This window comes from Pseudomonas sp. SST3, assembly GCF_003325755.1.
Genome location: NZ_QORI02000026.1, coordinates 1 through 52,634 on the forward strand (window position 1 = coordinate 1; position 52,634 = coordinate 52,634).

The 52,634-nt window shown below is 60.3% G+C and carries 46 protein-coding genes and 3 pseudogenes; 29 read left to right on the plus strand and 20 right to left on the minus strand.

Translation table 11 applies throughout. The features are described from left to right. On the minus strand, positions 1–245 hold a 245-nt coding region (locus tag DQ405_RS19930; RefSeq protein ID WP_168425796.1), incomplete at its 3' end, for a transposase. Between the two features lie 20 nt (positions 246–265). On the opposite strand from DQ405_RS19930, the gene DQ405_RS19935 reads away from it, so the two are divergent. The 16 genes and pseudogenes from DQ405_RS19935 (at position 266) to DQ405_RS20010 (ending at position 17,562) form a co-directional block, all read left to right on the plus strand. Beyond that, positions 266–991: a hypothetical protein gene (locus tag DQ405_RS19935; protein ID WP_168425838.1), complete on the plus strand. Its 726-nt coding sequence runs from the start codon at positions 266–268 to the stop codon at positions 989–991. A 70-nt stretch (positions 992–1,061) separates the two neighbouring features. Continuing rightward, positions 1,062–2,243: a DegT/DnrJ/EryC1/StrS family aminotransferase gene (locus DQ405_RS19940; RefSeq protein ID WP_168425839.1), complete on the plus strand. Its 1,182-nt coding sequence runs from the start codon at positions 1,062–1,064 to the stop codon at positions 2,241–2,243. 45 nt (positions 2,244–2,288) lie between these two features. After that, a complete protein-coding gene (locus DQ405_RS19945) occupies positions 2,289–3,794 on the plus strand; it encodes a lipopolysaccharide biosynthesis protein (protein WP_446730900.1) in 1,506 nt (501 codons plus the stop codon). A gap of 1 nt (position 3,795) precedes the next feature. After that, entirely contained in the window at positions 3,796–4,725 is a 930-nt protein-coding gene (locus DQ405_RS19950; RefSeq protein WP_168425798.1) for a glycosyltransferase family 2 protein, read from the plus strand. Positions 4,726–4,783: 58 nt separating this feature from the next. After that, positions 4,784–6,994 carry a polysaccharide biosynthesis tyrosine autokinase gene (locus DQ405_RS19955; RefSeq protein ID WP_168425799.1) on the plus strand — a complete coding sequence of 737 codons (2,211 nt, stop codon included), beginning with the start codon at positions 4,784–4,786 and terminating at the stop codon, positions 6,992–6,994. 19 nt (positions 6,995–7,013) lie between these two features. Further along, positions 7,014–7,754, plus strand: coding sequence for a WbqC family protein (locus tag DQ405_RS19960; RefSeq protein ID WP_168425800.1), 741 nt, complete (start codon positions 7,014–7,016; stop codon positions 7,752–7,754). Positions 7,755–7,806: 52 nt separating this feature from the next. After that, positions 7,807–8,336: pseudogene (gene rfaH / locus DQ405_RS19965) on the plus strand (transcription/translation regulatory transformer protein RfaH). A 19-nt stretch (positions 8,337–8,355) separates the two neighbouring features. Beyond that, positions 8,356–9,615: a glycosyltransferase family 4 protein gene (locus DQ405_RS19970; RefSeq protein WP_168425801.1), complete on the plus strand. Its 1,260-nt coding sequence runs from the start codon at positions 8,356–8,358 to the stop codon at positions 9,613–9,615. Continuing rightward, positions 9,560–10,894, plus strand: a complete 1,335-nt coding sequence (locus DQ405_RS19975; RefSeq protein WP_168425840.1) for a hypothetical protein — start codon at positions 9,560–9,562, stop codon at positions 10,892–10,894. The genes DQ405_RS19970 and DQ405_RS19975 overlap by 56 nt, the downstream gene beginning before the upstream one ends. Beyond that, positions 10,891–12,204, plus strand: a complete 1,314-nt coding sequence (locus DQ405_RS19980) for a hypothetical protein (protein ID WP_168425802.1) — start codon at positions 10,891–10,893, stop codon at positions 12,202–12,204. Before DQ405_RS19975 ends, DQ405_RS19980 begins: the two co-directional genes overlap by 4 nt. A 37-nt stretch (positions 12,205–12,241) precedes the next feature. After that, positions 12,242–13,360: a glycosyltransferase family 4 protein gene (locus tag DQ405_RS19985; RefSeq protein ID WP_168425803.1), complete on the plus strand. Its 1,119-nt coding sequence runs from the start codon at positions 12,242–12,244 to the stop codon at positions 13,358–13,360. Positions 13,361–13,493: 133 nt separating this feature from the next. After that, the gene (locus DQ405_RS19990; protein ID WP_168425804.1) at positions 13,494–14,711 is read left to right on the plus strand and encodes a glycosyltransferase family 4 protein; all 1,218 of its coding nucleotides are present in this window, start codon (positions 13,494–13,496) and stop codon (positions 14,709–14,711) included. Positions 14,712–14,743: 32 nt separating this feature from the next. Continuing rightward, positions 14,744–15,085, plus strand: a complete 342-nt coding sequence (locus tag DQ405_RS19995; protein ID WP_168425805.1) for a hypothetical protein — start codon at positions 14,744–14,746, stop codon at positions 15,083–15,085. 22 nt (positions 15,086–15,107) lie between these two features. Continuing rightward, positions 15,108–15,329, plus strand: coding sequence for a hypothetical protein (locus tag DQ405_RS20000; protein WP_168425806.1), 222 nt, complete (start codon positions 15,108–15,110; stop codon positions 15,327–15,329). 115 nt (positions 15,330–15,444) lie between these two features. Then, positions 15,445–16,443 (plus strand): glycosyltransferase, encoded by a 999-nt coding sequence (locus DQ405_RS20005; RefSeq protein WP_168425807.1) that lies wholly within the window; start codon positions 15,445–15,447, stop codon positions 16,441–16,443. A 48-nt stretch (positions 16,444–16,491) separates the two neighbouring features. Beyond that, positions 16,492–17,562, plus strand: a complete 1,071-nt coding sequence (locus DQ405_RS20010) for an acyltransferase family protein (RefSeq protein WP_168425808.1) — start codon at positions 16,492–16,494, stop codon at positions 17,560–17,562. A 10-nt stretch (positions 17,563–17,572) separates the two neighbouring features. Here the strand turns inward: DQ405_RS20010 and DQ405_RS20015 are convergent, their stop codons facing one another. Both DQ405_RS20015 and DQ405_RS28325 read right to left on the minus strand, forming a co-directional pair. Continuing rightward, on the minus strand, positions 17,573–17,995 hold the full coding sequence (locus DQ405_RS20015; RefSeq protein ID WP_168425809.1) for a response regulator: 423 nt from the start codon (positions 17,993–17,995) through the stop codon (positions 17,573–17,575). Continuing rightward, entirely contained in the window at positions 17,988–19,466 is a 1,479-nt protein-coding gene (locus DQ405_RS28325) for an ATPase domain-containing protein (RefSeq protein ID WP_168425810.1), read from the minus strand. The genes DQ405_RS20015 and DQ405_RS28325 overlap by 8 nt, the downstream gene beginning before the upstream one ends. 270 nt (positions 19,467–19,736) lie before the next feature. On the opposite strand from DQ405_RS28325, the gene DQ405_RS20025 reads away from it, so the two are divergent. The 5 genes from DQ405_RS20025 to DQ405_RS20045 all read left to right on the plus strand — a co-directional run bounded on the left by DQ405_RS20025 (position 19,737) and on the right by DQ405_RS20045 (position 25,299). After that, positions 19,737–21,341 carry a sensor domain-containing diguanylate cyclase gene (locus DQ405_RS20025; RefSeq protein ID WP_168425811.1) on the plus strand — a complete coding sequence of 535 codons (1,605 nt, stop codon included), beginning with the start codon at positions 19,737–19,739 and terminating at the stop codon, positions 21,339–21,341. 176 nt (positions 21,342–21,517) lie between these two features. After that, positions 21,518–22,840: a 30S ribosomal protein S12 methylthiotransferase RimO gene (gene rimO / locus DQ405_RS20030; protein WP_168425812.1), complete on the plus strand. Its 1,323-nt coding sequence runs from the start codon at positions 21,518–21,520 to the stop codon at positions 22,838–22,840. Between the two features lie 400 nt (positions 22,841–23,240). Then, positions 23,241–23,912, plus strand: a complete 672-nt coding sequence (locus tag DQ405_RS20035) for a TetR/AcrR family transcriptional regulator (protein ID WP_168425813.1) — start codon at positions 23,241–23,243, stop codon at positions 23,910–23,912. 183 nt (positions 23,913–24,095) lie between these two features. Next, positions 24,096–24,833 (plus strand): SDR family oxidoreductase, encoded by a 738-nt coding sequence (locus tag DQ405_RS20040; protein WP_168425814.1) that lies wholly within the window; start codon positions 24,096–24,098, stop codon positions 24,831–24,833. A 10-nt stretch (positions 24,834–24,843) separates the two neighbouring features. Beyond that, positions 24,844–25,299 carry a carboxymuconolactone decarboxylase family protein gene (locus tag DQ405_RS20045; protein ID WP_168425815.1) on the plus strand — a complete coding sequence of 152 codons (456 nt, stop codon included), beginning with the start codon at positions 24,844–24,846 and terminating at the stop codon, positions 25,297–25,299. A 45-nt stretch (positions 25,300–25,344) separates the two neighbouring features. Here DQ405_RS20045 and betA read toward each other — a convergent pair. From betA to betT, 3 genes and pseudogenes are all read right to left on the minus strand, one after another. Further along, positions 25,345–27,027: pseudogene (betA, locus tag DQ405_RS20050) on the minus strand (choline dehydrogenase). Between the two features lie 61 nt (positions 27,028–27,088). Continuing rightward, positions 27,089–28,561 (minus strand): betaine-aldehyde dehydrogenase, encoded by a 1,473-nt coding sequence (betB, locus tag DQ405_RS20055; protein WP_168425816.1) that lies wholly within the window; start codon positions 28,559–28,561, stop codon positions 27,089–27,091. A 96-nt stretch (positions 28,562–28,657) separates the two neighbouring features. Then, positions 28,658–30,727, minus strand: coding sequence for a choline BCCT transporter BetT (betT, locus tag DQ405_RS20060; protein WP_168425817.1), 2,070 nt, complete (start codon positions 30,725–30,727; stop codon positions 28,658–28,660). 175 nt (positions 30,728–30,902) lie between these two features. Here betT and tsaA point away from each other — a divergent pair, with 175 nt between their 5' ends. Continuing rightward, on the plus strand, positions 30,903–31,601 hold the full coding sequence (tsaA, locus tag DQ405_RS20065; protein ID WP_168425818.1) for a tRNA (N6-threonylcarbamoyladenosine(37)-N6)-methyltransferase TrmO: 699 nt from the start codon (positions 30,903–30,905) through the stop codon (positions 31,599–31,601). Positions 31,602–31,708: 107 nt separating this feature from the next. Continuing rightward, on the plus strand, positions 31,709–32,308 hold the full coding sequence (locus tag DQ405_RS20070) for a DJ-1/PfpI family protein (protein ID WP_168425819.1): 600 nt from the start codon (positions 31,709–31,711) through the stop codon (positions 32,306–32,308). A gap of 54 nt (positions 32,309–32,362) precedes the next feature. Here the strand turns inward: DQ405_RS20070 and DQ405_RS20075 are convergent, their stop codons facing one another. The 8 genes from DQ405_RS20075 to DQ405_RS20110 form a co-directional block, all read right to left on the minus strand. Continuing rightward, entirely contained in the window at positions 32,363–34,900 is a 2,538-nt protein-coding gene (locus DQ405_RS20075) for a penicillin acylase family protein (protein ID WP_168425820.1), read from the minus strand. Positions 34,901–34,969: 69 nt separating this feature from the next. Further along, positions 34,970–35,434: a DUF2489 domain-containing protein gene (locus DQ405_RS20080; protein WP_168425821.1), complete on the minus strand. Its 465-nt coding sequence runs from the start codon at positions 35,432–35,434 to the stop codon at positions 34,970–34,972. Positions 35,435–35,441: 7 nt separating this feature from the next. Then, entirely contained in the window at positions 35,442–35,633 is a 192-nt protein-coding gene (locus tag DQ405_RS20085) for an SEC-C metal-binding domain-containing protein (protein WP_168425822.1), read from the minus strand. A 9-nt stretch (positions 35,634–35,642) separates the two neighbouring features. Beyond that, positions 35,643–36,140, minus strand: a complete 498-nt coding sequence (locus tag DQ405_RS20090; protein ID WP_168425823.1) for an LEA type 2 family protein — start codon at positions 36,138–36,140, stop codon at positions 35,643–35,645. A gap of 181 nt (positions 36,141–36,321) precedes the next feature. Then, positions 36,322–37,059: an S-methyl-5'-thioinosine phosphorylase gene (locus DQ405_RS20095; RefSeq protein ID WP_168425824.1), complete on the minus strand. Its 738-nt coding sequence runs from the start codon at positions 37,057–37,059 to the stop codon at positions 36,322–36,324. A gap of 15 nt (positions 37,060–37,074) precedes the next feature. Beyond that, positions 37,075–38,073 (minus strand): beta-N-acetylhexosaminidase, encoded by a 999-nt coding sequence (nagZ, locus tag DQ405_RS20100; RefSeq protein WP_168425825.1) that lies wholly within the window; start codon positions 38,071–38,073, stop codon positions 37,075–37,077. Positions 38,074–38,089: 16 nt separating this feature from the next. Then, positions 38,090–38,614, minus strand: a complete 525-nt coding sequence (locus DQ405_RS20105) for a L,D-transpeptidase (protein ID WP_168425826.1) — start codon at positions 38,612–38,614, stop codon at positions 38,090–38,092. A 39-nt stretch (positions 38,615–38,653) separates the two neighbouring features. Next, the gene (locus tag DQ405_RS20110; RefSeq protein ID WP_168425827.1) at positions 38,654–39,361 is read right to left on the minus strand and encodes a TetR/AcrR family transcriptional regulator; all 708 of its coding nucleotides are present in this window, start codon (positions 39,359–39,361) and stop codon (positions 38,654–38,656) included. A 194-nt stretch (positions 39,362–39,555) separates the two neighbouring features. On the opposite strand from DQ405_RS20110, the gene lexA reads away from it, so the two are divergent. Both lexA and sulA read left to right on the plus strand, forming a co-directional pair. Next, the gene (gene lexA, locus DQ405_RS20115) at positions 39,556–40,164 is read left to right on the plus strand and encodes a transcriptional repressor LexA (protein WP_168425828.1); all 609 of its coding nucleotides are present in this window, start codon (positions 39,556–39,558) and stop codon (positions 40,162–40,164) included. Positions 40,165–40,174: 10 nt separating this feature from the next. After that, on the plus strand, positions 40,175–40,654 hold the full coding sequence (sulA, locus tag DQ405_RS20120; protein WP_168425829.1) for an SOS-induced cell division inhibitor SulA: 480 nt from the start codon (positions 40,175–40,177) through the stop codon (positions 40,652–40,654). Between the two features lie 61 nt (positions 40,655–40,715). Here sulA and DQ405_RS20125 read toward each other — a convergent pair whose 3' ends face one another. After that, on the minus strand, positions 40,716–40,952 hold the full coding sequence (locus DQ405_RS20125) for a hypothetical protein (RefSeq protein ID WP_168425830.1): 237 nt from the start codon (positions 40,950–40,952) through the stop codon (positions 40,716–40,718). A 198-nt stretch (positions 40,953–41,150) separates the two neighbouring features. Here DQ405_RS20125 and DQ405_RS20130 point away from each other — a divergent pair, with 198 nt between their 5' ends. Further along, a complete protein-coding gene (locus DQ405_RS20130; RefSeq protein WP_168425831.1) occupies positions 41,151–41,990 on the plus strand; it encodes a DMT family transporter in 840 nt (279 codons plus the stop codon). A 37-nt stretch (positions 41,991–42,027) separates the two neighbouring features. Here DQ405_RS20130 and DQ405_RS20135 read toward each other — a convergent pair whose 3' ends face one another. From DQ405_RS20135 to fadB, 5 genes are all read right to left on the minus strand, one after another. Continuing rightward, positions 42,028–42,546: a DUF6586 family protein gene (locus DQ405_RS20135; RefSeq protein ID WP_168425832.1), complete on the minus strand. Its 519-nt coding sequence runs from the start codon at positions 42,544–42,546 to the stop codon at positions 42,028–42,030. An 80-nt stretch (positions 42,547–42,626) separates the two neighbouring features. Continuing rightward, positions 42,627–45,239: a type I DNA topoisomerase gene (gene topA, locus DQ405_RS20140; RefSeq protein WP_168425833.1), complete on the minus strand. Its 2,613-nt coding sequence runs from the start codon at positions 45,237–45,239 to the stop codon at positions 42,627–42,629. A gap of 306 nt (positions 45,240–45,545) precedes the next feature. Beyond that, the gene (locus tag DQ405_RS20145) at positions 45,546–45,773 is read right to left on the minus strand and encodes a DUF1653 domain-containing protein (RefSeq protein ID WP_021210141.1); all 228 of its coding nucleotides are present in this window, start codon (positions 45,771–45,773) and stop codon (positions 45,546–45,548) included. A gap of 81 nt (positions 45,774–45,854) precedes the next feature. Beyond that, positions 45,855–47,030: an acetyl-CoA C-acyltransferase FadA gene (fadA, locus tag DQ405_RS20150; protein ID WP_168425834.1), complete on the minus strand. Its 1,176-nt coding sequence runs from the start codon at positions 47,028–47,030 to the stop codon at positions 45,855–45,857. Positions 47,031–47,048: 18 nt separating this feature from the next. Further along, on the minus strand, positions 47,049–49,196 hold the full coding sequence (gene fadB / locus DQ405_RS20155) for a fatty acid oxidation complex subunit alpha FadB (protein ID WP_168425835.1): 2,148 nt from the start codon (positions 49,194–49,196) through the stop codon (positions 47,049–47,051). A 17-nt stretch (positions 49,197–49,213) separates the two neighbouring features. Here fadB and DQ405_RS20160 point away from each other — a divergent pair, with 17 nt between their 5' ends. From DQ405_RS20160 to DQ405_RS20170, 3 genes and pseudogenes are all read left to right on the plus strand, one after another. Next, complete coding sequence (locus DQ405_RS20160; RefSeq protein ID WP_168425836.1) at positions 49,214–49,456, plus strand: hypothetical protein; 243 nt, start codon at positions 49,214–49,216, stop codon at positions 49,454–49,456. A 206-nt stretch (positions 49,457–49,662) separates the two neighbouring features. After that, positions 49,663–51,697 (plus strand): annotated as a pseudogene (locus DQ405_RS20165) (S9 family peptidase). 121 nt (positions 51,698–51,818) lie between these two features. After that, positions 51,819–52,181, plus strand: coding sequence for a YgaP-like transmembrane domain (locus tag DQ405_RS20170; RefSeq protein ID WP_168425837.1), 363 nt, complete (start codon positions 51,819–51,821; stop codon positions 52,179–52,181). The last annotated feature ends 453 nt before the right edge of the window (positions 52,182–52,634 follow it).

Genomic DNA, 52,634 nt, shown 5'->3' on the forward strand with positions numbered 1-52,634 from the left:
TCGTACAGCGCCTCCTCCATCGCCGGATCGCTGTAGCCGAACCAGTTCTGCATCAAATGTACGCGCAGCATCGCCATCAGCGGATACGCCGGACGACCACCTTCACCCTTGGGGTAGTGCGGCTCGATCAGGGCAATCAAACCCTTCCACGGCACCACCTGATCCATCTCGATCAGGAACAACTCTTTGCGGGTCTGCTTGCGCTTGCCGGCGTACTCGGCGTCGGCGAAGGTCATTTGCTTCATCGGGAAACTCGGGCAACGGGATCGGCGTATTTCACCAGATTCGGGAAGTCTTTTTCAGGGTTTCCCTAACAGATGAGCAACTTCTATCACTGCAGGAAAGCGTCAGGCTAGACGCAGGAAAACACCGCGGCCAATACTTTGCCCACCACGGTGGTGTTGAGATTGAAAGCTCCATCTTGGGTGCGTTGGGTGCTGCGCCAGAGTTCCGGGCATTACTTGACGGTATTTATCAGGCGGCGACCGGAAAAACTGCCTATAGCGACGAGATACTCAAGGTTTTGCGCTGTGTGCAGGGAGATTCGGGTCGTCGTGAATCCAACTGTTTTCATTACGACGCCAGCCTCGTCACCGTACTGTTGCCAATAGAAATCCCCCAGGACGGGGTCGATCGTGGTGACCTGATCATGTTTCCGAATCTTCGTCCGGTGCGCTCGAACGTTCTTTTCAACGTACTGGAGAAGGTGCTACTGCAGAATCCTGTCAGCCGAAAATTCATTAGCGCAGCCATCCGCCACGGCTTGCTCCGGCCGGAAAAGCTGCAACTGGTTCCAGGCAACCTGTATCTGTTCTGGGGCTACCGCACGCTGCACGCCAACGAACCCTGCGATCCGGCCAGCCGCCGCGCGACTGCCATCTTTCACTACGGCGACCCTCATGCAGGGAGCGCTGCGACCCGCCTGATTCTCAAGCTCAACCAGCGCCGCGCCCGGCGCGCAACTGCCTTGGGCACACAACCGACCGCATGATCGCGCCCGGCCAGGGTCATCACCCCCCCCTCTTCTCGATCTCGACGTGACTACCGATAAGGACATCGCGATGATCAATGTCACCAAATCGTATCTGGGTAACAAGAACAAGTTTCTAGGCTACGTGGACAGCATTTATGCATCCGGCTGGCTGACCAACCACGGGCCGCTGGTTACTGAGCTGGAAGAACGTCTGCGCGATTATCTAGGCGTCCGCAACATCATCTTGACCAACAACGGCACCCTGGCGTTGCAGATCGCCTATCGGGCGCTGGACTTATCCGGCAGTGCCGTTACCACGCCGTTCAGTTTCGTGGCTACAACCAGCTCACTGCAATGGGAAGGTATTCGGCCGATCTTCGCCGACATCGACAAGGCCAGTTGGAACCTGGACCCGAAAGCGATCGAAGCGCGGATCGACAGCGACACCTGCGCCATCGTAGCCACCCACGTATTCGGCAACGCCTGCGACGTGGAAGGTATCGCGCGCGTCGCAGAGCGGTATCGCTTGAAAGTGATCTATGACGGCGCCCAGGCATTCAGTGTGCGCTACAGAGACCGCTCGGTATTGAACTGGGGCGATGTCAGCACGCTCAGCTTTCATGCCACCAAGCTCTTCCACACCATAGAAGGCGGAGCCATTATCACCGACGACGATGCGTTGGCGGCCAGGATTCGCCTGCTCTGCAACTTCGGCATTGTCGACACCGACATCATCGATGGCATCGGCATCAACGCCAAGCTCAACGAATTCGCTGCTGCCATGGGTCTATGCATCCTCGATGAGATGGCGCTGATCCTGGAGCAGCGGGAAGAAATCGCCAGGCGCTACGAAGACCAGCTCAGGGATCACTTCGATCTGCAGCAGCAGCAGCCAAACTCACTGCGCAACCATAGTTACTTCCCGATTGCCACGGCGAACGAAGACCAGCTATTGCGCTGCCGCGCAGCGCTGACCGCCAAGGGCATAAATCCCAGACGCTATTTCTACCCCTCCCTGGACACCCTCGGCTATCTACAGCCGCAACTGCCGCAAATGCAGTCACGCGCCCTGAGTCGCCGAGTGCTGTGCCTGCCGATCTATCCCGGTCTGCCGCGGCAGATCCAGAACACAGTGATCCAGACGCTGCTGAGCGAAGCATCCCGGCGCAGCCAGACACAAACCGATCGATTCTGGCCGCAGGTCAACGCCGTCGGCTTGATGGAGCATCGTTTCAGCTTGGCCGACTCCGAGTGCAAGCGCATTTACTGACCCATTCGCGGCGGCTGGATTTACATGTCTGAACGAAAGTTATCGATGATTCGCAATACCGGGCTGAGTTACGCGGGGCAAGCGTACGCCTTGCTCATCGGCATCCTTGTCCTGCCCTTCTATCTGGGGCATCTGGGTGCCGAAGCCTACGGGCTGATCGGCTTCTTCGCGGTGTTGCAAGCCTGGCTCCAACTGCTGGATGCCGGTCTGTCACCATCGCTGGTCCGTCAGATTGCACATTTTCGCGGCCGGTCGGCGGCCTCGGTACAGCACTACGAACCGGGACAGTTGCTGCGCTCATTCGAAATCATCTTCCTGCCCTTGGCATCGCTGACCATTCTGAGCATCCACGTATCCAGCGGCTGGATCGCGCACCAATGGCTGCAGGCTCAAGACCTGAGCACCGCCACCATCGTCCATTGCATAAGTTTGATGGGGCTGATGGTTGGCTTGAAGCTGTACGCCACCCTGTACAAGAGCGGCTTGCAGGGACTCGAACTGCATGCATGGCTGAACGGCGCGAACATCGTGATCGCCACGCTACGTTACGTCGGAGGCCTGTTTCTCGTCGCCAGGATCAGTCAGGACCCGCTGGACTTCTTCGTCTTCCAGACGGCCATTGCGGTGATCGAAACGCTCGTGTTCGCCGCCAAAGCTTACGCGCTGATGCCCAACCCGAAGCTTCTGACCGGTTTCGACTGGACGGTGGTCAAGCCGGTACTGCCGTTCGCCGCGGGCATCTCGCTCACCTCGGTGCTGTGGATCGTTCTGACACAGCTGGACAAGGTGCTGCTTTCCAACGTGCTGCTGCTCAAGGAATACGGCTACTTCTCATTGGTCGCATTGATCTCGACCGGAATCATGACACTCACCAACCCGCTGGTGCAGACGTTGCTGCCACGCATGACGATGCTCGTTGCTGAAGGCCGTATCGCTGACATGCAGGCGCTTTACCTGAACGCTACGCGGTTCGTCTGCAGCCTTTTGTTCCCACTATCGGGGGTGATCGCCTTCCACTCCGCCGAGCTGGTTTTCGCCTGGACTGGCGATGCGGAAGCGGCGCGATGGAGCCGTCTGGTGCTGCCATGGTATGTGCTCGGCAGCGCAATCATGGCCGTCACCGCGTTCCAGTTTTACTTGCAATACGCCTACGGGCAGCTACGCCTCCACGTGTGGTTCAGCTTGGTCAGTGCAGCACTGAGTATCCCTCTGGTGGTGTACGCGGCGCTCGAGCATGGCGTCTATGGCGCGGCGCTGTCCTGGTTCGGATTGCGCATGCTGACCTTCCTGATCTGGCCACAGATGGTGCACAAGCGCTTCGCCGCCGGCCTGCATCGGCAGTGGCTGCAGGACCTGCTGCGCATTACTGCGATGACCGGCCTGGGTCTGCTGATAGGCGAACCGGTATTTGCCGCCATTGCCAGCGACAACCGCTTCGACATTCTTCTGGGACTGGCCGTCAGTGGGTTGATCTGCCTGGCCCTGGTTGCTTTCACGTCCAAGCCCCTCGTAATGAGGCTCTACCTGCTGATGACCAAAACGAGCGTCTGAAATGGATCTTCAATCAAGAAGCGAACACGACCTAATGGCGACCTGGGGTAACAGCCGCGATCCGCTGCTGAGCATCGTCTGCCTGGCCTATAACCACGCCGATTTCATAAGTGAAACGCTGGACGGGTTCCTCCTGCAGGAGACAGATTTTCCGTTCGAGGTGATCGTGCATGACGATGCATCGACCGACGGCACCGCGGCGATCATCCGTGATTACGCCAAGCGATACCCGAGCGTGATCAAGCCCATCTATCAGCAGGAAAACCAGTACTGCCAAGGTATTCCGTTCAGCACCCGGCTGTTCGCACAGGCCCACGGCAAGTACATCGCCTACTGCGAAGGCGACGACTACTGGACGGACCCGCACAAGCTGCAGATACAGGTGGACTTTCTCGAGCACCACCACGACTACGTGATCACTTACCACGACGCCTTCATGTTCAACAGCCAGGGCGTGGTGCGCACCCCGCACCTGCAGGGCAAGCTCCGGCGTGATGCCAGCGCTCGCCAACTGATGCAGGCGCGCCCCGTCTCTACCCTGACGGTGTGCTTTCGTAACCTGGTACAGGAGCTGCCTCCTGAGCTCCATGGCGTCGAAGTGCTGGATATCTGCTGGTGGTCGCTGCTCGGTGCCCACGGCAAGGGCAAATTCATCGAGGCAATCAAGCCCGCCGCCTATCGCGTGCATGAAGGCGGAATCTTCTCAATGCGCAGCAGCAAACAGCGCATACAGATGACCATGCACGCCTACTACAGCCTTGCCCGTTATTACCAGCGGATCGGTAATCAGTCGCTCTACGAGTACTTCATGATCCAGGTCTTCACTCAAGCGCTGGCATCGATCTCCCCGCTCAACAAGCTTCAGGCGCTGAGACAGGTATTCCAGAACATCAGCATCAATCTGTTACGTCGGCTGAACCTCGGCGCCTGACAGGCGCATGGCTGACCTTTGCCGTATCAATGGCGCAAGAGACAAGGAAGGATCCGCAATGACTGCCATGACCCGCTCCTCACTGGAGTATGACGGGGACAATCGCATCGATCTGGCACGTATTCTGCGCGTAGCGTTCGATCACAAGGCCCTGATCTGCATCATCACTGCCTGCTTCGCGCTGCTCGGCGTTGCCTATGCCATCGTCGCTACGCCGGTCTACCAGGCAAGCGCGATGATCCAAATCGAGCCGAAGAAGGCCGGAATAACCGGTGTTCCGGAAGCCATCGCCAGACCGAACTCGGTTTCCCAGGCGGTGACCGAAATCGAACTGATCAAGTCGCGCTCGGTATTGGGACGCACGGTCGAGGCACTGAAGCTCTATATCACCACTCGCCCCAAATACCTCCCTCTGCTCGGTGGTTACATGGCGCGCCTGCACGACCCTGAAAAGGATGGCGAACTCGCTCCACCTCTGCTGGGCATGGACAGCTACGCCTGGGGCGGTGAAAAACTGGCCGTGTTCCAACTGGACGTCCCCGAGGCCTACCTGGGAGAGAAGCTGGTACTGCGTGCCGGCAGTGCGGGTGCGTTCACCCTGTATGACGCCGACGAGCAATTGCTGCTCAGCGGTAAAACCAATGAGGCCGTGCAGCACGAAGGCTTCCGCGTGCAGATCGCCGAACTCAAAGCTCGCCCGGGCACCGAGTTCTCAATCGTACGCAGCCGCCCGCAGACCACCGCACTGAGTTATCAGAAGCGCCTCAAGGTGGGCGAAGCCGGCAAGGATTCGGGAATCATCTACCTTTCGCTGGAAGATCCGGACCCGGACAAGGCCAACCGCGTACTCGATCAGATCAGCCGCTTGTATGTGCGCCAGAACATCGAGCGCAGCTCCGCCGAAGCCGCACAGCGCCTTGAGTTCTTGCGCTCACAAGTGCCGCTGGTACGCAAGGAACTGGAGAAGGCCGAAGCCGCACTCAACGACTATCAGACCAGTGCGCAATCGGTGGACATCAGTATCGAAACCAAGGGCGTGCTGGACCAGATCGTCGCGCTGGAAACACAGATCTCCGAGCACAATCTCAAGCGCACCGAATACAACCAGCTCTACACCCCCGAACATCCGACCTATCAGACCCTGGTGACCAAGATTGGCCAGCTGCAAGCGCAGAAGAATGCGCTGATGGGCAAGATCGATACCTTGCCGATGACGCAGCAGGAGTTGCTGCGCCTCAACCGCGATATGCAGGTCACCACCCGCACCTACACCCTGCTGCTCGACAAGGCCCAGGAACAGGACATCCTGCGCGCCGGGACCATTGGCAATGTGCGAATCATCGACAGTGCCTATGCGGTGGTGGAAAAGCCGGCCAAGCCGATCAAGCCGCTGATCGTATTGATCGCCATCTGTATCGGGTTGCTGGTCTCGGCTGTAGTGATCCTGCTGCGGCAGGTGTTTTATCGCGGCATCGAAAGCCCTGAAACAATCGAAAATCTGGGCGTTCCCGTTTACGCCGCCCTGCCCTTTTCGCCGAAACAGGAACACCTGTACCGGCTGCGGAAAATTCGCGATGGCAGAAGCAAGCTGCTGGGCGGCACCGATCCGGCAGATCTGGCCATCGAATCACTGCGCAGTCTGCGCACCAGCCTCAAGTTCGCCATGCTCGAGGCGCGTAATCAGGTACTGGCGATCACCAGCCCGACCCCCTCGGTGGGCAAGTCGTTCGTTGCCAGCAATCTGGCGTCGGTCATCGCCCAGGCCGGCCAACGGGTGCTGCTGATCGACGCTGACATGCGTCGCGGCTATCTGGCCGGCATGTTTGGCATAGAGCCACGCAACGGGCTGTCCGATGCGCTGGCCAGCGGCCTGCGCCTCGCGGCGGTCGTCAACAAGACCGATCAGGCCAACCTGCATTTCGTTGCCAGCGGCTACTGCGCACCCAATCCGTCCGAGTTGCTGATGCACGATAACTTCGCCAAGTTGCTCAAAGAAGCCGAGCGCGCATACGACTTCATCATCATCGACACACCACCGGTACTGGCCGTAACCGATGCCGTACTGGTCGCACAAACGGCTGGCACCTGCCTGCTGGTGGCTCGGTATGGATTGAGCACCGCCAGCCAGATCGAGGCGGCGAAACGGCGCCTGTCGCAGAACGGCGTACTGCTAAAGGGCGCCATTCTCAATGGCATCAAGCGCAGGGCTTCGAGCACCGCGTACGAAACCGGCGCCTACGGTTATTACAGCTACTCTCAAAAATCCTGACACATGCGAGGGAAACGCCGTGCTCAGAACCGTTTCGATGATGCAGCCCTACCTGTTCCCCTACCTTGGCTACTTTCAGCTGATCGCCCACAGCGACGTCTTCGTGCTCGGTGACGATCTCCAGTACGTCAAGGCTTCGTGGATAAACCGTAACCGGGTACTGGTGAACGGACAGCCGAAGCTGGTCACCCTGCCACTGCGCAAGGGCGGTCAATTCGATCCGATCAATGAGCGCTGGCTGTGCGACGACTTTCCACGGGAAGCCCAGAAGCTACTGCGGACGCTGGAACTCGCCTATGCCCGCGCCCCGCATCAGGAGCAAGTGATCACACTGATCCGCCAGATTCTCGGGCACCCCGAGCGCAATCTGGCGCGGTTCGCCGAACACTCCATCCGCTGCATCTGTGCCTACCTTCAGATCACGACGTCCATCCGTATCGGCTCTGAGCTGGGGTTGCCGGCCCGCATGGACAAGCAGGAGCGGGTCATCCGAATCGCAAAAAAGCTGAACGCAGATCGTTATATCAACCCCATCGGCGGTATGCCCCTGTACTGCCCGGCGCTCTTCCGATCTCAGGGCCTATCGCTGCGATTTCTACGCATGGACGATTTGAGTTATCCGCAACTCAACCAAGCTTTCGTGCCCTCGCTGTCGATCATCGACGTGCTGATGTTCAACAACCAAAGCGATACACAAGCCCTGCTCAAGCGCTTCTCTCTACTCGAAGGAATCGAGCAGCAGACCACGCAGCAGGCATGAACGATCAACAAAACGGGCGTCAGCAACCTTTCTCTATGGACGGTAGGTTCACATGGCAGCACTTAGCAGCAATCCACGCTGGTACCTGATTCAAACCAAACCTCGCCAGGAAGCCCGCGCTGAAGAGAACCTGCGGCGACAAAACTTTGATTGCTATCGGCCGCAGAAGCAACGTGGCGCATCGGATGGCAAAGCCGAGGAGCCGCTGTTTCCGGGGTACTTGTTCATCCGTCTCGATCGACAGCTGGATAACTGGTACCCCATCCGGTCCACCCGCGGCGTTGCCCGAGTCGTGTCCTTTGGCGGCGAACCGACGCCGATCAGGGATGAGCTCATTGAGCAGCTGCGCCAGCGCCTGGCAGTCTCTGCGGTCGAGACACCTCAGTTCCAGGCCGGCGAGCGCGTGCAATTGCGCGGCGGGAGCTTTCATGACCTCGAAGCGATTTCATCAGCGCCGATGGTGACGAACGTTCGGTGATCCTGCTGAACCTGTTGCAACGCGAGCAGAAAGTCCGCGTGCCAACACGCTACCTCAGCGGTGGCCTGGAACCTGCGCTAGCGGTTGGCTGCCGCGTCGACTGAGTCTCCTGGGATTACGATCATGAAAATCCTGTTTTTGCACAGTTTGTATGCTCCCCATATTGGCGGCGGCGCGGAGATCGTCGTGCGTCAGCTGGCCGAAGGGCTTCAGCGCCGCGGTTGCGATGTGGCGGTGCTGGCCACCGGCCCCGAGAGCGGGCTGCACGAAGAAACCCTGGGTGGCGTGCGGATCTATCGCGCCGGTCTGTACAACCTGTACTGGCATTACACCCAGACCCGGCCCAATCCGTTGCTGCGCCTCGGCTGGCATTACCGCGATCGCTATAACCGCAGCATGCGCCAGCATGTTCGCGAGGTGATCGGGCGCGAACAACCCGACGTGGTGATCTGCAACAACCTGACCGGCTGGTCGATCTCCGCCTGGGACGAGATCAGCGCGGCGGGCGTACCGATCGTTCAGGTAGTGCATGACCTTTACCTGTTGTGCCCCAAGGATACGATGTTCAGCAAAGGCCGTAGCTGCACCCGTCAGTGCCGCATGTGTTCGGCCTTCCGCCAGCACCATGGGGCGGCATCGGCCCAGGTCACTGCGGTGATCGGTGTCAGTCGCTTCATTCTCGAGCGGGTATCTGGAGGCGGATATTTCAGCCGGGCCAGCCTCCATGTGGTGCACAACAGCACGGCATCGGACGACAACTCATTGTCCGTGCCGCGCCAGAACCACAGCGGGCTGCTGCGTTTCGGCTACATCGGCACGCTGTCGGAAAACAAGGGCGTGAGTTGGCTGATTGCGCAGTTTCAGGAGCTGTCGATCAACGCCACGCTGGAAATCGCCGGTCGCGGCAAGCTCGATTACGAAGCGCAGCTCAAGGCCATGGCCGATCCCGCCAAGGTCCGTCTGGCCGGCTATCAGCATCCGGACGACTTCATGCGCAACATCGACGTGCTGGTGGTGCCTTCGATCTGGGCCGAGCCCTTCGGGCTGGTCGCCGTCGAAGCCTGCGCCCGGCACCTGCCAGTCATCGCGACAAACATGGGCGGACTGCCGGAGATCATCCAGGACAACCTCAACGGGCTGCTCTGCTCGCCAGCCGACCCTGACTCGCTGGGCCGCGCGATGCTCAGGCTCTACCTGGACAGCGGCCTGCGCCGACGCCTGTCGCAACAAGCCCGCGACAGTGTTGCGCCTTTTCTCGACATGGACCGGATGCTCGATCAGTACCAGTCGATCCTGCATGCCACGCTGCACGGCCGGAGAGCCCATGATGATTTCGAATTCGCTGACTATCTCGCGCCCCAGGCCGAGCCCGCTGGCGATTGACAAGCCAACGTTGCTGACCCTGATCGCAGCCTCGCTGCTGATTAGCGAAACCTTTGCCGGGGCCCTGCGCTATTACCTGGACATAGCGGGTATTTCCGCCCTGCTCTACCTGCCGAAGCTGGCCTGTCTCGCGGCGGTTGGACTGGAATTGCCACGCGCACGCAGCAATCCAGAGGTGTGGCTGGTGCTGTTTGCGGTGCTGGTTTCAGGCCTGTTGGCACTGCTTCACGGAGCCTCGCTGGGCAATGTCGGCTTCAGCCTGTTCATTTACGTCCCGTTGCTGTTCGGCGTGTTCTGCGGCAGCTACCTGGAGCGCCGTACCGGTTTACTGGGCTGGGTGATCGGGTTTTGCCTGGCCGCCTCGTTACTCGGCATCGCATTGGACATGTTCACCAGCGTGCCATGGAAGGGGTACAGCTACATGATGGGTGACGTCGAACTGACCGCAAACAAATCCTGGGCCTTCGGCAGCACGGACCGCCTCGCCGGGTTTGCGCGGATGTCGACCAATCTGGCCGTGATGATTGCCCTGTACAGCCTGTTCCTGGCTGCGTTCCTGCGGTCACGTTTGTTGCGGATGATGCTCTACCCGCTGGCCTTTGGCGCTATCTATCTCACCACCAACAAATCCACTGCGGCAGCCTATCTGTTGACACTGATGATGCTGTTTCTTGCCGGCTACCGATTGCCCAGCGCCACGGCTTTTCTTATCGCGGTGATAACGGGGATGGCGCTGCCAGTCGCCAGCCTGCTGCTGAATATCCCGCAGAGCGAGGCTTATAGCGCCAGCCTGCTTGCGTCCTTCAATGATCGCCTGATTCATAGCTGGCCGAATTTCATTGATGCAATCATCAATGAAGGCTGGGGTTGGTGGGGCGCTGGTTTCGGGGCGGTCGGTGCCAGTGTCGCAGCGTTCCCCATGGCCTGGCTGGAATTGTTGAGAGTCGCCGATAACACCGCGCTGTATCTCTGGGGAATGCTCGGTGTACTTGGGGTGCTGCTGTATCTGCTGCTGTTCCCGCTGCTGCTGCGCCTGCATGATCGTGGGCCGCGCATTCGTGATGCCTTGCTGGGCATTGTCTTCTGTACGTGTCTCATCGGCTGGGCCACCGATGTGCTGGAAGTGACCACCGCCACCTTGTTTCTGGGCATGGCCATTGCCCATGTCCTGGCGCCCCGGACGGTTCCGTATCGAGGCTCGCATGCTCCAATCGGCACGGCACAACCGCTCGGTGGCCTAGAACCGCACACACCTAGACACAAGGATGAGTGGCCATGAGCACCCGCCTCCGCTATCGCCGGTTGGCGCTTGTCGCAGCCCTTTCAGGTTTTGCATTGAACGCGCCGGCAAAGCCAATGGAAGAACCTTTCATCATCGGAGTCGCATCGCACGATCTGCACCTGCGAGACAGTCGAAACCAGGGGAACCTGCTGTCGCGAGAAGCCGGTATCGAGTCGGTGCGGACCGATGCGCATTGGGCGTTTCTGGAACGCAACCGCGATCGGCTCAAGGTGGAGCCGCACTGGCACCGCTATCTCGCCGGCACCGAAGCACAGGGGCTCGATAGCCTGTTCATCCTTGGCTACGGCAACAGCTTTCACGGCGATGGGCAGAAGCCGCGTAGCGAACCAGTACGCGCCGCCTTCAATCGCTACGTCGCGTTCGTTGCACAGCAGTTTCGCGGCCGCATCAAACACTACGAAGTCTGGAACGAGTGGGACGTCGAAAACCCGACCGACCCGCAGTTCACGCAGGATTACGCCCGACTTATCGCCGATGCGGCGGGCATCATCCGCCAGCACGATCCCGACGCCAACGTGCTGGCCGGCGCTGTGACGACCCACGGCATCGAGTCGGGTTTCGCGCTGCGCCTGATCGAGGCCGGTGTGATGCAATCGATCGATGGCCTCTCGCTGCACCCTTACGTGCATTGTCGCGGGCGCGGGAAGAACACCCCGGAAGCCTGGATCGAGTGGCTTGCAAAGATTGATCTGGAGTTGTCCCGCGCCGCTGGCGAGCCAGTTCCGCTGTATCTGACCGAGATGAGCTGGCCGGCCTATCAGGGGTCTTGCGGCATCGATGAACGCCTGCAGGCGGCTTATCTGGCACGCAGCTTCTTTCTCGCCAGGACGCTACCCAACGTGCGGGGTTACTGGTGGTACGACTTGCGAAACGACGGCACGGACAAGCGCGAGCGTGAGCACAATTTCGGTTTACTCCGTCAGGACTACTCGCTGAAGCCGGCGTATTCAGTGCTCAAGGCAATTAGCCCGATCATCCAGAACTACCAGTTCCTCGGTCATGCTGGCGAGGCCGGCCAGAACACCGTCCTGCTCCATTTCGGTAACGCTGACGAACAGCTTCTGGTCGGCTGGAGCACCGATCAGGCCCGCTCGGTCAGCATCGAATCCGCCGGCCGGGCAACCGGCAAGTTGGAGTGGATCGACACCGCCACTCCTGATAACGGCCGGACTCGAGGCGACACGGTATGGGAATGCCCCGCCACTGCGAGCAACTGCACCGCTAACGTCGAGCTCAACGGATTTCCGAAGATCTTCAGCCTCGGTAACTCCACACCCAAGCCTTAGCGATTCGTGAACAGTTCTTTGGAAAGAGGAGTTTCAGATGATTGTGATCAACGCTCGCTTCCTGACCCAGGAAATACGCGGCGTACAGCGTTTCGCGGAACAGATCAGCCTGCAGCTCAGGAGCCTTCGCGACGATCTCGTGTTCGTCGCGCCACAGGATATACGCCTGCATGAAAGCGCTGAGCAGCTAGGCGTACACCGCATCGGCCGGCACCGAGGGCACCTTTGGGAGCAGCTCGATCTGCCTTTGTGGCTGGCGAGCAATGGCAGCCCGCCGCTCGTCTCGCTGTGCAACACGGCCCCCCTGGCTTACAACAACCAGATCGCGACCCACCATGACATCACCTATGTCAGGCATCCCGAAAGCTACTCGCGAACGTTCCGGGCGACCTACCGCAACCTCACACCGCTGCTGCTCAAGCGAATCAAGGCGCTGATTACCGTGAGCGAATTTTCACGAAAAGAAATAGCCGGCTTCTACAACTATCCGGCACACGATATCTGCGTGGTGCCCAACGCCGTGGATGCACGCTTTCAGCCTTTCTGTGCCGCCCAATGCCCCCGGGGCTCGGCGCCGTACCTGCTGGCAGTGTCTTCACCCAGCGCGCACAAGAACTTCGCCAGGATGGTCGCCGCATTTCTGCGCCTGGAAGGGCTCGACGAAGTGGAGCTGCGCATCATTGGTGACTCGAACCGGGTCTTCTCCGGCAGCCTGCACGACGCTGCCGGCAGTCGGCGCATCCGCATGCTTGGCAGGCTCACCGACGAAGAACTGGTCGAGGCCTATCAGGGCGCAACGGCCTTCGTGTTTCCCTCCATATATGAAGGCTTCGGCATTCCCCCGCTCGAGGCGCAGGCCTGCGGCTGCCCGGTCATCGCCGCACGTGCCGCCTCCATTCCGGAAGTTCTGGGCGATAGCGCGCTGTACTTCGATCCGCTGAAGGTCCAGGACATCACCGATTGCATGCAGCGAGTCCTGCTGGACGAGTCCCTGCGTCAGGATCTGCGCCGCCGCGGCAAGGCGAACGTCGCACGCTACTGCTGGAATGCGTCGGCCCGGCAGGTATCCCGGTTGATCGACCAGGCGTTCACTGGGGTGCGTGACGCCAGCAAGGCGAGTATTCAGCAGCTCCCGCTCAGCCAGCCGAAGCATTAACCAGGGCAGGCTACGCCAGATAAAGCCGGTCGCGCCGCGTACAGCCACACACCAAATCGCCATAACAGGCCCCCGATCGTCGTCTCGACGGTTGATCCGCTGCCACTCCCCCATACCCACGAAAGGCTATCGTATGAAAATCGCCGTTGTTCATGACTGGCTAGTAACCTACGCCGGCGCCGAACGGGTGCTTGCCGGGATACTCGAAACCTGGCCAGAAGCAGACCTCTTTGCCGTGATCGACTTCCTTTCCGATGAAGACCGCGCCAACCTCGGCGGCAAACGCGCCACTACGACCTTCATCCAGCAGCTGCCCAAGGCAAGGACGCACTATCAGAAATACCTGCCTCTGATGCCCTTGGCCATCGAGCAGCTCGACATGTCGAGCTACGACTTGGTGATCTCCAGCAGCCACGCCGTGGCAAAGGGCGTGCTCACCGGGCCGAACCAGCTTCACATCAGCTACGTGCATTCACCGATCCGCTACGCCTGGGACCTTCAGCATCAGTATCTGCACGAGGCCAGCCTGGACCACGGCTTCAAGGCAAAACTGGCGCGCATGCTGTTGCACTACATGCGTATGTGGGATCAGCGCACCGCCAGCGGTGTCGATGAGTTCATCGCCAACTCGCACTTCATCGGGCGGCGCATCAACAAGAGCTATCGACGTGAATCGACAGTGATCTACCCGCCCGTCGATACCCACCAGTTCACGCTGTATGCCGATAAGGAAGATTTTTACCTGACCGCTTCGCGGATGGTGCCCTACAAGCGCATCCCAATGATTGTCGAAGCATTTTCGCGAATGCCCGACAAGAAGCTGATCGTAATCGGCACGGGACCGGAAATGGAAAAAGCGAAGGAGCTCGCAACACCGAACGTGACGCTGATGGGCTACCAGAATTTCGCCGTGCTGTTGCATCACATGCAACGCGCCCGTGCGTTCGTGTTCGCTGCGGAAGAAGATTTCGGTATTGCACCCATCGAGGCTCAAGCCTGCGGCACACCGGTTATCGCCTATGGACGAGGCGGCGTCTTGGAAACGGTGCGGGGAATCGATCATCCGGAGCCAACAGGCGTGTTCTACGCCGAGCAGACACCTGAGTCACTCATCGCTGCGGTGAAGGAATTCGAGTCCGAAGCGCATCACATCCTGGCGGACACCTGCCGGGTAAGCGCGGAGCGTTTTTCAACCGAACGATTCAGGCAGGAGATTAAGACCTTCGTCGATACTAGGGTTCGCGAGGTTTCTTTACACCAAGGACAGGACGCGCTGGTGCACCGCCCACTCATAACACCGGCAAGCGTCACACCGGTTTATCCGGCGGCGGTGCCCATGAAGCACGCCTGAGCACGCTCCCATCTCATTGCGAGGTTTCACGGATGAACACAGCAACCGCAACTCACCGAATCCAGACCAGCTGCGTATTAAGCCTTGCCTTGCTGATCAGCGGGACGACGAACGCCGCTCACGGGCCTGAACATGTCGGCGCAGAACTGTACCGGCATGGGCACGAAAGCTTCGCCCCTGACGGGCCAAGCTGCGTCGGCCGCCAGGGTCCACGGGTGATCATCTTCGATCAAGATCTTCGCCAGACCGCACCGTCCTGTAACACCGCCACCCGCGGTTCCGTAACGATCACGCCGCCGCCCATACGGCTGGCGCGACCGCTCTCCGGCAGCCAATACATTCCGTCTAGCGACAGCATCCGCTACTCGTTTTAACCTGCGACCCTCAGGAGGGCCCATGGACAATGCAGACCAAAACAGGCAATCGCTGGTTTACGCCGACGGTTACTCCTATACAGAGATCTTCCAGACACCCGACAGGCCAGGCATTTCTGGCGGAGATCGGTTGATCAGCGTCTTCCATGCATTCTTCACTGCCGACCGCGACAACGAGGCTCCAACGGCAGACTTACCTGAAGTGCAAACGGATGCGGTCAGGGTACCTGGCAGCGTCATCTGATCGGCGCCCTGCGCCGGACAACGGGACCAACCCACCGCAGCACGGCAACCATCACCAGGCAATGGCCATGCCACTGTTGAATCGGTGGCATTCACGCTTCACACCGAGACAATCCATGAGCCCCAAGACGACTGTGGTGACCGTGACCTACGGCAATCGGCTGGCTTATCTGCAGCAGCTGATCGAGCGTGCGCTGAGCTTCGCCGAAATCAGCGACGTGGTAGTGGTGAGCAACGCATCACTCGCTTCCCTGGATCAACTACTCGAGCGTTGGCCGGGACGGGTCAAGCTGATCGAGCTGCAGCACAATACCGGCTCGGCGAACGGCTATGCCGTAGCGCTAGACGCGGCGCTGGCAGGCGGAGCTGACTACATCTGGATGATGGATGACGACAATGCTCCGACAGCGGCTGCAGTGTCGATTCTGCATCGCGAACTTGCGCGGCTCACCGGTCTGCTCGGCCGGGATCGCGTAGCGGTACTGGGCTATCGCGCGACGCAACAGGCCGACATCGCACAGGGAGTCCCCCTCCGCTACATCCTCCAGCCACGCTCCAGCTACTTCGGCTTTCATATCGCCCAGCTGCCTTACAAGCTCTGGCGTCGTGTGCCTTGGGCCAAACGGCCCGGCAAGCGGCCCGCGAGCATCAGCCTGCCATTCGCGCCGTATGGCGGCATGCTGGCGCATCGCAGCCTGTACCAGCGCATTGGCGTGCCCTTGAAGGATCTGGTGCTTTACGTCGACGACACCGAGTACACCCGGCGGATCACCGCCGGCGGTGGTCGATTGTTCCTCTTCACCGATGCGGTGATCGACGAGCTCGAACATTCCTGGAACATCAAGGCGCGCACTCACAATATCTATGAGAGCTTTCTGCTCGGTGACTCGGATTTCCGCGCTTACTACGCCGCACGCAATCAGGCCTGGTTCGACAAGAACGTCTGGGCCGCTTCGCCCCGCCTCCATCGTCTCAACCGCATGATCTTTCTCACGCTACTGCGCCTGTTTGCCCGGCTCCGCAATAGCCGCGAGCGCCTGGCATTGATCGAACAGGCGATCCATGACGGTGAAAGCGGCATGCTGGGTATGAGCAAGACCTTCCCGTTGCGCTAACCCACCGTCAGCGCGCCATCTCGGCTCCGATTCATCGAGGACAGTCCCATGGACGTCGCATCGGTTCAGCGTGACGCGAACAACTTCGATTTCTTGCGATTCTTCGCCGCATCTGCCGTGGTCTTCGGCCACTGCTATTGGCTCTCGGGCGCTGGCGATAGCGAGCCGGTAAGGCTTTTCACCGGATCGATGGACACCGCCGACATTGCAGTGAACCTATTCTTCGTGATGAGCGGATTCCTGATCGCAGCGTCGTGGATGAACAGTCGCAGCGTGCTGGATTTCGTAGCCAAACGCGCACTGCGCATCTTTCCTGCATTGACGGTGTCGGTACTGTTCACCGTGCTGATCATCGGACCGCTGGCGACTGGGCTCTCGCTGAAAGAATATTTTCTTGCCAGCCAGACCCTGCGTTATCTGACCAACATAGCCCTGATCACGCAGTTCCATCTGCCCGGCGTATTCACCGAGAACCCATTCCCCGATACGGTCAATGGATCGGTCTGGACGCTACCCTATGAAGTCTTCATGTACGCGTCATTGCTGGTGATGGGGTTGCTCAAGGTATTCGGGCGAATCGCCGTCGTGGTGGTGCCGATGATGCTCATAGCGATCCATTTCCACCTGGCACCGATTCTGGGGATGGAAAGCGAGATGCTGCACAAGTCGACCCGACTGGGAATGTTCTTCTTTCTTGGCTCGGCGATGTACCTGTATCGGAGAAATCTGCCCTGGAACTGGAAGGTCGCGCTGGCCTTGCTCGCGCTGTCGCTGCTCAGCGCAAGGACAGAGCTCTGGCTGTACATCCATGTACTGACGCTACCTTACCTGACCATCTATCTGGCACACCTGCCGATACCACGACTGTCCGGCTTCGGCAGGTACGGCGATTTCTCCTACGGCATCTATATTTTCAGCTTTCCGATCCAGCAACTGCTGATGCACGGTTTCAGTCCGCAGCTTCCGCTGGGCGCGTTCATGGCCATCAGCCTATTGGCGAGCATCGCCGTCGCGGCGCTGTCCTGGCACTTCGTCGAATCCCCGGCACTGCGGCTGAAACGCTACCTGCCCAGCGCCCGCGAGCGCATCGGCATTGCGGATCTCAGCCCAGCCCCCTGACCAAGTAATCCTAGACGTCGACGCCTGAACCGGAATCCTCTGGCTCGGCGTCATCGCCGACCAGACGCCGAACGGTCTCGATCAGTACATCGAGTCCCGTGCCCTTGGGCAGAAACTGATCGATAAGGTCACGACCGGGAATCCGCTGGGGAAGCGCAGCGCTCATCATCAGGATGCGCACATGGTCGAACGCAGGGTTTCGACGAATGGCGCGGATCATCTCGACCCCGTTGAGCTCCGGCATCATGTAATCGGTAATGATCAATGCGGGCGTTTCCTGCTCCAGCTTGCGCAGCCCTTGAGCTCCGTTCGCCGCCTCGATAACGCGGTAGCCTTCATCCTCCAGGATCATCACCATCAGTTTGCTAAGCCCGACTTCGTCCTCGACCAGCAGCACGAGCGGCGCCAGCCCGTCCCGGCCATCCCTAGACATCGTCTCCCCCCGACAGAGGTTGGCGATGTGGTCTTCCGACCAGCACCCCCTCCGTACGCTTCATGCGCTCACCGAGCCTGAACCCTTCCACACCCAGGTTGAACTCATAGACATAGGGTTCGAAGCCGCTCTCGCGCATCTTCAAGACCGCCAGTGTTCGGTAGAGACGCGATTCGAGCTCGGCATACCGCAACAGCAGGATATTTTCTGCAATGGCCGAGACAGCAGGGAATTGCAGACCATGCGCACCTCCAACGATCTCAGCCAATTCAGCGGTGAAAATCGTGGTGACGCCTTCGCAGCGCAGAATCGCAGTCAGCGTACTGAAGAAACGCCCGAGGCGTTGGACATCAATCGCTGCTTGCTTGAAGGCGTCCACGCCATCGATGAATAGGCGTTTGACCCCACGACGTCGGCACGCCTCAAGGATCTCCTCGGCTAACTGATCCTGCAGCAGCTCGGTCGGCGTTCGGTGAATGACCTCGACAGCACCGTTGTCGATCAACGAACCAAGGTCCAGCCCCAGCGCGGTGGCTCGACGGCGAAGGCGATGTGCGTCCTCGTAAAAGCCGAACACAAGCCCCGGCTCCGCTTCGCTGCTCTGACAGATGAAGCTCAGCCCAAGCGTCGTTTTACCGACGCCCGTAGGCCCGACCAGCAGTGTCGTCGACGAGTAAGGGATACCGCCGAAGATGATCCGGTCCAGACCATCGACTCCGGTGCTTAGCCGCTGATCACGCATCTGAGCGGACTCGAGCTCGCCAGTAACCGCCTCGAGCCGCGGGAACACCCTGAATCCATCGCTGGTGATGGAACTCATATGCCGGCCGGCGATGAAGTCGCTCCCCCTGAATTTGCGAACCTGCAGGTAACGGTAGGTTCGGGACCGATCCTCGTCTCTGCCCAGATGCAGCCAGCCGTCGACCATGGTGAATTCGGGGCTACCCGCGTCACGCTTGCTGTTGGTCAGCAACAGGATGGTGCAGCCGACGACATCCGCATACACCGACAGGTCGTTGATGAATTCGCGAAACGCCCGCTCCGACGCGGCGTTCTCCTCCAGTGCGAATAGGCCGTCGATCACAATCAGCGAGGCCTTCTGGCGCTTGCCATTACGCGTCAGGTATCGAAGGACACCCTCCAGCCCATCCGTGCGCAAAATATCGAAGGCGCTTTCATAGACGACGGCTGTTCCGGCATGACGGTTATCCATGAAGGTCATGTTCTGCAGGTGGCGAAGCAGGCGATGGTGAGTCTCTGCCAGCAGGGTCACGTACAGCGAGCGCTCTCCACTTGCCGCCCAGCTGTAGCAGATCTGGTTGGCCAGAATCGTTTTCCCCTCGCCTGGCCCGCCCTGGACGATATACACCGCTCGCGGCAGAAGCCCTCCTTTGAGCACAGCGTCCAACCCCGGTACGCCAGTCGGAACATGGGTTGGCCCCGTTTGCGAGGTGGTAGAGATATCGGTCACAGCAGCTATCCGTTCAAGTCAGTGCGGCCATGCTAGCAAAGGTCCCGCACATTTCATTGCGTTGCGTATCAGCTTGGTCAGCGCTCACGCGATGGGTATTCGAGGCGTATTTGCTTGGGGAAGTCAGCTTTCGGATATGGCGGCTCAGCAATGGTTCCAGATAGACGAACAGCTTGAGATCGACGGCAGTTAATTGGCGACTTGCTGGAGCGCCGCGACAAAACGCCCTACCATGCGTGACGACTTTCTTCTACCGACCAATCGGATTTCATGTCTTTAGCTTCGCTTTTCCGCGTAGACCTGCGACGGCTGATCGTGATGCTGGCGATCCTCAGCGGACTGATTACGCTGAGCATCAGCTTCTATGCGAGCTACCAGGTACAGCGCGATTCACTCATCGATAGCACCCTGGAGGCCAATCGCGCCTATGCCGCGAAGCTTGCCGTCGGCACAGAGACATTCTTCGGCTCAGTACAGCAGCAGCTCAGATACAGCGCAGCTATTCTCGCCGCGCAGTTCCATGACGACGAAGCGCTGCTCAGCGAGGCCGAACAGTTGCGTCTGCAGACGAACAGCTTCAATAACGTATTCATCGTTGACGCTCACAGAGTGTTGCGAGCGACGTCACCTGATACTCGCCGGCTGATCGGTCATCGACTGCACTCACCTGGGTCGCGCAAAGCGAGCCGGACGCGGCAGCCGATGATCAGCAGTCCGTATATTTCAGCGATCGGAACGCTCGTGGTCACGATATCTCACCCGATCATCGACAAGGATGGCGTATACCTCGGTTATATCGGCGGCACGATTAATCTCAAAGAGCCAAACATCCTCAACAGCATGCTTGGCGAGCACTACTACAAGGACGGTTCCTACATCTATGCGGTCGACCAGAGCCGGCGGTTGCTCTACCACCCTGACCCCAAACGTCTCGGCACTGTGGTCACGGAGAACGCTGTCATCGACCGGGTCATCAACGGCGAATCAGGTAGCCAACGGGTCGTCAACAGTCAGGGCCGTGACATGCTGGCCGGCTTCGCACCGGTGCCGACCGCAGGCTGGGGCATCGTCGCGCAACGCCCCACTGCGGTAACGCTGCACCCGCTCGACGACCTGATGCTTGAAGTGTTACGCCAGACTGCTCCTCTTGCTCTGCTGACCTTCCTTGGCGTCTGGTGGTTGTCAGGGCTGATTTCGCGACCGCTCTGGCGGCTGGCGAAAAGTGCGAGCGAGATGGACAGAACCAACAGCCCGGAGCGCATTCAGCACATCCGCTCCTGGTATTTCGAAGCTGCCCAGCTCAAACGCGCCATGCAGCTGGGTATCAACCTGCTGCATCAACGCATCGGCAAACTTAATCTCGATGCACAGACCGACCCCTTGACCGGCCTGCACAACCGCCGCGGTCTTACCCTGGCACTGGACGCGCTAAGCGCCGAGGGCCACTCGTTCGCCGTTGTGGCCCTCGACATCGACCACTTCAAACGCATCAACGACACCCACGGCCATGATGTTGGCGATGAGGTCATTCGTCACCTGGCACAGGTGATGACGACCTGCTCGCGGGACGCCGATGTTCTTTGCCGCAGCGGCGGAGAGGAATTTCTGATGCTGTTGCCGAACACCAACGCCGAATCGGCACTGCAGGTCGCCGAACGATTGCGCCATTGCGTCGAGCAGGCGCAGATTCAGCCCGTTGGCCACATTACCGTCTCACTCGGCGTTGCAATCTGGCCGATACACGCCGACAACATCGAGCGCGTGCTCAAGTTGGCCGATGACGCCCTGTACCTGGCCAAACAGCGCGGCCGCAACCGCTCGGAGATCGCCGAACTGGACCATTACCCACCGGCCGACACCAACCGGGACGACTGACCGACGCTGCCACCCAGACGCTATCAAGTGCCCGCGCCGATCTGGCGAACCTCCGAGAGCCCCGCCGAACCAGACGCGCAACTGAATCGGCGGGCACGACGGCCGACATGGCTAAAAAATATCCAGCTCTGTATACTCGCGCGCCTTTTTCATGCGCTGTTCCGAGGACATTGTCGATGAGCAAAACGCCAACAGTCGGGTTCGTCAGCCTGGGTTGCCCCAAGGCAACGGTCGACTCCGAACGCATCCTGACGCAGCTGCGCATGGAGGGTTATCAGATCGTACCCACCTATCAGGATGCCGACGTGGTGGTGGTCAATACCTGCGGCTTCATCGACAGCGCCAAGGCAGAATCGCTGGATGCCATCGGCGAGGCCATCGCCGAGAACGGCAAGGTAATCGTCACCGGTTGCATGGGCGTCGCCGAGGACAGCATTCGCAACGTGCACCCCAGCGTCCTCGCTGTCACTGGCCCGCAGCAATACGAGCAGGTCGTCAATGCAGTGCATGAAGTGGTCCCGCCGAGAATCGATCATGACCCCTTCGTCGATCTCGTTCCGCCGCAGGGCATCAAGCTCACGCCTCGGCATTACGCCTATCTGAAGATTTCTGAGGGCTGCAACCACACGTGCAGCTTCTGCATCATCCCGTCCATGCGCGGCAAGCTGGTCAGCCGTCCGGTGGGCGATGTGCTCAGCGAAGCCGAGCGTCTGGTCAAGGCTGGCGTCAAGGAGATCCTGGTGATTTCCCAAGACACCAGCGCCTACGGCGTCGACGTCAAGTACAAGACCGATTTCTGGAATGGTCAGCCGGTCAAGACACGCATGCTGGAGCTATGCCAAGCGTTGTCGAACATGGGCGTTTGGGTGCGTCTGCATTACGTCTACCCGTACCCGAACGTCGACGATGTGATCCCGCTGATGGCCGAAGGCAAGCTGCTGCCCTACCTGGATATCCCCTTCCAGCATGCCAGCCCGAAGGTACTCAAGGCCATGAAGCGCCCGGCCTTCGAAGACAAGACCCTGGCACGCATCAAGAAGTGGCGCGAGATCTGCCCGCAACTGACGATTCGCTCGACCTTCATTGTCGGCTTCCCGGGCGAGACCGAAGAAGACTTCCAATACCTTTTGGACTGGCTGACCGAAGCGCAGCTGGACCGCGTCGGCTGCTTTCAGTACTCGCCGGTCGAAGGCGCCCCGGCTGAGGAGCTGGACCTGGAGCCAGTGCCGGATGAGATCAAGCAGGATCGCTGGGATCGTTTCATGGCCCATCAGCAGGCCATCAGCGCAGCCCGCCTTGAGCGCAAAATCGGGCAGGAGATGGAAGTGCTGATCGATGAAGTCGATGAGGACGGCGCCATTGGCCGCTCCTATTCCGATGCACCAGAGATCGATGGCATGGTTTACGTTGACAGCGAACAACCGCTGCAGCCTGGCGACAAGGTCTGGGTCCGCGTGACCAACGCCGACGAATACGATCTCTGGGCCGAGACGATCTGATCGAGGTCAGCTGAACCAAAAACCCGCCGATGCAGGCCGTGTGAAAACGTAGTGAGCGAAGGTCAGGCAAGGCAAAACAGGCGAAAAAGTGCAGTTTACGAGTTGTAAACGAGCATTTTGACTGAGCTCGCAACCGAGCCGGTTTTTAACGCAGCATGACCGAGCGCAGTAGTTTTCACACAGCCTGGATGACGGGGTTTTCTTTTTGAATAGCTGCATCAGTCACGATTTGCTCGCGAAGCAGGGCGACGTTCGGTTTCGTCCTCGTACCCTGCACATCGCACGTTCGAAGCAATACGGCACTATCGGCCACAGAGGTGTGAAATCGCCAAAAGCTGACCTACCCTAGAGCATCAGGAAATGGCATCAGGCCGGATGCCATCATCACAGAGAAGGATCTATGAACACCTTCGACGCCACTCTCAGCCAGTCACCCTCGCCCGTCCGACGCACCGGCCGCATTCGCCAGAAGAACGAGGAACGGATCCTTTCGGCCGCTGCGGAAGAATTCGCCCGCCATGGCTTCAAGGGCACGAGTATGAGCGCGATCGCTCTGCGCGCCGCCCTGCCCAAGGCCAACCTGCATTACTACTTCACCAACAAACTGGGGCTCTATGTCGAGGTGATGCGACATATCCTGGAACTCTGGGATAGTGCCTTCGACCATCTCAGCGTCGACGACGATCCGGCCGTCGTGCTGGCAGATTACATCCGCACCAAGATGGAATTTTCACGTAAGCAGCCGCAGGCCTCGAAGATCTTCGCCATGGAGGTCATCAGCGGTTGTGCGTGCCTGTCGGCGCATTTCAACGAGGACTACCGCGAGTGGTTCCGCGGCCGTGCCGCGGTGTTCCAGGCATGGAGCGACGCGGGCAAGATGGATCCGATCGATCCGATGCATCTGATCTTCCTGATCTGGAGCAGCACCCAGCACTACGCCGATTTCTCCGATCAGATCCGCCGCATCACTGGCCAACGCCGGGTGACCAAGGAGGATTACGAACGCGGCACTGAAACCCTGATCAGGGTCATCCTCAAGGGCTGCGGGCTGACGCCACCGCGCCCTGCCTGACGAGACTTTTCCGGCGCCGGCCAGCCGCGCCGGAGGCCGCTAAGCCAGCGTCCGGTAAACCGCTCCAGCCAGAATCAGGCAAGTACTCGGCAGGATCGACATAACGCCATCCGCCACCTCCGCCCCACCATTCATCTCACGGCACCACCGGCGCCGACGAATGACCCAGCGGAGGACACCTACATGTCGAGCATCAACGGAAAAATCGTACTGATCACCGGCGCCAGCAGCGGCATCGGCGAAGCAACAGCGCGCCTGCTGGCCGCGCGGGGTGCAACCGTCGTATTAGGTGCGCGCCGGCTGGAACGGCTGGAGCGCCTGGCCGCGAGCATCAATGAGGTCGGCGGCGTCGCCACCTTCCGCACGCTGGATGTGACCAGCCGCGAGGACACCCAGGCCTTCGTCGACTTCGCCGAGCGACGTTACGGTCGCATCGATGTGATCATCAACAATGCCGGGGTGATGCCGCTCTCAAGGCTCGACGCCCTGAAAGTCGCGGAATGGGACCGCATGATCGCCGTGAACATTCGCGGCGTGTTGCATGGAATCGCCGCGGGTCTACCGCTGATGCAGCGCCAGCGCTCGGGCCAGTTCATCAACATCGCCTCCATTGGCGCCTATGCGGTCAGCCCCACAGCTGCGGTTTACTGCGCAACCAAATATGCGGTGCGGGCGATCTCCGAAGGATTGCGCCAGGAGGTCGGCGGCGACATTCGCGTCACCCTGGTTTCCCCCGGCGTGACCGAGTCGGAATTGGCCGAGAGCATCTCAGACGATAACGCCCGCGCGGCCATGGACGATTTCCGTCGCATCGCCATCCCGGCCGATGCCATCGCCCGCGCCATCGCCTATGCCATCGAGCAGCCAGCCGATGTCGACGTCAGCGAGCTGATCGTGCGCCCTACCGCCAGCCCTTTCTGAGGCCATCGCCATGCAAATTCGTACCGAAAACATACTGATCGCCGCCTGGCTGGGGATACTCGGACCGCTCACGCTCGCCTCGCAGGAAGCTGTCGGCAGCGAACGGCAGGAGCGCGGCTTGCAGGTGATGGATCATCTGTCCGGCGGCGCCGGGCAACCGGTGCTCGATGCCTTGCGGCAGGATTACCCCTTTCTCGCTGATGGCATCACCGACTACGCCTTGGGCGATGTCTGGGCACGCAGCGGACTGGACGATCGCACCCGGCAACTGGCAGCCATCGCCGCCTTCGCCGCGCAGGGCAATCTGCCGCAACTGAAAGTGCATGCCGGCTATGCGCTACGGCTCGGCGTCACGCGAGACGAGCTGAAGGAAGTGATCTACCTCACCACCGTTACGGCCGGCTTTCCCCGCGCCATCGATGCGGCACAGACACTGCGCGAGATGACGGACCCCGTCGAGCGGTAACGCCAGGCACTACGCAACCAGGAAGCCGAGCCCTCCGGTGCTGCCTCAGCTGCGCTGTGGCGACTGCCGCACCGGAGCCCCATTGGCCACGTAATATGCCGCCGTGCTGCGTGGTAGCGGTTGTTGCCCACGAATCCGATCGGCAATCTTCTCGGCGATCATGATGGTGGTGGCGTTGAGGTTGCCAGTGATGATCAGCGGCATGATCGAAGCATCTACCACGCGTAATCCCTCTACCCCATGCACGCGGCCCTGTCCGTCGACCACCGCCATCTCATCCGTACCCATTTTGCACGAGCATGACGGGTGATAAGCCGTCTCCGCATGTTCGCGGACGAAGGCATCCAACTCCGCATCGCTCTGGGCTTGCGCCCCCGGGCTGAGCTCTTTGCCACGATAAGGGTCGAGCGCAGGTTGGCCAATGATCTCGCGCGTCAGGCGAATACCGTCGCGAAACTCCTGCCAATCCTGCTCATGGGACATGTAGTTGAACAGGATGCTGGGATCGACCTGCGGGTCGGTCGAGCGGATCTGGATCCGCCCGCGGCTGGGAGAGCGCATCGAGCCCACGTGCGCCTGGAAACTGTGGCCGTCATGGGCGTTGCTGCCGTTGTAGCTGACCGCGACCGGCAGGAAGTGAAACTGGATGTTCGGCCACTCGAACTCGTCGCGACTGCGAATGAAACCGCCTGCCTCGAACTGGTTGCTGGCACCGATGCCGGAGCCGAGAAACAGCCACTCGGCACCGATCGCCGGCTGGTTCCACCACTTCAACGCCGGGTACAGCGAGACCGGCTGCTTGCATTCGTACTGCAAGTACATTTCCAGGTGGTCTTGCAGGTTTTGCCCGACCCCTGGCAAATCGTGAACGATCTCGATGTTCAGGTCCCGGAGCAGCGCGGCCGGTCCGACGCCGGAGCGCTGCAATATCTGCGGCGAGGCGACGGCGACGGCGCCGCCGCACAGCAGTACTTCGCGTCGAGCCCGAGCAATCGTCGGCTGTTCGCGCCCACGCAGGTATTTTACGCCCACCGCCCGCTTGTTCTCGAACAGCACACGGTCGGTCACGGCGTGGGGTGACGATGGTCAGGTTCGGGCGATCCTTGGCCTGATCGAGATAACCCCGAGCGGTACTGGCGCGACGCCCGTTCGGCGTAACCGTACGGTCCATTGGGCCGAAGCCCTCCTGCTGATAACCGTTGAGGTCTTCGGTCTTCGGATAACCGGCCTGCACACCGGCCTCGACCATGGCATGGAACAGCACGTTGTTGCCGGGCTTGGGCGTGGTCACGCTGACCGGGCCGTCACCGCCGTGATAGTCGTTGGGCCCGATGTCGCGGGATTCCGCCTTGCGGAAATACGGCAGACAATCGAGATAGCTCCAATCCTCCAGCCCCGGCATCTTCGCCCAGTTGTCGTAATCCAGCGCATTGCCACGGACGTAACACATGCCATTGATCAGCGACGAGCCGCCCAGCCCCTTGCCGCGACCGCAATCCATGCGGCGGTTGTTCATGTGCGGTTCCGGATCGGTCTTGTAGGCCCAGTTGTAGCGCGTGCCTTGCAGCGGATAGGCCAGCGCGGCGGGCATCTGGGTGCGAAAATCCAGGCGATAGTCGGGGCCACCGGCCTCCAGCAGCAGAACGCTGACGCCTGCGTCCTCGGTGAGGCGTGCCGCCAGCGTATTCCCGGCCGAGCCGCGCCGATGATGATGTAGTCGTACTCCATGAAATCCTCCTGTTGCGCAGGCCGACGCGAATGCATCGCCGCCCTTGGCTCTTCGGGGGCCTTAGAAAACCGAGGCGAATTCGCCCAGCTCCACCTGTACGGATTTCAAACGCGTGTAATGCGCGAGCGAAGAAATACCGTTCTCGCGGCCGATGCCGGACTGCTTGTAGCCGCCAACCGGCATTTGCGCGGCTGACTCTCCCCAGGTGTTGATCCAGCAGATCCCGGCTTCCATTTGATGAATGATGCGGTGAGCGCGCACCAGATCCGGTGTCACCACACCGGCCGCCAGGCCGTAGTCGCTGTCATTGGCGCGGCGCACCGCTTCCTCTTCGTCGTCATAGGGCAGCAGGCTCAGTACCGGGCCGAAGATTTCTTCGCGGGCGATGATCATATCGTCGGTACAGTCGCTGAAGATGGTCGGCTCGATGTAGGCGCCCCGGCCGAACTCTCCGCTGGTCACCCGTTCACCCCCACACAGCAGGCGCGCGCCCTGCGCCTTGCCCTTGGCGATGTAGCCCAGCACGTTCTGCATATGGCCGAAGCTGACCATGGGGCCGAAAGTCGTCTGCTCATCCTGCGGATCGCCCATGCGGATGCGCTTGACCCGCTCCAGCAGCTTGGCCTCGAACTCGCCGAGCAGCGTGCGCGGCACGAAGACACGGGTGCCATTGGTGCAGACCTGTCCGGAGCTGAAGAAGTTGGCCATCACCGCTATGTCCGCCGCGCGATTCAGATCGGCGTCTTCGCAGACGATCAGCGGCGACTTGCCGCCCAATTCCATGGTCACGTCCTTCAGCGAAGAACTCGCCGCGCTGGCCATGACTTTCTTGCCCGTCGCCACGCCACCGGTGAAAGACACCTTGGCGATGCGCGGGTGCTCGGTGAGCATGGCACCGATCTCGGCACCGGTGCCGGTCAGCACGTTGAACACGCCTGCCGGCAGCCCTGCCTCGGTGAATATCTCGGCAAGCTTGAGCGCGCTCAGCGAGGTCACTTCACTGGGTTTGAAAATCATCGCGTTACCGGCAGCCAGCGCCGGTGCGGCCTTCCACAGGGCGATCTGGATCGGATAGTTCCACGCGCCGATCCCGGCCACCACGCCGAGCGGTTCACGCCGGGTATAGACGAAACTGGTGTCGCGCAGCGGGATCTGCTCGCCTTCGATGGCGGGTGCGAGGCCGGCGTAGTACTCGAGCACGTCGGCACCGGTGACGATATCGACGCTGCGGGTTTCCATCAGCGGCTTGCCGGTGTCCAGGGTTTCCAGCAGTGCCAGTTCGTTGTTGCGCTCACGTAGCAGATCGACCGCCTTGCGCATGATGCGAGAACGCTCCATACCGGTCAGTGCCGCCCAGATCTTCTGGCCTTTCTCGGCGCTGGCGACCGCGCGTTCGAGATCGGCGCGGGTTGCCTGAGCGACCTCCGCGAGTACCTCACCGTTGGCCGGATTGACGCTTTCGAACACGTCGCCACCGCTGGCATTGGAATAGGCACCATCGATATAGAGCTGTTGACGTGGATAACGGGCCATGATTTACCTCTTTCGTCGTCCGAATGGCGGCGACCGAGTGGGCCGCTGCCACGGGTTGGAAGGACACGGGCCAGCCTGCAGCCGGCCGTGCAGGGATCAGCTGGCGCCAGGGACAGTGCCCGGCTCGGATGCATCGCCAGCCAGGGCGCCTTTCTCGCGCTGCAGATGCAGAAACTGCATGTGGTGTTCGTAGTGATCGAGGATGTCTTCGATCAGCTGCCGTTTTGAGTAGCCCATCAGGTCGTAGCCGAGACTCCCCTGGCGCAGGTGCACTTCGAGGCGGTAGTAGTGGGCACGGCTGCTCTGGGTCCGTACGGCAAACGAAGGCATGGAGCCGCGCACCGGCCAGATCTGATAGGTAAAATCCTGCTCGCTGCCGAGATTGACGTTGAGGATCAGATGCTCGTTGCCAGACTCGCCCTCGATGATTTCCACCGGCACGCCCTTTTCACCGAGCGCCTGGCGGATTTCCTCCATGGCCGGCTTGCATACCTCGTGCAGATAGCGGCGGATCTGCGACTGGCTGGGAAAGCTCATCGCACGCGAGAGCCGCTGGCTCCAGTTCATGTGTGCATGTTCCAGCGTCGCGCGGCCGGACAACTGCCCAGGAAGACTCTTCTGGATACTGTCCGCCATCTCTCCTTCGACATGCAGCGCTTTGAACAGGCCGACCATCATGAACAGCAGGACGATGGAGAATGGCAGTCCCATGATCACCACGGTGCCCTGCAATGCCGTCAAGCCACCGGCGATCAGCAGCGCTAATGTCAGCACGCCGATGATGGCAGCCCAGAGAACGCGCATCCAAACAGGCGCATCGTTGTTCACGTCCTTGAGGATCGAGGTGAAGTTGGACAGCACCAACGAGCCCGAGTCACCGGACGTGACGAAGAACACAATCGCCAGAATGGTCGCCACCGCAGTCGTCAGACCTGCCCAAGGCAGGCTCTGAAGGAACAGATAGATCGAGGAGCCTGGATTGCTCACCGCTTGCGCGCCGAACTCGACTGCGCCATTCATGACCATGTCGATGGCACTGTTACCCATGATCGACATCCAGGCCATCATGAAAGCCAGTGGCAACAACAAGGTACCGATCACGAACTCGCGGATGGTCCGACCCCGTGAGATACGCGCGAGGAACAGCCCGACGAAGGGCCCCCACGCGATCCACCAGGCCCAGAAGAAAACGGTCCAGGCATTCAGCCAATCGGTGGGCTGATCATAGGCGTAGGTATCGAACGACAGGCTGATGAAGTTGGAGAAGTAGTCTCCGATGTTCATCACCAATGCATTGAGCAGGAAGGTGGTTTGCCCGGCGAACAACACGAACAGCAGCAACAGCACCGCCAGCAGCATATTGAACTCCGACAGCCGGCGGATGCCGCGCTCCACCCCTGTCGCGGCCGATACTGCCGAGAACACGACGATCAGCACCACCAGTACCGCCTGGGTCAAGGTGCCTTCCGGCACGCCGAAAATGTAGTTCAGACCGAAATTCAGCTGGATGATGCCGATGCCGAGACTGGTGGCGATGCCGAACACCGTTCCCAGCACGGCGGCGGTGTCGACGGTATGTCCGACGGGCCCGTAAATGCCTTTACCGAAAATCGGATAGAGCGACGAGCGAATCGACAGCGGCAGACCCTGGCGAAAACTGAAATACGCCAGCGACATGCCCACCAGCGTATACACACCCCAGCCGGACAGCCCCCAATGAAGGAACGTTAGCTCCATTGCGTGACGCGCCGCCTGAGCGGTGCCACCCTCGCCTACCGGCGGCTCGAGGAACTGGGTGATCGGCTCGGCGATGCAGAAAAACAGCAGGTCGATGCCGATCCCTGCCGAGAACAGCATCGCAGCCCAGGTGATTACGTTGAACTCGGGTTTCGAATGATCAGGCCCAAGCCTGATCTTGCCGTAGCGACTGGTGGCGATAACGACCACGAACAGCAGATACACCAACACGGCAAGAAAATAGAACCAGCCGAAGGTGTTTGAAATCCAGCCCAGCACGGTGTTGATGACCGAAAGGGAGGACTCCTTGAACACTATGGTCCAGATCGCGAACAGCACGATGGCTATTGCCGAGCTGTAGAAAACGATTGGGTTAATGCGGTCTCGTGATGTCTCGGTGTTGTCGGATGAGAGCTCAGCCTCGTTCATCAGTTCTATCTCCTGAACTTGTTCTGGCTTTTTTGACATCGCAGTGCGATGAATTGCGGCAGACCGTTTCGACTGCTGCGCTCACGTTTGGTTAGGTGCCGCGTTGAACGAAGGCGTGCCGCGTCACGACAGCAGGTAAGATGGCTACCCACGCTTCCACACCACAACGGCACGCATGTCCTATTCCGTTTCGCCCATTGGCTTCGTCCGCTCCTGCTTCAAGGAAAAATTCGCTATTCCGCGACAGCCGCAATTGGCGCCCGCCGCGCGAGGCGTGCTCGAACTGATCTCGCCCTTCGATCAAGCCCATGCGCTGGACGGCCTCGAGCAGGTCAGCCATGTCTGGCTGTTGTTTCTCTTCCATCAGGCACTTGAAGCCGAACCACGTTTGCGGGTACGCCCACCGCGTCTGGGTGGCAACCGTATGATTGGTGTGTTCGCAACGCGTTCGACGCACCGGCCCAATGGCATCGGCCAGTCGGTAGTCAGGCTGGAACGGATCGAACCCGGCCGTCTACACCTGTCGGGAATCGATCTACTGGACGGCACACCGGTACTGGATATCAAGCCTTACGTTCCCTACGCCGATGCGATTGCCGGCGCGAGCAATGGCCTGGCTAACGAGGCTCCGGAACTCATCGCCGTGCACTGGACCGAGACAAGTCTGCAACAGGCACGCGGCGAAGCGCTGCGGTTGGGAGAGCCGCTGCAGGAGTTGATAGAGCAATGCCTGGCACAGGATCCGCGACCGGCCTACCAGACACCCACACCGGAGCGGCGCTACGGCACCCGCCTGTGGGACGTCGAAGTGCGCTGGCATTACCCGGACCCCGCTTCCATTACGGTATTGGAAGTATTACGGGTAGACGGCTAGTCTGTGCCGTGCCAGGGCCGGCCTGCCGGGCCCCGCTGCTAGGGGTGCCTACGCAACGAATCGAATGCAGCGTCTTTTCGCCCACCGTAACAGGACAGGTGACCGTCATGCCCACAGCCGTCGGTATCTACCTTTATCCAGACGTTGAGGTACTCGACTTCTCCGGCCCCTACGAAGTCTTCACCACCGCTACGCGGGTAGCGCTTCGCGATGGGATGCCGCCGCCCTTCTCGACCTCGACCATCGCCGCACGCAAAGGGTTGGTGCGCGCCAGGGCCGGCCTGGTAGTGCAACCCAACTTCAACTTCGCCAACCATCCGCCAATAGATCTACTGATAGTTCCCGGCGGCGTTATAACGGCCGAACTGGAGAACCCTGAGGTTGTGCAGTGGATCGAGAAGACCGCCGCTCAGGCCGGACTCACCGCCTCCGTGTGCACCGGCGCGTTTCTCCTGGCCAAGGCCAATGTGCTTTACGCCCATAAGGCAACTACGCACTGGGAAGACCTCACCGAGCTGAAAGCGATGTTTCCGATGCTCCAGGTCGTCGACGGCTGCCGATGGGTTGATGTCGGCCGTTACCTGACTTCGGCGGGCATCTCAGCCGGGATCGACATGAGCCTGCATCTGGTCGAGCGAATCGCTGGACGCGAGCTGGCCGAGGCCACAGCTCGGCAACTGGATTTCGATTGGCGTGAGAACGAATGACTGAGGCTCGGGCAACACCAGCTTGCTGTACTGCCCGCCCCAGCCAGTCGGAAGCTACTGACGTGCCGGGGTGAGCAATAGCCGTTGGGTGCCGTAGACCTTGTCGAGATTCTCTGGCTTGAATGGGAAGCTCACGTAGCCGCCTTTCAGCCAGGCCTCGATACCGTCGGCGTAGTGCGGGCTCGCCGGGTTGCCGGACTGACCGGAACTGTTGAGCCCGATCATCGGCTCGTCACGCCCGAAGTCGACGATGATGCGCATCGCCGGGATCAGCCAGGTATCGAAGTTGTCGCCCCAGCGGTAGGCCGAAACGTTCAAGGTGCTGTGATCGCCGCCAGCCGCGTATGGGCCGCGGTCCAGATAGCCGCTGATTGCGTTGATGCCAGCGCGCTGACTGGTGGACATGTAAGGCGCCAGCTGCGTCGTACCCGTCTGCCAGGTATAGGTATGCAGTTTGCCCCAGCGCCAGCTAGTGCGATCAGCGCCCTGGGCCGCCTCCATCCGGCTGATCGCCGCCGCCAGAGAACGCGCCAGAACAGCGGGCTTATCTTCCTGACGGGGGGTGCTCAGGTCATCCCAGAACGGGCTGTCGTCGCGCCCCAGCAGATGATCCGCCTGTGCCGAGTAAGAGGCGTTTGCGGTTTCCACCAGCGCCTTCCACGCGGCGCTATTGTCCGGCCCCAACTCATCGAGAAAGATCTGACGAGCCGATTCCATCAGAAATGCCTCATACAGGGCGGCATCGCCTGAATCGGCAGCGAGCTTGCCATCGAAACTCAGCAGTATCGACAGCGCCTCGCGCGCCCTGCCCCGCTCAGGTTCGGCGAGCGCATCGATAGCGGTTTTTAGCGACTCTGCCATTCCCGGCGCCTGCAGCATGGTCTGCAGTTTGGCGGCGAAGGTCGTGGTCTGATCGTATTGCATCGCGATCACGCTGCGGCTGTCCTGCTTGCCCTGTGCGAGCAGCTCCGCAATTCGCTCGGCGCGCTCCGGGTAGTACCAGGAATTAGACAGCTGCATACCGTAGCCCTTGGGCACGGTGCGCTGGTTGGCCGTCGCGAGCCAGCCTTGCGCGGGGTCCTGATCATAGGGGTGCAGCATGGGATCGGCGTATCCATCCCAGTCATATCGCCCGTCCCAACCCGGCGACGGCACCAGACCCACCCCTTCACGACGATTCGGGTAGCGCCCTGTCACCTGCCAACCGGTGCTTTGCTGGTCGGCAAATACAATGTTGAGTGCGGCGGCACGGATATCGCGAGTCGCCTCGAACGCCTGATCCACCGATTGCGCGCGGGTCAGGTCAAAAAACGCATCCAGCGATCGGTCGGCTTCGAACTGTGTCGTCTTGAGCGCCAGCCCATAACCGCTGCTCAGCTGCAACGGTTGCAGGGGATGCTTGCGCTCGCCCAGCACGCTGTTCAGCAGCGGCCCATTACGAGTCTCGTAGATGGTTTCGCGAACCGGTCGCGCGCCCTTGATGAAGAAGGTCTCGTGACGTTCGCGAGCCGGCACCCACTTGCCATCAGCGAGATACAGCAGGCGTCCACCTTCACGGCGCACCTGCTCCAGAAACAGATCCTGGGTATCGCCCATGACCATGGTCATACCCCAGCCCAGTTTACCGTTGAAGCCCGCCACTACCGCGGGCACGCCAGCGATCGTGACCCCGGCGGCCTGGAACTTGGGTGAGCGGATCTGCACGAAATTCCAGTACGAGGGCATCGACAGCGGCAGGTGCGTGTCGTTGGCCATCAGTGGTTTGCCACTGCGGGTATTGCTGCCCGATACCGCCCAATTGTTGGAAGCGGCGACGCCAAGCATGCTCATCGAAGCCACCCGTGAGGCCGCACTGTCGAGCGCGGCCAGGCCTGGTATCTCGCCGCTCAGCTTCAGCCCTTCAAGCTTGTCGGCCTCCCCGAACGGCAGTGGCTCGTCAGGATAGGTGGGCAGCAGCCAGGCGAGCTTGTCGCTACCGACTTTCTGCGTCATGGTCAGCGAGGCGATTTCTTCCTGAAGATTGACTGCCAGGCCGAAATTCAGCAGACAGAACACCAGTACCGAATCCTCGGCCTTCCAGTACTCAGGCGTATAACCGGCGGCGGCCAGATCCATTGGTAACTTGTCGCGATGACGGAATAGGTACGCATTGACGCCCCGCGCGTAGACCTCGAAGAACCGTTTCATCCGCGGCGAGCTTTCCCGATAGAGCACCGCAGCGCTTTGCCGAAGATTCGCGGCGCGCATGAAGCGGTCGATCTCAAGCACACCTGGTCCTGCCATCTCGGCCAGGCGTCCTTCGGCCATAAGACGCAGGCTGACCATCTGACTCAGGCGATCAGTGGCGTGCACGTAACCCAGACCGAACAGCGCGTCATGAAACGTGGCCGTCTCGATCAATGGCATCCCTAACGTGTTGCGGCGAATGCTCACGCTCTTATCCAGGCCGGTGATCGGCTGGACGCCGTGCGCAGGTGGCAGGCTGTCGCTGTAGCGGCTATCCAGATATGCCTGACAGCCGCCGAGGCCACCGGCCACCAATGCAGCGCCCAGAGTCAGGCGAACCAGAACAAACGGCAGACGCAGAGACATCAACGGCTCCTTACAGGCAGGGCACTACGAGATAGAGAGAATAGATGGTGTGATGCGAAGCCGTTGCGCTCAGGCAGCTTGGCGGTTTTTTGGCAGCGCTTCGTCGAGCAGCCAGCGAGCGGAGCGGCGCGCCTCGGCCTTGTGCTGCAGTTCGAGCGCGCTGAAGTTGGCTTCATGACGCCGGCGCTCGTGCTTATCCAGTGCCTTCCACGCAGCATGCGTCGGCACTTGCTCGGTCGCCTCGAAGAGCATCTGGAAAACCTGGCAGCGAGGGTCCTGGCCAAGGTTCGAGTCGTAGTTGTCCAGCAGGACCTTGATTCGGATCGCGCCCTCGATCAGGGGCACCTGCTCATCCAGCAGGCTACCGGCGAGCACCCGCAGATCCGCCGCGAGGGCGGCGTGCTGCTGCGCCTGCATATCGGCAAGCTGTTGCTCTCTGCGCCAGACCCTGCGCCATAGATGCAGGGCATATCCGGCCAATGCTGCAATCAGCAGCAGACCGGAAATCAGCAACGCTATGGCGAGGGGCGTCATGGGCGGATCAAGCTCCGTGGCACTTCTTGAATTTTTTCTGACTGCCGCACGGGCACGGATCATTCCGGCCGACATCCTTCAGCGGATTGCGAACCGGGTCATGGCTATGGTTGCAGTGCGGGCCGTGGACGTGCCCTTGATCTGCATGCTCGTGATCGTGGTTGCAATCAGGACCGTGCACGTGGGTTTCATGGTTCATCGGTGTAGTCTACTCGGGGATAAAGTTGCCGGGGATTATCTCGCCATTGGTGGCGATGTGCACGCGCCGACCGAGCAGCAGGCCCGTTTTCAACTCACCTTCCAGACGATAGGCGATTGGCCGGTCCGGCTTTTCCAGTAGCCGTACGATGTACTTCATGTGCCGCCAGAGATTGGTATAAATCGGGACTTCGTAGTAATCGAAGCCATGAGCAGGCACCGTAGCCCAGCCACTGGACTCGCCGCTCGCCAGTTCAATGTCATTGAGATGAACGGTGTAGACCAGGCCACGCACCGGCAGGCTCTGCTCATTGGGATTGTCGATACGGAAACGCAGCATGAATTGCTGCTCGAGAAGTCTCGCCTTGATGATCTCGACGTCCGTGAGCTGAACGCGAGGATCCTGGAAATCGCTGCTGAACCAGGTCGAACAACCGGAAAGGCCGGATAGCAGCCCCAGCAAAACCACTGCTCTCGATATTCTTTTTATAGGTGCGTGGCAAAGCATTCCGGTACTCCAAAGGACGGCCAAGTGTAGCAAGCGGCGGATCGGCTGCAATGGGTTGTTTGGCGAAATTAGCACGTCCCTGCTACGTCTTTGCTACGCCCGGCGTCGCTCCCTACAGCAACCATAAAGGCCTTCGCCGCGCAATGGTTTCCCGTTCCCAAGCAGTCGCCAGCCGCGTCCTTCAACCGGCAAGCGCTCGTGCCAGCACTGCCCGCGTCTTGACGATTCCCTCTGCCAATGCCGCCTCGATTTCCGCCATGGTGATGATGCCGGTTGTTTTACCGGCGGCCGGATTGACGACCAGCGCCAGGCAGGCATACGGCAGCTCGAGCTCACGGGCGAGAACCGCCTCGGGCATGCCGGTCATCCCGACGATGTCGCAACCATCACGCTCCATTCGGGCGATCTCAGCAACCGTTTCCAGCCTCGGTCCTTGCGTACAACCATAAACACCATGACTGCTGAACAGATAGCCTTCGGCTGCCAGACCGGCGATCAGGCGTTGGCGCAGCGGCTCGTCATAGGGATAGCTGAAATCGATATGAGTGACGTGCTCGATATCACCCTCGAAGAAGGTGTGGTCGCGGCCGTAGGTGTAATCGATAAGCTGATGCGGTACGCACAGATGCCCAGCGCCCATTGCCGAGTGAATGCCACCGACGGCGTTCACGGCGATGATCGACTGTGCTCCTGCCTCCCGCAGCGCCCAGAGATTGGCGCGATAGTTCACCTGGTGTGGCGGAATGCGGTGCGGATGGCCGTGACGGGCCAGAAACAGCACGTCTCGGCCCGCGTAGGTGCCACGCAGGATATCCGCCGATGGTGGGCCATAAGGCGTTTCCATGGGTACGGCTTCATGCAGCGCGAGCCCCGGCAGCTCGGTGAGGCCGGTGCCGCCGATAATGGCGTGGACAGTCATCTATTGTTTCCTTGGTCAAACGATCAGTTTGGCTGCTTTGAGCGCAGCGATGGATGCGCGCCAACGCGGATCCTGCTTGTACTCCAGCGAGCCCGAAGCACGGCTGCGCATCTTTGCGAGCATCGGCGATGGCTGCGCACCGAGGCGCTGCAATGCCGACAACGCCAACTCGGCGGCTCCTCGGTCGTTGCACACCAGCCCCATGTCGCAGCCTGCCGTTAACGCCGCTTCGATGCGGCTCGCAGCGTCGCCCGCGACATGCGCACCGGCCATCGACAGGTCGTCGCTGAAAATCACGCCGCGGAAACCCAGCTCCTTACGCAGAATGTCCTGCAACCAACGCTGGGAAAAACCGGCCGGCTTGTCGTCCACCTGCGGATAGATCACATGCGCCGGCATCACTGCATCGAGCTCGCTCACCAGCTGCTGGAACGGAACCAGATCATGGCTGCGCAACTCGTCCATTCCGCGCTCGTCAACCGGAATCGCGACATGCGAATCGGCTTCCGCCCAGCCATGACCGGGAAAATGCTTGCCGGTCGCGGCCATTCCGGCGCTGTGCATGCCTTTTATAAAGGCACCGGCCAGCTCGGCCGCACGCTGCGGATCACCGTCGAATGCTCGGGAACCAACCACCGCGCTGCGCTGGTGATCAAGATCGAGCACTGGCGCGAAGCTGAAGTCCAGCCCGACCGCCAGTACTTCAGTTGCCATCACCCATCCGCAAACCTCAGCCAACCCCTTTGCATCGGCATGCGAGGCAAACTCACGCATCGCCGGCAGACGGACGAAATCACGCCGTAGCCGCTGGACGCGCCCTCCCTCCTGATCGACAGCCAGCAGAATGTCGGGGCGTACAGCTCGAATCGCGCGACAGAGCGCCTGCACCTGCAGCACGCTTTCGATATTGCGGGCAAACAGAATCAGCCCGCCTACTTCCGGCTGGCGCAGCAACTGGCGATCCTCGGCGGTCAGCCAGGTGCCGGCGATGTCCAGCATCAATGAACCTTGCATGATAATGAGCAGATCCTTAATTCAGTGTTGCGCTCGACCAGTCCGGGCATGCCGCTTCGCCTATCAGCACGGCGCAGCCAGCCGGCACCCGCGGAAACAGATCGAGCAAGTCGGCATTGCGCAGCCTGATACAGCCATGGGAAAGCGGCACACCCATGGGTTCCGAATCGGGCGTGCCGTGCAAATAGACGTAACGACGAAAGGTGTCGACCGCGCCCATCCGGTTGTATCCAGGTTCGCAACCGCTGAGCCAGAGAATCCGAGTCAGGATCCAGTCGCGCCCGGGGAATCGTTCGTGCAACTCTCGATCCCAGACCTCACCGGTCCAGCGTCGCCCACGCAGAACGGCCCCAACAGGCAGTCCCTCGCCAATTCGCGCACGGACCTGATGGCGGCCACGCGGCGTACAGCCGGAACCATTCTGTTCGCCTACACCGTTACGAGCGGTAGATACCGGCAGCCGGACACTCAGCCTGCCTTCGGAGAACCCGTAAAGCATCTGGTCGGCAACGGATATATGAAGAAAATCGATATCAGACATGGGGGGCAAGCTTAGCCGATCAGCCCCCGACCATGCACCTCAACCCTTGGCAGGCATCGCCAGTGCGTTGCGGCGCGCAATCGGATGCGCTTGAGCCAGGCTTGGATCCGCCACGCCAGAATCGGCGCGCATGCCGGCCGCCAGGAAAGGGACCATCATGCGCATGACCTGCTCGATGGACGTCCTGGCGCCGAAGTCGTTCTCAGCGATAGCCCTCAACGCTTTGATACCTGACATGCTGAACGCCGCAGCGCCGAGCATGAAATGCACGCGCCAGAAGAGCTCGATCGGCGGGATCGACGGGGCGGCCTCGTGAACACGCAGCATGTAACGGCGGAACACCTTGCCGTACATATCTTCAAGATAACGGCGCAAATGGCCCTGGCTCTGACTGAAGGAAAGCCCCAGCAGTCGCATGAAAATGGAAAGGTCGTCGCCGCTACGTGGCGTCACTGCCAGTGCCTGCTCGACAAGGATATCCAACAGCTCTTCCAGGCTTTCCTTCCTGTCGGACTGAGCTTCGCGCCTGTCCAGTTCCCGCTCAAGACTCATGCAGAACGGACCGAGAAAGCGCGAGAAAACCGCCTGGATAAGGGCCTTTTTCGAGCCGAAATGATAGTTCACCGCTGCCAGATTCACCCCGGCCTTGCTAGTGATCAGGCGCAGCGATGTCTCGGCGAAGCCTTTCTCAGCGAATAGTTGTTCCGCTGCATCAAGAATACGCTCCACTGTTTCAGACTGCGCCATACCCCTTCCCCTGACAAACACTCGTTTGAAACTTACGTTTCAAACTACTTCAAGTCAACCTTGAAAGCGCCTGAGCGCCTTTTAGCTCAGCAAAGCTTGCACCAAGCCGCTTCGCCCCTCAACCAAACAAGGATTGCCAAGCACAAGGCACTGTATATAATCCCAGTCACTGTATAAAAGAACAGAGACCACTCATGATCAAGCTGACCCCTCGCCAGTCGGAAATCCTCGCCTTCATCAAGCGCTGCCTTGAAGACAACGGCTATCCGCCGACGCGTGCGGAGATTGCTCAGGAGCTGGGTTTCAAATCACCTAATGCAGCCGAGGAACATCTCAAGGCATTGGCCCGCAAGGGTGCTATAGAGATGACGCCCGGCGCCTCGCGCGGGATACGTATTCCCGGTTTCGAACCGGCTGCCGAAGAGAGCGGGTTGCCAGTCATTGGCCGAGTCGCTGCTGGCGCGCCGATTCTTGCGCAACAGAACGTCGAAGACTCCTGCCAGATCAATCCTTCATTTTTCCAGCCCAAGGCCGATTACTTACTGCGTGTGCAAGGTATGAGTATGAAGGATATCGGCATATTCGATGGCGATCTGCTTGCCGTCCATACCACGCGCGAAGCCCGCAACGGTCAGGTAGTGGTCGCCCGAATAGACGATGAAGTAACCGTAAAACGCTTCAAGCGTGAAGGGAGCAAGGTCTGGCTGCTTGCCGAAAACCCCGAGTTCTCGCCCATTGAAGTGGATCTTGAGCGACAGGAACTGATTATCGAAGGTTTGAGTGTCGGCGTGATTCGCCGCTAAGGAGAGGTTCATGCAGTACCAACCCCAACCCACAGCAGGCAAACCACCACAGCTTTCCTTGTTTGAAGGTCTGATTGCACATCGCCTGGCGCCGTTCTCAGACGTCGCGCGCGCCCCGCAACCTGCCGATGACTGTCTGAGCGAAATGGCTTTAAGCGGCAGCGGTGATCATTGCCGCCAATTACTCGCGCCCATTCTGCGTGAGTTCAGCGAAGCGGCCGATACGCGCTGGCTGACGCTGATCGCGCCACCTGCCATGCTTTCGCAAAGCTGGCTGCGAGAAACCGGACTCAACCGCGACCGCATTCTGTTGCTGCAGGCTCGTGAAACCCAGGGTGCACTGGACTTGGCATGCAAGGCACTGATGTCAGGCTGCAGCCATACCGTCATTACCTGGTTCCCACGTCTCGACAAGGCCAGCGAACTGAAACTCCGCGTAGCGGCCGCTCAGGGCAACGCGCAAAGTCTGAACATCCGCCTGGGAAGCTGACACCGTCTACGGCATATGGATGTGCCATTTGGCCGCCACAAGGCGACCAGCCCTCGCCGCATCAGTGAAGTACGCGCGCGCCCTCTTCTTCCCGCTCGATTTCCCCCTCGGATACTCGCCCCGCCATCTGCACGCCAACGTTGAACATCGCCTTGGCGATTTCGACATGCTGACCTTGCAGGAACACCTTGGCATCGTCAGAGAAATCCAGCGTGACCAGTACACCTTCGTCCTCAGCGCGACGCAGCACAATAGTGCCGTCGGGTAGCTCGACAATTTCCAGAAATGACGTTGGCATGAATCTGCTCCCCGTGAAACGGCGCATTGTAACAGCCGACCAGCTGAGCAACAGCCCTGGCTTCTGGAGTGAGGAACCGCGTCGCATACGTTCCGACCGTAGATGTAGAAGCAGGTGCGGCAATGCGCAACGGCACAGTAGGATGGTGTCCTACCGCGGCCCGGACGGCCGGGGCGACTAGCTTCAAGGATCTTCGAGATGACGACAAGAACCCTAATGCTGACAGCGTTGGCCATGCTCGCTTTCGCAGGGAACTCTCTGCTCTGCCGAGCTGCATTGCGCGACAGCCAGATCGACCCCACCAGTTTCACTGCGCTACGTCTTCTCTCTGGCGCATTGACGCTGTGGCTGCTGCTCTACCTGCGAAAGGGTCCCTCGGCGGTATCCGGGAACTGGTACGGAGCCCTCGCCCTCTTCATCTACGCGGCAGCCTTCTCCTATGCCTACCTGCATCTCGATACCGGCGCAGGCGCTTTATTGCTGTTCGGCGCAGTGCAGTTGACCATGATTACCTGGGGATTGTTAAAAGGGGAGCGGCTGCATCGCTTGCAGGTGGCCGGGCTGGTGCTGGCTGCGGGTGGATTGGTCGCATTGTTGCTGCCCGGCACGAGCACACCCTCTGTATCGGCTTCGCTGTTGATGGTGCTTTCAGGTATCGCCTGGGGCGCGTACTCGCTATTGGGAAAAGGAACACCGGACCCGCTGGCCGCGACCGCTGGGAATTTCATTCGCACCCTGCCGATCATTGCTGTGCTTTGCCTGCTGGCGTTGAGCTGGCTCGAATGGGACACCGCCGGGGTGATCTATGCGCTTTTGTCTGGCGGCGTGACGTCCGGTATCGGCTACGCCATCTGGTATGCCGCGCTGCCTGGCCTGGCAGCCATACAGGCGGCTAGCGTGCAATTGAGCGTACCGCTGCTCACAGCGCTGGCGGGAAGTCTGCTGCTGGGGGAAACCCTCACCGGCCGATTGGTGATCGCCGGGCTCGCGATACTGGGAGGCATCGCCTTGGTCTTGCGGCTCAAGCATCAGGCTTGAAGCAACCCGAGCCGCGAAGGATTATCCGCTTAGACGCTTACCACTCGGTAAGCGATTCACGAAAGCGCAAGGCGAGTTCCTTCAGGTTGCTCCGCCAGAACTCCACCTCTTCACGTGTCAGCGATGGCGCTTCCTCAGCTACGCTGACCGCTTCGATCAACGGCATGACAGGATCAACCTTGGTTTTGGCGGGGGCGCGTGGCGGCTCGAATAGCGCGGCATGCGCCTGTAGCAGCTGCGCAAGCCAAGTTTCGGAATGCTCGGCCAGTTCGATCAGCTCACCCAGCTCCGGACTCGGCGATGAATTATGCGGCGAACGCACCAGCAGCAGTTCCGCACGCGGCGCGCTGGCGCCAGGCAGACGGTAGTAACCGGCAATTTCGTGGCAAAGGCCAAGCAGTGCACCATACAGATGAAAGAGGCTGGCCTCTCGCTCCGCCTGGATCAGACCCGGCGCATTCAGCGCGCTTTTTTCTTCCGCCCGTCGCCAACTATCGAGCGCGAGCCCGGCGAAATAGATTTTCTGATTGGTTCGGGTGTAAAGCTCATGAGCCATGGCGATGCTCTCCCAAGAGTTGAAACGCTGCGAGTCGAAGCCAGTGCAGTCGCCTACTGACCTCAACCCGACGCTGCCGCTTACTTACCGGTGCTCTTGTCTTCCACCTTCCATTTGCCGCCATCGAAGAACGCCTTCCAGCCAGTCGGCTTGCCGTTGACCTCCGTCTGCACGTATTGCTCCTTGGTCTTGCGGCTGAAGCGGATAACCGCTGGGCGGCCTTCCGTATCCTTCTGCGGCGCACTCAGAAGAAAGTGATACTTCGGATCGATCTCATCCTTGTGCGGGATCAGCTCCCGCACAAGCGGCGCGCGGGTTTCGCGGTTCTTCGGGAACTGGCTGGCCGCGAGGAACAACCCAGATGCGCCGTCGCGCAATACGTAAGTATCGTCGACTTTTTCGCATTTGAGTTCAGGCATCTTCACCGCATCCATCTTTGGCGGCGCCGCCTCACCGCTCCTGAGCAGCTTGCGGGTGTTCTTGCAGTCGGCGTTGGTACAACCGAAGAACTTGCCGAAGCGGCCGGTCTTGAGCTGCATTTCACTACCGCACTTGTCGCACTCGAGGCTCGGGCCTTCATAACCCTTGATACGGTACTGGCCTTCCTCGATCTCGTAGCCGCTGCAATCGGGGTTGTTGCCGCAGATATGCAGCTTGTGGGTTTCGTCCAGCAGATAGGCGTCCATCGCCGTGCTGCATATCGGGCAACGGTGCTTGCCAAGCAGCACCCGCGATTCGGATTCACCCTCGTCATCGGCCGCGATTTCATCGCCCGGAATCAGATTGACGGTGGACTTGCAGCGCTCTTTCGGCGGCAGGCTATAGCCGGAGCAACCGAGGAAAACACCGGTAGACGCTGTGCGAATCATCATCGGCCGACCGCAGACCTTGCAGGGAATATCGGTCAAGGTTGGCTGGTTGGCGCGCATGCCACTATCACTGGCCTCGGCCACCTCAAGCTTCTTCTTGAAGTCACCGTAGAACTCATCGAGTACGTGTTTCCACTCACGCTCGCCCTGGGCGACGTCGTCGAGGTTCTCCTCCATGCCCGCGGTGAAACCGTAGTCCATCAGGTTGTTGAAACTCTCCGAGAGGCGCTCAGTGACGATATCGCCCATCTTCTCGGAGTAGAAACGGCGGTTGTGCAAGGAAACGTAGCCGCGATCCTGAATGGTGGAAATGATCGCCGCATAGGTCGACGGACGGCCAATACCACGCTTTTCCATCTCCTTGACCAGGCTCGCTTCGGAGTAGCGCGCCGGCGGCTTGGTGAAATGCTGGCTCGGGTCGAGCTTGATCAGCTTCATCCCGTCGCCCTTGTTCATCTCCGGCAGCACATCGTCCTCACCGCTCTTGCTCTGCTGCGGCATGACCTTGGTATAACCGTCGAACTTGAGAATGCGACCCTTGGCGCGCAGCTCGAAATTGCCTGCGGTGACGGTAACGCTGGTCGACAGATACTGCGCCGGCGGCATCTGGCAGGCCACGAACTGGCGCCAGATGAGATCGTAGAGGCGCTCGGCATCACGTTCCATGCCGGACAGCTGGGACGGGCGCAGATTGACGTCGGATGGACGAATCGCTTCGTGCGCCTCTTGGGCACCCTCCTTGCTCGAATAGAAGTTGGGCTTCTCGGGCAGGTACTTGTTGCCGAACTCGTCCTCGATGAAGCCGCGCACCATGCTCAGCGCGTCCGCCGAAAGGTTGGTCGAGTCAGTACGCATGTAGGTGATATAGCCAGCCTCGTAGAGCCGCTGGGCCATCATCATGGTCTTCTTCACGCCGAAGCCAAGGCGATTGCTCGCCGCCTGTTGCAAGGTCGACGTGATGAACGGAGCCGACGGCTTGCTGCTGGTTGGCTTGTCCTCGCGCTTGGTCACGCTGTAGCCGGCGCCTTTTAGCTGCTCCAGCGCCGCCATGGCATGACCTTCGTTCAGCGGCTTGAACGCCTCGCCGTTCTCGCGCGCGACTTCGAAGCGCACCTTGGCGTTTTCGGCTGTGGCCAGGTCAGCATGAACTTCCCAGTACTCTTCCGGAACGAAGGCGCGGATCTCCCGCTCACGTTCGACGACCAGCTTCACCGCAACCGATTGCACACGGCCAGCCGACAGGCCGCGGGCGATCTTCTGCCATAGCAACGGCGACACCATGTAGCCGACAACCCGATCAAGGAAACGTCGCGCCTGCTGTGCATTGACTCGGTTGATATCCAGATCGCCCGGCTTGGAGAAGGCTTCCTGGATCGCCTTCTTGGTGATCTCGTTGAACACCACGCGCTTGTAGCGGCTATCGTCGCCGCCGATCGACTCGCGCAGGTGCCAGGCGATGGCCTCCCCCTCTCTATCCAAGTCGGTCGCGAGATAGATGGTATCGGCTTCCTTGGCCAGACGGCGCAATTCGTCGATGACCTTTTCCTTGCCCGGCAGTATCTCGTACTTGGCCTTCCAGCCCTGCTCGGGATCGATCCCCATGCGCGTGAACAGCTGACGCTTGGCCTTTTCTTTTGGCGACAGCGCAGGCGCTTCGGCGGCAGCCGCCTTGCCACGCTTGGCCGGCTCGCGGGCCGCGGAACCGCTGGTAGGAAGGTCGCGGATGTGGCCGATACTCGACTTCACCACGTACTGGTTGCCCAAATACTTGTTGATTGTCTTGGCCTTGGCCGGTGATTCCACGATGACCAGCGATTTACCCATGGAGAGGAGAGTTCCTGAATCGAGAGGTGAACTAAGAATATTGAACCGACAGTAGCCGGACGTCGAAAACGCCCAGTCTGCCAGAAAGAAGCGAAGCAGCCTTTTACGGGACTGCCAAGAGCATTCAATTGCTCCGGAAATCTTTCGTACCCACGACCAATTTCGTTGGCAGCCTATTGCCCGGCGGGTTTTTTACTGTCCGAAACCAAGTGAAATCATCTCACTCGACCCGAAAGCACCGCTATATATAGTGGCGATGGAGTCGAGGTCAAGCGCAAGGGTTAAGCCAGCTTGCCCAGGCAGCACTTAAAAACGGCTGGGTTCGGCTTCGATCAGGGCGAAACGGGGAAGCGTTTCCCCGTCTACTTCTACCGTTTCGGTAAACATCGAGAGCGGCCGCACCCAAAGGCCGAAATCCCCGTACAGCGCCTGATAGAAGACCACCGGTTCTTCCGTTTCGGAATGCCGGGCAACCGCATAAACCCGATACTCGGGGCCTTTGTAATGACGATAACGGCCTGGCGTGACCTGCATTTGGACTGCCTCTGAAAAAAAACCTATCCAACAAAATGAAAACCGGGGCACAGGGCCCCGGTTTCCGTGTCACCGAACAGCTTAGACGCGTTCGAACACCGTGGTGATACCTTGACCCAGGCCGATACACATCGTGGACACGCCCAGGGTACCGCCGTTCTGCTTCATCACGTTCAGCAGGGTGCCGGAAATACGTGCTCCCGAGCAGCCGAACGGGTGACCCAGCGCAATGGCGCCGCCATGCAGGTTGACCTTCTGCTCCATCTTGTCTAGCAGCTTCAGGTCCTTCAGCACAGGCAGTGCCTGGGCGGCGAAGGCTTCGTTAAGCTCGACGTAATCGATATCGTCCATGGTCAGACCGGCACGCTTGAGCGCCTTCTGGGTCGCAGGTACCGGACCGTAGCCCATGATCGCCGGGTCGACACCGGCGAGGGCCATGGAGCGGATCACAGCCATCGGCTGGATGCCCAGGTCCTGTGCACGCTGCGCCGACATGACGATCATGCAGGATGCGCCATCGGTAATCTGCGAGGACGTTCCCGCAGTGACGGTGCCACCCTTCGGGTTGAACGCAGGCTTGAGTGCCGCCAGGCTTTCAAGGGTGGTTTCCGGGCGAATGGTTTCATCGTAGTCGAAGACCTTCAGGAAACCGTTCTCGTCGTAGCCTTGCATCGGGATGATTTCATCCTTGAACAGGCCATCAACGGTGGCTTTATGCGCCAGACGATGCGAACGCTCACCGAAGGCGTCCTGCTGCTCGCGGCTGATGCCATGCATCTTGCCCAGCATCTCAGCGGTCAAACCCATCATGCCGGACGCCTTGGCGGCGTACAGGGACAGCTGCGGGTTCGGGTCGACGCCGTGCATCATACCGACGTGGCCCATGTGCTCGACACCACCCACGACGAAGACATCACCGTTGCCGGTCATGATCGCCTGCGCGGCAGTGTGCAGCGCGCTCATCGACGAGCCGCACAGGCGGCTGACAGTTTGCGCGGCACTGGTGTGCGGGATACGGGTCATCAGCGACGCCATGCGCGCGATGTTCCAGCCCTGCTCCAGGGTCTGGTTGACGCAACCCCAGATCACATCTTCCACTTCGGCCGGATCAACCTTGGCGTTGCGTGCCAGCAAACCATCGATCAGCTGCGCGGACATGGTCTCGGCGCGGGTGTTGCGGTGCATGCCGCCCTTGGAACGACCCATCGGGGTACGGCCGAAGTCGACAATGACGACGTCTCTCGGATTAAGGCTCATATCTTCACTCTCGCTCGATTAACCGTAGAAGCGCTGGCCATTGGCGGCCATCTCACGCAGCTTCGCAGTCGGGTGGTACAGCGGGCCCAGGTCGGCGTACTTGTCCGCCAGCGCCACGAACTCGGCGACACCGATCGAATCGATGTAGCGCAGTGCACCACCACGGAAGGGAGGGAAGCCGATGCCGTAGATCAGACCCATGTCGGCCTCGGCAGCGGTTTCGACGATGTTGTCTTCCAGGCAGCGAACGGTTTCCAGGCACAGCGGGATCATCATGTAGTTGATGATGTCTTCGTCGGAAAGCTCGCGGGTTTCGCTGACCACAGGCTTGAGCAGCTCGTAGGATTGCGGATCGACCACCTTCTTCGGCTTGCCCTTCTTGTCCATCTCGTAGGCGTAGAAGCCCTTGCCGTTCTTTTGGCCGAGGCGGTTGGCTTCGTACATGACATCGACGGCTGTCTTGGTGTCATCCTTCATGCGATCCGGGAAGCCTTCAGCCATCACATCGCGGCCGTGGTGGCCGGTGTCCATGCCGACGACGTCCATCAGGTACGCCGGGCCCATGGGCCAACCGAACTTCTCCATCACCTTGTCAGCGCGAACGAAATCGACGCCATGGGCGATGGCGCGAGCGAAGCCGCCGAAGTACGGGAACAGCACGCGATTGACCAGAAAGCCCGGGCAATCATTGACCACGACCGGGCTCTTGCCCATCTTCTTGGCGTAGGCGACGGTGGTGGCGATGGCGGTTTCGCTGGTCTTCTCGCCACGAATCACTTCCACCAGCGGCATCATGTGCACCGGGTTGAAGAAGTGCATGCCGCAGAAGTTTTCCGGACGCTTGAGCGCCTGCGCCAGATAGCTGATGGAAATGGTCGAGGTGTTCGACGCGATGATCGCGTCGTCACGCACCAGGCCTTCGACTTCGGCCAGCACCGACTGCTTGATCTTCGGGTTTTCGACCACGGCCTCGACGACGATGTCGACGTGACCGAAGTCGCCGTAGGACATGGTCGGACGGATCGCGTTGAGCGCTTCGGCCATCTTCGCCGGGGTCAGGCGGCCCTTCTCGACGCGCTTGCCGAGCAGCTTGGAGGCCTCGTCCAGGCCCATCTGGATGCCTTCTTCGCGGATATCCTTCATCAGGATCGGCGTGCCTTTGACAGCCGACTGATAGGCAATACCGCCACCCATGATGCCGGCACCAAGCACGGCGGCCAGCTTCACGTCACGCGCCTGCTTGTCATAGGCCTTGGCTTTTTTCTTCAGCTCCTGATCGCTGAGGAACAGCCCCACCAGACTCTGCGCAACCGAGGTCTTGGCCAGCTTGACGAAGCCAGCAGCCTCAACTTCGATCGCCTTGTCACGGCCGAAATTGGCGGCTTTCTGAATGGTCTTGATCGCTTCGACCGGTGCCGGGTAATTCGGGCCGGCCTGGCCAGCAACGAACCCCTTGGAGGTTTCGAACGCCATCATCTGTTCGATGGCATTGAGCTTGAGCTTGTCCAGCTTCGGCTGACGCTTGGCCTTGTAGTCCAGCTCACCGGAAATGGCGCGCTTGACCAGATCCAGTGCGGCGGCTTGCAGCTGTTCAGGAACAACCACGGCGTCGACGGCGCGAACCTTGAGTGCATCTTCGGCGCGGTTTTCCTTGCCGGATGCAATCCACTCGACGGCGTTATCGACACCGATCAGGCGCGGCAGGCGAACGGTGCCGCCAAAGCCCGGGTAGATACCCAGCTTGACTTCCGGCAGACCAACCTTGGCGTTGGTCGACATGACGCGATAGTCAGCCGCCATGCACATTTCGAAACCGCCACCCAGAGCGATGCCGTTGATGACGGCGACCGTAGGCACGCCCAGGTCTTCGAAATCACTGAAGATCTTGTTGGCTTCGAGGTTGCCGGCTACCAGCTCCTCATCAGACAGTTTGAAGTTATCGACGAACTCGGTGATGTCGGCACCGACGATGAACACATCCTTGCCGCTGGTAACGATCACGCCCTTGACCGAAGCATCGGCCTTGATGGCGTCGACTGCCTGGCGCAGATCGTTGAGGGTGAGGCGATTGAACTTATTGACGGACTCACCCTTGAGGTCGAAATTCAATTCGACGATGCCGCTCTCAAGAGCCTTAACCGTGATGGCTTTACCTTCGTAAATCATCAACTGATCTCCACGGTATGGAAGCTGAACGTTACGCGTCGCACGTCATCGGCCCGAAGACCGTCACCGATAGCGGCGTTGCGACGCCCGGTGAAACGACACCCACCGACACGATAAACCGGGCTGACGGCGTTTGCGTGGCAAACGCTCGATTCATACGCCCGTTTGATTTGGGTGAGCACACCTTCATGGAAAAGCGCCGCAATGTCAATCAGCAGCCCTATCCTGGCAGAGGCGCCCATCCGCGATCCGATCGATAAGCCTAGCCAACCCCAGCAATGCTGCAGCACCTGAAACCCGGTTTCGTCTCATTGCCAGCCATTCACCTGAGTGATCGTCAGCCACACGCCGATGAACCACCGGCGCCCGCTACCGTCACAAACGGATGAGGCTCCTTGTACACTCGGCGCCTGTTTCCAACTTCGTTCAGCTGCGCCAGTCCGCGGCCATTCATCAGGAGTCATGCATGTCCGCCCCTATTGCCCGCGTCGATCAAGGCCAGGATCCCTACAAGTGGCTCGAGAACCGTGACGCGCCCGAGGTGCTCGACTACCTGAAGGCAGAAAACGCCTATCTGGAAAAAACAACTGGCTGAACAGGCCGAACTTCGGGAAGCACTTTTCCTTGAAATCAAAGGCCGCATCCGCGAGACGGACCTGTCGCTGCCCTCGCCCTGGGGCCCCTGGCTGTACTACCAGCGCACCACCGCTGGCGACGAATATCCCCGTCACTACCGCTGCCCGCGCCCGGCCGATGGATCGTTCAACGTAGACGAGCACGCTGAACAGCTCTTGCTCGACCCCAACGAACTGGCCGCCGGAGGCTTCCTGTCCCTGGGCGCATTGAGTGTCAGTCAGGACCACAGCAAGCTGGCCTACAGCCTCGACACTCACGGCGATGAGATCTATCGGTTGTTCGTCAAGGACCTGACCACGGGCGAAGTGACCGCCCTGCCGTTCGACGATTGCGATGGCAGCATGACCTGGGCCAACGACCACCAGACGCTGTTCTTCGGCGAGCTCGACGAAACTCACCGCCCGCACAAGATCTACCGACATCGCCTGGGCGAAAGCAGTCGTACCGAGATCTATCACGATCCGGACGGGCGTTTTTTTGTGCATTGCTACCGCGCCAGTTCCGAGCGCCAGTTGGTCATCCTGTCCAACAGCAAGACCACCAGCGAAGCCTGGGTGCTGTCGGCCGATGAGCCCGAAGGCGACTGGACCTGCTTGGCGCCACGTCAGGATGATCATGAATACTTCCCCGACCACGGCCTGCTCGACGGGCAATGGTGCTGGTTGATCCGCAGCAATCAAGCAGGCATCAATTTCGCGCTATATCAGGCACCCGAAGGCACTCCGCAGCGCCAGCACTGGGCGGAACTGATCGGCCACCGCGATTCGGTGATGCTCGAAGACGTCAGTTTGAACGCCAGCGCAGTCACGCTAAGCCTGCGAGAAGCAGGCTTACCGATCATCGAGGTGCGCCCAGCCGCTGGCAAACCCTACCGATTGCAACTGCCGGATGCGGCCTACAGCCTGCACGTGCACAACACACTCGAATTCGACAGTCCGGTGATCCGTGTGCGCTACGAAGCGCTGAACCGCCCGGCGCAGATTCGCCAGTTGAATCTGGCCAACGGGGAGCAACAGGTGCTTAAGGAAACGCCCGTCGAGGGCCCGTTCGATGCCGATGCCTACGAGAGCCGGCGCATCTGGGCGACCGCTGCAGACGGCACGCAGGTACCGATCAGCCTGGTTGGCCGCCGCGAGCAGTTCGGCAAGCCCGCACCGCTCTATTTGTATGGTTACGGCGCCTACGGTCACAGCCTGGACCCCTGGTTTTCCCATGCGCGCCTGTCGTTGCTCGACCGCGGCTTCATCTTCGCCATCGCCCATGTGCGCGGCGGCGGCGACCTCGGCGAGGCCTGGTATCGCGCCGGTAAGCTGGAGCACAAACCGAACACCTTCAGCGATTTCATCGCCTGCGCCGAGAAGCTGATTGCCGATGGCTATACCGAACCTGCCCGACTCGCCGTCAGCGGCGGTAGCGCCGGCGGTTTGCTGATCGGCGCCGTGCTGAACCTGCGCCCGGAGCTGTTCGGTGCGGCGATTGCCGAGGTGCCCTTCGTCGACGTCCTCAACACCATGCTCAACGCCGATCTGCCGCTGACGGTGACCGAGTACGACGAATGGGGCGACCCGAACCAGCCGGACGTGCATGCACGCATCAAGGCCTACGCTCCGTATGAAAACGTGCGCGATCAGCCCTACCCGGCAGTGCTCGCCGTAGCCGGCTACAACGACAGCCGCGTGCAGTACTGGGAAGCCGCCAAATGGGTAGCCAAGCTGCGAGCCAACAAGACGGACGATAATCTGCTGCTGCTCAAGACGGAATTCGGTGCCGGGCACGGCGGCATGAGCGGTCGCTATCAAGCGCTCAAGGATGTCGCGCTGGAATACGCATTCGTGCTCAAAATATTCGAGATGGCCGCGCACTGATCAGCCACCGCCGATGCAGCCTGCGTTACCGGAGCGGCAACGGTTGCTTGCCGACTTGCGGTCGGAACGGGGACTGCGCGCCGGGGTCACTTATCACACCACTGTTTCGGAGTGATTACCCATGACCAGGACATCCTCAACCCAGGCGTCACAGAACGTGCATGGTTTGGAGCGTGCGGCATCGATTGCAGGCGGGCTGTATTTCCTAGGCAAGGGCATTAGCCGGGGTGGCCTGGGCGGGCTCTTGCAACTGGCGATGGGCGGCATGGCTCTGGCGCGGGGATTCACCGGCCACTGCGAAGCCAAGCGCGTGCTGTGCGAAGTGAACGAGCAGGCCAAAATGGCTGAAGGCAACTCTCGCAGCATGCCGCTGGAGCGCAGTGAAGCCGATGATAAACGCCTGCGTGCCAATGCCCAGGCGGCTACCGGCACCGCAGCGGTGACCGGTAACGACTCACTCAGCAACCCACCCACCGGCGTCTGATCGGGCGTCCGCTGCGCGAACGGCAAAACTGAGCCCGCCCCTATGGGAGGCGCCCCGTGGCGAAAGCGGGCCTCCTGCCCCGCCCAAAAGCCAAAGCTTCGCCCCGGGGCGGGCCTCCCACAAAGATCAAAGGCGGACCCCGCGCCCGCTCCACGCACCGACCTGCTTCTCGTAGGAGGCGCGACCCGCGGCGAAAGCGGGCCTCCGACCCACCCCAAAAGCCAAAGTTCGCCCCGAGGCGGGTCTCCTACAAAGATCAAAGGCGGACCCCGCGCTCGCTCCCACGCACCGAGCCGCTTCTCGTAGGAGGCGCGACCCGCGGCGAAAGCGGGCCTCCTGCCCATCCAAAAGCCAAAGCTTCGCCCCGGGGCGGGCCTCCTACTAAGATCAAACGCCGGCCCTGCGCTCGCTCCACGCACCGAGCCGCTTCTTGTGGAGGCGCGACCCGCGACG

Excerpts from the sequence above, each read along its gene's own strand:
- DQ405_RS19950 (WP_168425798.1), top strand. The coding sequence starts at position 3,796 with ATGGATCTTCAATCAAGAAGCGAACACGACCTAATGGCGACCTGGGGT.
- DQ405_RS20085 (WP_168425822.1), bottom strand. The coding sequence starts at position 35,633 with ATGAACCATGAAACCCACGTGCACGGTCCTGATTGCAACCACGATCAC.
- DQ405_RS20160 (WP_168425836.1), top strand. The coding sequence starts at position 49,214 with ATGGAAGCTGAACGTTACGCGTCGCACGTCATCGGCCCGAAGACCGTC.
- DQ405_RS19995 (WP_168425805.1), top strand. The coding sequence starts at position 14,744 with ATGAACACAGCAACCGCAACTCACCGAATCCAGACCAGCTGCGTATTA.
- DQ405_RS20015 (WP_168425809.1), bottom strand. The coding sequence starts at position 17,995 with ATGTCTAGGGATGGCCGGGACGGGCTGGCGCCGCTCGTGCTGCTGGTC.
- DQ405_RS20035 (WP_168425813.1), top strand. The coding sequence starts at position 23,241 with ATGAACACCTTCGACGCCACTCTCAGCCAGTCACCCTCGCCCGTCCGA.
- DQ405_RS20095 (WP_168425824.1), bottom strand. The coding sequence starts at position 37,059 with ATGACTGTCCACGCCATTATCGGCGGCACCGGCCTCACCGAGCTGCCG.
- DQ405_RS20005 (WP_168425807.1), top strand. The coding sequence starts at position 15,445 with ATGAGCCCCAAGACGACTGTGGTGACCGTGACCTACGGCAATCGGCTG.
- DQ405_RS20105 (WP_168425826.1), bottom strand. The coding sequence starts at position 38,614 with ATGTCTGATATCGATTTTCTTCATATATCCGTTGCCGACCAGATGCTT.
- fadA (WP_168425834.1), bottom strand. The coding sequence starts at position 47,030 with ATGAGCCTTAATCCGAGAGACGTCGTCATTGTCGACTTCGGCCGTACC.
- tsaA (WP_168425818.1), top strand. The coding sequence starts at position 30,903 with ATGTCCTATTCCGTTTCGCCCATTGGCTTCGTCCGCTCCTGCTTCAAG.
- nagZ (WP_168425825.1), bottom strand. The coding sequence starts at position 38,073 with ATGCAAGGTTCATTGATGCTGGACATCGCCGGCACCTGGCTGACCGCC.
- DQ405_RS19970 (WP_168425801.1), top strand. The coding sequence starts at position 8,356 with ATGAAAATCCTGTTTTTGCACAGTTTGTATGCTCCCCATATTGGCGGC.
- DQ405_RS20135 (WP_168425832.1), bottom strand. The coding sequence starts at position 42,546 with ATGGCTCATGAGCTTTACACCCGAACCAATCAGAAAATCTATTTCGCC.
- DQ405_RS19990 (WP_168425804.1), top strand. The coding sequence starts at position 13,494 with ATGAAAATCGCCGTTGTTCATGACTGGCTAGTAACCTACGCCGGCGCC.
- DQ405_RS20080 (WP_168425821.1), bottom strand. The coding sequence starts at position 35,434 with ATGACGCCCCTCGCCATAGCGTTGCTGATTTCCGGTCTGCTGCTGATT.
- topA (WP_168425833.1), bottom strand. The coding sequence starts at position 45,239 with ATGGGTAAATCGCTGGTCATCGTGGAATCACCGGCCAAGGCCAAGACA.
- DQ405_RS20145 (WP_021210141.1), bottom strand. The coding sequence starts at position 45,773 with ATGCAGGTCACGCCAGGCCGTTATCGTCATTACAAAGGCCCCGAGTAT.
- betB (WP_168425816.1), bottom strand. The coding sequence starts at position 28,561 with ATGGCCCGTTATCCACGTCAACAGCTCTATATCGATGGTGCCTATTCC.
- DQ405_RS19975 (WP_168425840.1), top strand. The coding sequence starts at position 9,560 with ATGATTTCGAATTCGCTGACTATCTCGCGCCCCAGGCCGAGCCCGCTG.
- DQ405_RS19945 (WP_446730900.1), top strand. The coding sequence starts at position 2,289 with ATGATTCGCAATACCGGGCTGAGTTACGCGGGGCAAGCGTACGCCTTG.
- fadB (WP_168425835.1), bottom strand. The coding sequence starts at position 49,196 with ATGATTTACGAAGGTAAAGCCATCACGGTTAAGGCTCTTGAGAGCGGC.
- rimO (WP_168425812.1), top strand. The coding sequence starts at position 21,518 with ATGAGCAAAACGCCAACAGTCGGGTTCGTCAGCCTGGGTTGCCCCAAG.
- DQ405_RS20075 (WP_168425820.1), bottom strand. The coding sequence starts at position 34,900 with ATGTCTCTGCGTCTGCCGTTTGTTCTGGTTCGCCTGACTCTGGGCGCT.
- DQ405_RS20025 (WP_168425811.1), top strand. The coding sequence starts at position 19,737 with ATGTCTTTAGCTTCGCTTTTCCGCGTAGACCTGCGACGGCTGATCGTG.
- DQ405_RS19985 (WP_168425803.1), top strand. The coding sequence starts at position 12,242 with ATGATTGTGATCAACGCTCGCTTCCTGACCCAGGAAATACGCGGCGTA.
- DQ405_RS20110 (WP_168425827.1), bottom strand. The coding sequence starts at position 39,361 with ATGGCGCAGTCTGAAACAGTGGAGCGTATTCTTGATGCAGCGGAACAA.
- DQ405_RS20010 (WP_168425808.1), top strand. The coding sequence starts at position 16,492 with ATGGACGTCGCATCGGTTCAGCGTGACGCGAACAACTTCGATTTCTTG.
- DQ405_RS19940 (WP_168425839.1), top strand. The coding sequence starts at position 1,062 with ATGATCAATGTCACCAAATCGTATCTGGGTAACAAGAACAAGTTTCTA.
- DQ405_RS20130 (WP_168425831.1), top strand. The coding sequence starts at position 41,151 with ATGACGACAAGAACCCTAATGCTGACAGCGTTGGCCATGCTCGCTTTC.
- DQ405_RS19955 (WP_168425799.1), top strand. The coding sequence starts at position 4,784 with ATGACTGCCATGACCCGCTCCTCACTGGAGTATGACGGGGACAATCGC.
- lexA (WP_168425828.1), top strand. The coding sequence starts at position 39,556 with ATGATCAAGCTGACCCCTCGCCAGTCGGAAATCCTCGCCTTCATCAAG.
- DQ405_RS20125 (WP_168425830.1), bottom strand. The coding sequence starts at position 40,952 with ATGCCAACGTCATTTCTGGAAATTGTCGAGCTACCCGACGGCACTATT.
- DQ405_RS20000 (WP_168425806.1), top strand. The coding sequence starts at position 15,108 with ATGGACAATGCAGACCAAAACAGGCAATCGCTGGTTTACGCCGACGGT.
- DQ405_RS20090 (WP_168425823.1), bottom strand. The coding sequence starts at position 36,140 with ATGCTTTGCCACGCACCTATAAAAAGAATATCGAGAGCAGTGGTTTTG.
- DQ405_RS20040 (WP_168425814.1), top strand. The coding sequence starts at position 24,096 with ATGTCGAGCATCAACGGAAAAATCGTACTGATCACCGGCGCCAGCAGC.
- DQ405_RS20045 (WP_168425815.1), top strand. The coding sequence starts at position 24,844 with ATGCAAATTCGTACCGAAAACATACTGATCGCCGCCTGGCTGGGGATA.
- betT (WP_168425817.1), bottom strand. The coding sequence starts at position 30,727 with ATGAACGAGGCTGAGCTCTCATCCGACAACACCGAGACATCACGAGAC.
- DQ405_RS19980 (WP_168425802.1), top strand. The coding sequence starts at position 10,891 with ATGAGCACCCGCCTCCGCTATCGCCGGTTGGCGCTTGTCGCAGCCCTT.
- DQ405_RS20070 (WP_168425819.1), top strand. The coding sequence starts at position 31,709 with ATGCCCACAGCCGTCGGTATCTACCTTTATCCAGACGTTGAGGTACTC.
- sulA (WP_168425829.1), top strand. The coding sequence starts at position 40,175 with ATGCAGTACCAACCCCAACCCACAGCAGGCAAACCACCACAGCTTTCC.
- DQ405_RS20170 (WP_168425837.1), top strand. The coding sequence starts at position 51,819 with ATGACCAGGACATCCTCAACCCAGGCGTCACAGAACGTGCATGGTTTG.